We start from the raw sequence: 46,892 nt of genomic DNA, 5'->3' as shown, positions 1-46,892 counted from the left end.
TTCAGATCGGCCAGCCGTAGCATGGCCGTCTCGATCCAGCGCAGGTCGGCGTCGAGGTGCTGGAGCGCGTAGTCGGCGGCCAGCGCCTGGGCGGGGGAGCCCGCCGAGCGCTCCGCGGTGAGCTCGCGCATCCGCGCCAGGTGCGCGGCCCGCTGCCGCGACAGGTAGCCGTCGGCGGCGCCACCGGCCACGGATGCCACCACCACGCGCGACAGCAGCGCGCTGGACAGGTGCGGCGCGGGCGCCTCCACCCCGTCCAGCCACCGGGTGAGCTCGGCGAGCCCTTCGCCGGTGATGGCGTACACCGTGCGTTCCGGGCCGCCCTCCTGCATCGTCTCCGTGACCTCGGCGAACCCGTCACGCTGCAGGCGCTGCAGCGTCGCGTACACCTGGCCGTAGGCGAGCGGTTTGGCGCCGGGCAGGCGCCGGTCGTGCTCGCGTTTGTACTTCGCGAGAGATTTAACGCAATCGCCTGTGAGTTTTAACCTAAGTCTTGTTAAGAGCTTGGCTGCTTGCTAAAAAGTGAGGGCTTTCGACCCCCCAGCTCTTAGGAAGCCCATGCATCGTCCCTCACGCCGATCCTTCCTCGGGATCGGCGGCTCCGCCCTTGCCCTGGCCTTCACCACCAACCTCGCCGATCCCTGGACGGCCCAGGCCACCGCCAGGGCCGACTACCCCTTCCAGTTAGGTGTCGCCTCCGGGGATCCGCTGCCCGATCGGGTGATCCTCTGGACGCGCCTGGCCGTCAGTCCGTTGGAGCCGCTCGGCGGCATGCCGTACGGCAGGATCCAGGTCGACTGGGAGATCGCGGAGGACGAGGCTTTCACCCGCCGCGCCGGGCGCGGCTCGGCGTGGGCCACGCCCGAGTACGGTCACTCGGTCCACGTGGACGCCACCGGGCTGCGGCCCGGCCGCGAGTACTTCTACCGCTTCCGCACCGGCGGCCAGATCAGCCCGGTCGGCCGGACCAAGACCGCCCCGGCGGCCAGGAGCAGGCCCGACGCCCTGAAGCTGGCCTTCGCCTCGTGCGCCTCGTGGCAGGACGGCTACTACAGCGCCTACCGCCACCTCGCGGAGGAGGAGCCCGATGTGGTCTTCCACCTCGGCGACTACATCTACGAGTACGGCATCGTGCCCACCGGCGGCCTGCGCAACACCCCGGTGCCCGAGCAGTACCGGGTGCAGTGCGACACCCTCGACCGCTTCCGCATCCAGTACGGCCTCTACAAGAGCGACCCCGACCTGCAGGCCGCGCACCACCGCGCGCCGTGGATCGTCACCTGGGACGACCACGAGGTGCTGGACAACTGGGCGGGCAAGTACGGTCCCGGCGGCGAGGTGACCGAGCAGGACTACCTGGTGATCCGCGCCAACGCCTTCCGGGCCTACTGGGAGAACATGCCCATCAGGGTGCCCGCCGTGCAGGGCCCCGACGCCCGGATCTACCGCCGGTTCACCTTCGGCGACCTCGCCGAGTTCAACGTGCTGGACACCCGGCAGTACCGCGACGACCAGGCTTGCGGCGACGGCCAGCAGATCGACTGCGCCGACCGGCTCGACCCGGCCCGGCAGATGCTCGGCGCCGAGCAGGAGAAGTGGCTGCTCGACGGACTGGACAGGTCCCGCGCCAAGTGGAACGTACTGGCCCAGCAGATCGCCATGATCCAGCTCGACTACGACCCCGGCCCCGCCCAGAAGCTCAGCATGGACCTCTGGGACGGCTACAAGGCCGCCAAGGACCGCGTCATCAACGGCATGATCGACCGTGAGGTCAGCAACCCCGTGGTACTGACCGGCGACATCCACTACAACCTGGCCGGCGAGCTCAAGGCGAACTTCGACGACCCCGCCTCGCGCACGGTCGGCGTGGAGTTCGTCGGCACCTCGGTCACCAGCGGCGGCAACGGCAACGCCACCACCGGACTGCCGGCCGGGGGCAGCGACCCGACCAACCCGCACCTCAGGTTCTCCAGCTACCAGCGCGGTTACGTCTCCTGCGAGGTCACCCGGAGCCAGTGGCGGGCCGACTTCAAGGTCGTCCCGTACGTCGACAAGCCAGGCGCGCCCGTCTCCACCAGGGCCAGCCTCGTGACCCTCGACGGCACCCCCGGCCTCCAAGCCCTCTGACCCCGGAAAGGAATGATCATGCGACACCTCACCGCCGCGCTGGCCGTCGCCGCCGTCACGGTCCTGACCGGGCCGGGCGCGAACGCAGCCGCTCCGCAGCAGGACCCCTCACCCGCCGCCCAGCCGCCCGAACAGCAGCCCGCCTCCGTCACCTCGATCAACGTCAGACCGGGCAAGTCCAAGGGCACCGGCAAACTGACCCCCCTCGCGGGCGCCGACAAGCTCATCGCGCCACTCGGCGTGGACCCCGCCTGCCCGGCAAAGATCGAGATCGGGATGCGCAGCGACGCCAAAAAGGCCGCATACTCCGACATGCAAGTGGAGATCGACCAGCCGCTCAGCGCCTCCCGCTCGATCCTGTCCAGCTACCTGCCGCCCGGCTACGAACTCGGCGCGAAACTGCTGGTCGCCGTCCCGCCGACCACCCCAGAAGGCCAGTACGGCCTGCGCCTGCGCACCGGGGACCGCACACTGGCCGTACCCGTAGAGGTGGTGACCCCGGACAAACTCGACAACGGCGGCAACCTCGCGCTGAGGCGCCAGGTCACCGCCTCCTCCCAGCACGTCAACGCCAACTACCCGCCCTGCAGCATCGTCGACGGCGACAACGGCTCCAACGGCTGGGCCGGAGGCAACGGCTGGAACGACGCCACCGCCAGAGCCTGGCCGGACACCGTGGCCATCGCGCTGGGCGGCGCCAAGCAGGTCTCCCGCGTGGACCTGTACACGCTGAGCACCGAACGGTACCCGGCCTCGACCTTCGGGTTGCGCGACTGGGACGTCCAGGTCCAGGTGGGGGGCCAGTGGCAGACGGTCGCCCAGGTACGCGGCAACACCGCCGGCAACGCCCGCTCGGACTTCGCGCCGGTCACGGCGGACGCCGTCCGCATCGTCGCGCTGGCCTCGAACGGCGCCAACGACTACACCCGCATCGTCGAGGTCGAAGTGCGCTGACGCCCGGCGATCATCGTCTGGTCAGGACTTCCGACTCCCAAAGGTCGCGGTAGTAGCCCGGCTTGGTGACGAGATCGTCGTGGTGGCCGCGCTGAACCACGCGCCCGTCCTCCAGCACGACGATCTCGTCCACCTGCTCCAGGCCCCGGAGCCGGTGGGTGACCAGCAAGGTGGTGCGGTCGTGCGTCACGTCGAGCAGGTCGGCCATGAGCGCGTCGGCGGTCTCCTCGTCGAGCGCCTCGGCCGGCTCGTCGAGCAGCAGCACCGGCGGGTCGTACAGCAGCGCCCTGGCCAGGGCCAGCCGCTGCAACTGCCCGCCGGACACGGTCCGGCCGTCCTCTCCCAGCTCGGCCTCCCACCCGGCCCGCTCGACCCACTCCTCCAGACGAGCGTCTCGTACGGCCTGGCGCAGCTCCTCGTCACCGGCTTCGGGACCGGCGAGCCGCAAGTTGGCGCGCAGGGTGGTCTGGAAGATGTAGGGGTCCTGGGTGAGCCCCGTCATCATGGCCCGTACGTCATCCGAGGCCAGCCCCCGGATGTCCACGTCGTTGACCCGGATGGCGCCGGACTCGGGCTCGACCAGGCGCATCAGCGCGGCCAGCAGGGTGCTCTTCCCGGCCCCGCTCGGCCCCACCAGGGCCACCCGCTTGCCAGGGGTCAGGCTCAGCGACACCCCGTCGACGGCCGCCCGCTGCTCCGGCGCGTGCCGTACGACCAGGTCGTCGATCTCGACCGTCAGCGGCGACCGCGGGAGAGGGGATGGCGGTTGAGCGGACAGTGTGGGAGCCGACGGCGGTTGAGCGGATGGTGCCGCAGTCGACGGCGGGGGAGCGGCCATCGAGGGAGTGGACATCGAGGGAGTGGACATCGAGGGAGTGGACATCGGGGGAGTGGATGGTGCGGGAGTGGACGGCGGGGGAGTGGCCGCGGTGTCCGGCTCGGTGACGGCGGGCGGGGTGGCGCTCACCTCGCGCAGGCGTCTGAGCGCGGTCAGGATGCCCGCCAGGCGTTCGCCCGCCGCCGCCAGCGGGAGCACCGGCTCGAAGGAGACCAGCGCGGTCAGGGCGAGCACCGCCATGGCCACCCGGTCGGTCCCCGTGGCCTGGGCGAGCAGGACGATCGCGGCCACTGTCAGGCCCTGCACCAGCGTGCCGGCCCCCAGGGCGGTGGCGTGGACGCGGGCTTGGCGGCGCTCCAGCGCGGCCAGGGCCTCGTCGTCGGCGCGGGCCTGGGCGAGGGCGCGGTCGCCGGCGCCGTACGCGGCCAGGTCGGCGGAGCCGTGGACCAGGTCGGCCACCCGTTCGGCGAGGGCGGCTCTGGCGGGGGCGATCCTGGCCGACCAGCGGCGCGCGGCGGCGGCCGTGGCGGCGGGCAGCAGGACGCCCGCCACGACCAGCCCCGCCAGCAGGACCAGGGCCGCGACGGGGAGCAAGGTGAGGCCGATGACGACGGCGGCCAGGCCCGCGAGCGCGGCGGCCGTGGCGGGGAGCAGGCAGCGCACCAGGAGGTCCTGGACGGCCTCCGTGTCGTCCACCATCCGGCTGAGCAGGTCGGCGCCGCCGTGCCGGGGCCGCTGCGGGGGGATGAGGGCCTGGTAAAGGCGTTCGCGGGTGCCGGCCTGGGCGCGCAGGGCGACGTCGTGGCCGGTGAGCCGCTCGGCGTAGCGGAAGACGCCCTTGCTCGTGGCGAACGCCCTGGTGGCCACGATGGCGATGCTCAACGCGGCCAGCTCCGGCTGCTCGGCGGCCCGCGTGATCAGCCACGCCGCCGCCGCGATCAGGCCCAGCCCGGCCAGCTCGGCCGCCGCGCCGGCCAGCACCGCCCAGGTGAGCCGGAGGCCCATGCGCCGGTTCATCGGTCACCCCTCATGGCCGTGTTCGTATCGAGGTCGGAGCGGGTCGCGCTCGTACCGGGTCCGGAGTGGGCCGCGCCCGTACCGAGGTCCGAGCGAGCGCCGCCCGTACCGAGGCCGGCGCGGTCGGCGATCACCCGGCCCTCGTGGATGCGGACGACCCGGTCGGCGAGGTCGATCATGGCCGGCCGGTGCGCCACGATGATCGCCGTGCGGTCCCGGGCCAGGTCGCCGGTGGCTGTCACGACGGCCGCCTCGCTGCGGCCGTCGAGCCGGGCCGTGGGCTCGTCCAGCAGCAGGACCGAGGTGTCCGGGCGGCAGAAGGCGCGCGCCAGGGCCACGCGCTGCCGCTGGCCGGCGGACAGGTTCGCGCCCCGTTCGCCCACTGCCGTGTCGTAGCCGTCGGGGAGCGCCTGGATGAAGTCGTCGGCGTAGGCGGCCGCGGCGGCCTGCCGTACCTGCTCCAGGGAGGCGGACGGGGCGCCGAGACGGATGTTCCCGGCGACCGAGGTGGCGAACAGGTGCGGGCGCTGCGGGACGAAGGCCAGCCTGTCGCGCCAGGCGTCCAGGTCGAGCTCGCGCAGGTCGGTGCCGTCGACGAGGATCCTGCCTTCGGACGGCTGGACGAAGCCCAGGATGAGGTGCAGAAGGGTGCTCTTGCCGCCGCCGCTCGCGCCGACCAGGGCCACGCGTTCGCCGGGCTCGATGGTGAGCGAGACGTGCTCGAGCGCCGGGTCGTCGCGGCCGGGGTAGCGGACGGTGACGTCCTCCAGCCGGATCGACGGGGGCGCGGCACCCTGCGGCAGTCGCTTCCGAGACGCGGCCGCGGGTTCGGCGTCCGGCCCGGCCGCGGGCTTGCCATCGTGCCCGGCCGCGGGCTCGGCGTCCAGTACGGCGAAGGCCGCGTCCGCCGCCGCCACCCCTTCCATGGAGGCGTGGAAGCGGGTGCCCATGGCCCGCAGCGGCAGGTACGCCTCCGGTGCCAGCAGCAGCACCAGCAGCGCCGTCGTCAGGTCCAGCGACCCGCCCAGCAGTCGCAGCCCGATCGGCACCGCCACCAGGGCCAGCGACAGCGACGCGCACAGCTCCAGCACCAGCGACGACAGGAACGCCACCCGCAACGTACGCATGGTGGTGGCCCGATGCGCCTCGGCCACCTGCTGGATGACCGTCGCCTGGTAGCGGGCCCGGCCGAAGGCGCGCAGCGTGGGCAGGCCGCGTACGACGTCGAGGAAGTGCCCGCCGAGCCGCGACAGCGCGCGGAACTGCTGCTCCGTGACGGCCTTGGTCGTCATCCCCACGAGCGCCCCGAAGAGCGGGATCAGCGGCAGCGTGACCAGGACGATCACCGCGCTCGCCAGGTCGGCGGCGAACAGCCGGACGAGGACCGCCAGCGGCACCACCGCCGCGACGGCGATCGAGGGCAGATAGCCGGTCAGATAGGCGTCGAGCCGGTCGAGGCCGCGTCCCGTGAGCGTGACCAGCTCACCCGAGCGGTGACCGGCGAGCCTGGCCGGACCCAGCTCCTGCAGCCTGGCCAGCAGCCGGTGCCGGAGCGCGGACTTGACGCCCGTCGCCGTACGGCCGGCGAAGATGCCCTGCGTCCACCCCAGCAGCGCGCGGAGGCCCACCACGGCGGCCAGGCCCGCCAGCGCCACGGTCGTGAACCGGCCGGACAGGACCCCTGCCAGCAGCTCCGCCTGTACGAGCACGAGCAGCCCGGCCGCCATCGCCGCCGCGAAGGTGACGGCCAGGTGGCGCCGCACCGACTGCTCGGCCCGCATGAGCCGCAGGAGATCTTTGTGCACGAGCCCTCAAAAGAACGACGGGATCCGGACGGCGTCCTTGCCGGGACGGAAAGTGCGCCACACCCATCCTTGCGCGATGAGGACGATCGGCGCGAACGGCAGCGCCATGACACTCAGCACATTCAGCGTCTCGGCCGGCGCGGTGTGGTCCAGCAGGTACGGCATGCTGCCCAGGAGCACCCCGAGGGCGGGGATCGCGGCCACCGCCCCGGACACGGCCAGCGCGCGCCCCGAGCGGTTGACACCGGCCAGGCCGGGGGAGCGCCAGGCCAGGAACGTCCAGCCGTGGAAGGCCAGCAGCAGCGTCATCACCACGCCCAGCATCAACCCCACCGGGTTCAGCAGGGACGAGCCGAACCCGGTGGCGGCCGCGTACAGAGCCACCCCCCAGCCGAACGTGAGCCCCAGCGAGCCGAGCGCGATCATCAGGTCCCAGAAGCCCCGCCAGGCCGCGCCCCCGATCCGGCGACGGAACCACAGCCCGGCGTCCCGCAGGATCCAGGACAGCAGCATGGCCACCACCAGCGGATACAGCCCGAACAGCACCTCGCCCTCGAGCGCCGGATAGACGCCGAACAGTGTCCCGGCGACCGCCACCAGCCACACCTCGTTCGCCAGCACGAACGGGGCCATGGCCGCCACCATGCGATCCTTGCTGTCAGCCGACGTGCCGAGGATCGGCAGCAGGAGCCCGACCCCCAGGTCGAAGCCCTCCAGCGCGAAGTATCCGGCCAGCAGCAGCGTGAAGCAGGCGAACCAGATCAGTTCCATGTCACGACTCCTAGTAGGTCAGGGCGGGCTCGCGGACGGCGCCGAGGTCGAGCTCGCGCGGCCCGCGCCTGACCACCCTGGCGATGAGGACGTAGTCGACGATCGCCAGCAGCACCAGCACGCCCACGAAGGCGATCAGCGAGCCGGTGATCATCGGCGGGGTGAGGCCGGGCGTCATGGCGTCGGCGACGGTGAGCTTCTGCCAGATCATCCACGGCTGCCGCCCGACCTCCCTGGCCAGCCAGCCCATGATGGCCAGGACGAACGGCAGCGGCGTCATCAGCATGAGCAGTGGATGCGTCCACCGCCAGCGCGGCAGCACGCGGATCAGCGGCAGCATCGCGAACAGCACGACGAGCGCGAGCAACTGCCCGATCTCGATCATGATCCCGAGCGGCACCGCCCCCGTGTCGCCCGCGAACTTGCCCTCCTGGATGCCGGCGAACTGGGCGTAGCCGAAGCCGACGGTCAGGAAGATGCCGATCGCGGCCGTGGTCACGCCCGTGCGCAGCGACTTGGTGAAGAACGCCACCTCGGACGTACGGCGGCGCAGCTGGTAGGCGCTCGCCCCGACCAGCACCATCGCCCCGGTGAACAGCCCGGCCCCGATCACGTGCGGGAAGGAGAAGATCAGCGCCTTGTTGGTGAACATCGCGCCGATGTCGACCAGCTCCATCCGATTGCCCCTGACGACGGCTCCGGCGGGGTTCTGCAGGAAGGAGTTGGCCGCCATGATGAAGAAGGCGCTGCCGTACGCCGTGAGCGTCACGAGCCAGATGCAGGCCAGATGCGCCCATTTCGGCAGCCGTCCCCAGCCGAAGATCCACAGGCCGAGGAACGTCGACTCCAGGAAGAACGCGACCAGTGTCTCCATGGCCAGCGGAGCGCCGAAGACGTCGCCCGCGTAGTGCGTCAGCCCGCTCCACGAGAGCCCGAACTGGAACTCCATCACGAGCCCGGTGACGATGCCCAAGGCGTAGTTGATGACATAGATCTGGCCCCAGAACCTGGTCAGCCGCTCGTGCAGCGGCTTGCCGGCCAGTGCCCAGCGCGTGTGCATGATCGCCACCAGCGGCGCGAGCCCCAGCGTGAGCACGACGAACAGGAAGTGCAGGTTCCCTGTCATCGCGAACTGCAACCGGGCCAGTTCCAGCGCTTCCATGCGCCGGCCCCCTTTCGTTGTGCCTGCCTACCTATAGGCAGTCTACATATAGACGGCCTACATGTAGACTGGCTACTCAACGAAGGGTTATCTAGGATCGGAGTCATGAACCCCGACGCGCTGCGCGGCCACATGGACGCCCTGCTGCTCTCCGTGCTGGAGGGTGAGCCGCTGCACGGCTACGCCATCATCGAGGCCCTGCAGGCGCGCAGCGGGGGCGCGCTCAACGTGCCGACCGGGACCGTCTACCCGGCGCTGCGCAGGCTGGAGCGGATCGGCTACCTGGCCAGCGAGTGGGCCACGGTCGGCGGGCGCAAGCGGCGCACCTACCGCCTGACCGATTCCGGCAGGAAGCAGCTGGAAGGGGAGCGGTCGGCCTGGGCGGAGTTCGCCAGTGTGATCGGCGGAGTGCTACGGCCGGGGATCAGGCAGTCCGGGTGAGGCGCAGACGGCCCGGGTGAGGCGCAGGCAGCGCGTCGCGCCGTAGAGCTGCAGGCCCCAGCAGGCCGACGTCACGAGGTTGGCGAGCACGGTGGGCAGGAAGAAGTCGACGCCCTGCGGCAGATCGGCTCCATAGTTGAGCAGCAGGCTCAGCCCGCCGACCACCGGCAGCATCGCCCAGACGACGATCCCCAGCCCTTTGGTCACCAGATGCGGCCTGAGGCGCCACCGGCCGCCCCGGCTCAGCGCGAACAGCGATAGCCCGCCGAACACGCCCGTGCCCAACTGCAGGATGTCGAGCGCCCGCGAGACGGGCGAGAACCAGGCGGGCCTGTTGGTCCAGGCGGTGGGGTCCATGGGGTAGAAGCGCCAGAGCACCGACCACATCAGCGCGGTCATCGGCACGCTGATGAGCAGCAACGTGCCCAGCATCCGGCCAGCCGCGACGGTCAGCTCTCTCTGGTAACCGGAGACGATCTCGGGGATCGCGCCGAACTGCCGCACCGCCAGCCGCTCGGCCTCGGCTCGGGTCAGGCCCTCGGCCTCCAGCGCGTCGGCGGTGTCGGCCAGGCTGTCACGCGCCTCGACGACCAGGTCGCGCTTGGGCCCCGGCGGCCCGGCCAGAGACCTGCCCAGCTCGGCCACGTAGTCGTCGATCCGCATGCCCCCCATCCTACGAAGGCGGAACCCGGTACGTAATCAGGGATCTCCCCGATAACTTGATGCGTAGGGAAATTCCTACATATAGTGGCCCACATGCCAATCTCCAGCATCACGACTGTGACCGTGCCGGTAACGGACCAGGAGCGGGCGCTCGCCTTCTACGGTGGCGTCCTGGGCTTCGAGACCCGCACCGACAACCCGTTCCCGATGGGCCGCTGGCTCACGGTCGCCCCGAAGGGGGCCGAGACCACGCTGCTGCTCGCCTCCTGGTTCCCGGACATGGCCCCCATCGGCGGCCTGGTGGTCGCCGCCGACGACCTCGACGCGCTGGCCGGGCGCCTGCGCGAGCACGGTACGGCCTGCGAAGGCCCGACGGACGAACCGTGGGGCAGGCAGTTGCTGTTCCAGGACCCCGACGGCAACGGGTTCGTGGTCAGTCACGCATGACCGCCGACCACGTGTTCACCGCGCTGGCCAGCCCGGCCCGGCGGGAGTTGCTGCGGCTGCTGCTCGATGAGGGCACTCAACCGGCCGGGCGGTTGGCCGAACGCTTCGACATGAGCCGTCCCAGCGTCTCGGAGCATCTCAAGGTGCTCCGGGACGCCGGGCTGGTGGCCGAGACGCGCCGGGGGAGAGAACGGCTCTACCGGCTGGAGGCGGCGCCGCTCATGGAGATCCGTGAGTGGCTCACGCCGTACGAACGCTTCTGGAGAGAGAAGCTCTCCGGCCTGAGCGACCTGCTCGACGAGATGGAAGACGATGAAAGGGAAGACAGGGATGTCTGACGACCTGCGCTCGATCCGGCTGGACCAGTTCCTCGGGCACCCGCCCGCGAAGGTGTGGCGGGCGCTGACCGAGCCCGAACTGGTGGCCCGCTGGCTGATGCCCAACGACTTCAGCCCGGAGGTGGGGCACCGGTTCACCTTCACCACCACGCCGGTGAAGCAGACCGGCTTCGAGGGCATCGTCTACTGCGAGGTGCTGGAGTTGGAGCCGGAGAAGCTGCTGAAGATCAGCTGGAGCGATGGCAGGCTCGCCGACTGGACCGTCACCTGGCGGCTGGAGCCCGAGGGCACGGGCACCAGGCTCTTCCTCGACCACGAGGGCTTCGACCCCGACGACGCCATGCAGCAGATGGCCCGCAAGATCATGGGCGGCGGCTGGCGCTCCATGCACTTCACCGCCATCGGCAAGGTCCTCGACGAGCTGTGACGGACGGCTTGTGACGGACGGCGTCTATGGGCGGGCGGCGTCTGAGGCTGAACGGCCGCTATGGGTGGACGGCGGGTGCGGGTGGTTGTTCGGCGCCGCGTGCGGCGTGTGAGGTCGAGGTCCAGAACAAGGCGGCCACGGTGATCGCCATCAGCAGGGCGAGCCAGCCCGCGGCCCGGCCCATCCGCATGCCGTACCCCCATAGAAGCCACGAAAGGGACAGCCACCACCGGCGGCCCGCCTGGCGGCGCATCTCCATCGCCGCGAACGCGAAGTCGGCCGAGGTGCCCACGTCGTCGACCTGGGCGCGCAACCCGGAGTAGAGGGCGGCCAGCCGGTCGGGTCCGGCCGGCGGGTCCTGCGCCGCCGGAGCGCCGTACGCGGCCGGCGGGCGGACCGGGCTCTTGTCCGGAGCGGGGGCGGGGGGAGCCCAGCCGCGCATCGTGTGCTCGTCGGCCAGCGCGCTGCGCCGGGAGAACCAGCGCAGCATCGGCCAGTGCAGGCTCACCCGCACCCCCCGCGGGGTCAGCGCGAAGGTGCAGTTCTTGACCCGGACCGCGGCCGGGCGGGCCAGCCCGGCGAACCGGCAGCCCGACAGGTCGAGGCCGAACAGCGCCAGGTCGGCCGCGTCGACGTGCCGCAGCGAGGTCAGCGCGGACCCGCCGCGCCCGGTCACCATCGCGGGCCCGCGCAGCACCGACCCCTCCAGGTCGGCATCGGAGTCGGCGAGCCGGATCGTCGTCGCGCCGGTGACCTCCATCCGCCGCAGGTTCGCGCGGCCGGCGGCGACGGCCACGTCGAGCGTGCCGTCGGCCCGGGCCCGCGAGGCGGACAGCCGCCCGGTGACCGACAGGTAGGCGTCGGCCGCGAAGTGCGCGGTGTCGAACCAGGCGGGGCCGCTGACCTTGCGGAAGGACAGCGTACGGCCGAACCTGGCGCCGCGGAAGCTCGCGCCGTCGCCCAGCGCGGCCCCGTCGAAGGTGGCGTAGCCGTCGAACCTGGCCCGCTCGCACGACAGCCCGTGGCCGAACACGGCCTGGCTGAACAGCGCGTCACGCGACATCACCGCCCGGTCCAGCGACACGTGGCCGCGCACTCGGACGCCGTGGAAGGACAACTCGCGGGCGAACCCGGCCCCGGCCAGCGAGACGTTGCCCTCGAACCGGGCGCCGAAGAAGGAGGCCAGCCGCTCGAACCTGGCGCCGTCGAGCGACACGTCGCCGGCGAAGGTCACGCCGGACAGCCGTACGTCGCCGGTGAACGTGACCCGGTCCAGCCGGGCCCGCCCTGGTCGGCCGCCCGTCACCTCGATGATCCTGCTGAGCAGCGCGCCGTTGATCGGCGTGCCGCGCAGGTCGAGCAGGCGGCCGGGGGCCATCTCGTCGAGGATCTCGGCTACTTCGTCCGGTTGCAGATGTGCCAGGCAACGGTCGTACGGCTGGTGGGCGATTCCCGAGCAGGCTGCCGAATAGGCGCAGGTGACCCAGTCCATGCAGTGCTCATACCCGCAAGGGAGCAGTGTCAAGGTTCGATGATTTAATGTTCTAGCCACTTTTTGGTGGAAATCTGTGACCGCAATTCCCTCTAAAGTGCTGGTCATGCGTGTTTTATCCAGAACTTTTCTCGTCGCGTTCGTCGTAGCGGCCGCCCTCCCCGGCACCCCGGCGCTCGCCGCACCGGCCACCGCGTGCGACACGCCGCCGAGCCGGCGCATCTCGGAGGTGCAGGGGAGCGGTGACGCCAGCCCCCTGGCCGGGCAGACCGTCACCGTCGAAGGCATCGTCACCGGCGACTTCCAGCGCGGCGACCAGCTGAGCGGTTTCTTCCTGCAGGACCCGAAGCCGGACGCCGACCCGAAGACCTCCGAAGGGCTGTTCGCCTACGCCCGCGACACCTTCAAGGACGTCGCGGCGGGCGACCGGGTGCTCGTGACGGGCAAGGTGACGGAGTACAACGGCTGGACGGAGCTGTCACCGGTCACCACGGTGGACGTCTGCGGCACCGGCTCGGTGGCGGCTCAGCCGTACAAGCTGCCGGACGACGGGCGGGAGTCCGTCGAGAACATGCTGCTCACCTTCCCGCAGCCGCTGACCGTCAGCGAGCACTACAACCTGGGCCGTTACGGCGAGGTCACCGTTTCCTCCGGCGGCCGGCTGTTCCAGCCGACGGACCGGCCCGGCGTGGACGCGGCGCTGAACAAGCGGCGCTCGCTGCTCATCGACGACGGCTCCAGCAGGGAGAACCCGGCCACCCTGCCGCCCATCGTGCGTACCGGCGACCTGGCCGCGGGCATCACCGGCGTACTCGGCTACGGCTTCGGCACCTACCGCCTGCAACCCACCAAGCCGATCAACTACCACAACACCAACCCCCGGACGCCGCGGCCCTTCCCGGTCATCGGCAACGTCAAGGTGGCCTCGTTCAACACGCTGAACTGGTTCACCACCCTCGGCTCGCGCGGCGCCTCCAACGCCGTGGAGCAGCAGCGGCAGCTCGCCAAGCTGGTGGCGGCGCTGAAGGGGCTCAACGCCGACGCCGTGGGCCTCATGGAGGTCGAGAACAACGGTCAGACGGCGCTCCAGGCCCTCGTGGACGCCGTCAACGCCGAGGTCGGCGCGGGTACGTACGCGGCGCTCCAGCACCCGTACCCCGGCACGGACGCCATCCAGGTCGCGGTGATCTACAAGCCGGCCAAGCTCACGCCCGTCGGCGCTCCCCAGGCGTCGCAGGACGCGGTGTTCAGCCGGCCGCCGCTGATCCAGACGTTCCGCAGGACGGCGGGCGGCCAGCCGTTCACGATGGTCGTCAACCACCTCAAGTCCAAGGGCAGTTGCCCGGCCGACGGCCCCGACGCCGACCAGGGCGACGGGCAGAGCTGCTGGAACGCCACCCGCGTCAAGCAGGCGCAGGCGCTGCTCGGCCTGGTGAAGGACCTGCCGAACCCGGTGGTGCTCGGCGACCTCAACGCCTACGGCGAGGAGGACCCGATCCACACGCTGGAGGCGGGCGGGCTGACCAGCCTGACCAAGAGGTTCGTGCCGGCGCGGCAGCGCTACAGCTACCTGTTCGACGGCCTGGCCGGGGAGCTCGACCACGCGCTGGTCGGCCGGCAGCTGCTCAAGCGGGTCACCAGCGCGACGATCTGGCACATCAACTCGGACGAACCGCGCATTCTCGACTACAACACCGAGTACAACCCGGCGTCCCTGTACAAGCCGGACGCCTTCCGGTCCACCGACCACGACCCGCTCGTCATCGGCCTCACCCTGCCGGGCCACTGATCCTTTCGTCACGGGCGGCCTGTATTCCGTACGGGCCGCCCGCTTGCGTTGCGTATGGGCGGCCGGTGTTGCGTACGGGACGCCCGCCTGTGTTGCGTACGGCAGCCTGGGGGTTCCCTACGGACGCCCGCCTATGTTGTGTATGGGCGGCACGTGTTGCGTGCGGTCGCCCATGTTGCGTAGGGGACCCCTGTTCTGTATAGGGGCCTGTGTCCCTTACGGGCCGCCTGTGGCGTGGACATCGAGTGCTCACCTACCCGGGGCGACCACAGTTGATCATTGCGGGATAATCGAAATCATGGCGCTCATCCAGGTTGACGAGGAAGCCGTACGGAGCCAGGTCAGCGAGCCGGTGTTCGCCGAGGCTCTGGCGCTGGTCGCCGGCGGCATGGTCGCGGGGTTGACCGAGAAGGGTCCGTCGGTCGCCGCGCTGGTGAGCGGGCGTTCGGTGACGGTCACCTTCACCGCGCGCGGGATGCGCGCGGTCTGCGAGTGTCTGGATCCCGAGTTGTGCGCCCATGCGGCCGCCGCGGCGGTGACCTGGGTCCGGATGGGCGATGTGCGGCCCGCGCCCGATCTGTACGCGCTGCTGCGTACCCAGGACTCCGACTGGCTGGCCCGCCGCCTCGCCACTCTGGCCGCGACGGACCCCGCGCTCGCCGACCGGCTGCGGACCGAGCTCGCGGAGACCATCATCGGCGAGGAGTCGACCGACCTCCTCGCCGACCTGGAATCGATCATGGCGGACCTGCTGGCCGAGGCCGCGGACGTGTGCGACTCCTGGTACGAGGGTGAGTGGTATCCCGATCTCGAGGACCTGGAGGAGATCCTCGACGAGATCGACGACCTGATCGAGCCGTCACCCGACACCGCTCGCGAGCTGACCGTCCGCGCGATCGACCTCATCGAGGAGGTGCTGGACACCGGGGAGGTCTATGGCGGCCAGCTCGTCGACGATCTCGAACGCGTCCAGGGCATGCATCGGGACGCTTGCCTGGCCGGCTCGCCCGACCCGGTGCGGCTGGCGGAGTGGCTGATGGGCAAGGTGCGGACCAGCAACTGGTGCACCTTCGAGAGCTCGCTGCCCGGCTATGCTCCCGTGCTGGGCGACCAGGGCCTGCGCCACTGTCACGAGCTGCTGGACGGGACCCTCGCACGCGGGATCCGCGACTACAAGCTGAGCACGCTGCGCGAGTCGCTCGCCCGCGCCGAGGGCGGCACCGACGCCGTGATCGCCCTGCTCGCCCAGCGGGCCGCCGGCAGCGGTGACATCGAGAAGATCGCCCGTCTCCTGATCGGCGAGGAGCGCCACGACGAAGCCCTGGCCTGGATCGATCAGGGGATCGGCCGCTACGGCCGCGATCAGCACCTCCTCACCCTCGCCCTTGACTGCCATCAGCGCGCCGGACGGACCGAGCAGGCGCTCGAGACCCGCTGGCAGCTCTTCACCCTCTCACCGTCCACGCACACCTATCAGAGCCTGATCCGCCAGGCCGCCCCGGACACGGCCCCGTGGCAGGCCAAGGCCATCACACACCTCCGCTCATCGCCCGCCATGGCCCCCACACTGGCCGAGGTGCTGCTGATCAACGGGGACGTGGCGGGCGCCTGGGAGGTCCTCCAGACGTACGGACTGGACTCTGACCTGCGCATGCGCGTGGTCAACGCCCGCGCCCAGACCCATCCGCAGGACGCCATCCCGGTCTACCGGGAACTGGCCGAATCCTGCGTCAGCCGGGCGAGCAGACCCGGTTACCAGGAGGCGATCCAGTATCTCTTCACGCTACGGACCCTGTTCGAGCGCACCGGAGATCAGACCGAGTTCGCCTCCTACGTCGCCCGCCTCCGCGCCGCCCACCCAGGCAAGAAGGCTTTCCACACCCAACTGGACGGTGCGGGCCTCCTCTGACGCCATCACGCGCACGCCGACTCAGACGCCATCACGCCCCTCCCCCTTGTACGTGGGCTAGTCCGCGACGTGCGCGGGTTAGTCCGCGACGTGCGCGGGTTAGCCCCGACGTACGTGGATCAGTCCGCGACTGTCTTGACGTAGGCCCCCACGTGGTCGGCGAGCTGAGCCTCGGATAGGTCGAGATGCTCGAGGATGGTGTACCGGCCCGGACGGGTTCGCGGCGCGTACGCCACGGCCTTGGCGAAGTCGGCGTCTGACAAGCCGAGATCGCCGGGGGTGCGCGGGAGGCCGTGCCGTCCCAGGCATGCGGAGATCAGCTCGACCTTGGCTTCGTCCTGACGCAGGTAGCTGCAGAACAGCGCACCGACTCCGGCGAGTTCTCCGTGGCTGGCCGTGCCGGGGTAGAGCTGATTGATGGCATGCATGATCTCGTGGTCCCCGCCGCTGGCCGGTCGGCTCGATCCGGCGACCGCCATCGCCATCCCGGACAGGATCAGCGACTCGGCCAGTACGGTGAGGAACTCGTCGTCTCGAGCCAGACCTGGCTGGTGCAGGACCACCAGCGCCGCTGATCTGGCCATCGCCACCGCCAGCCCGTCGATGTGCTCGCCGGCCTCGGCAGCGGCCAGTTCCCAGTCAGCCACCGCGGACAGGTCGCTGATCGCATCGCCGATCCCGGCCGTGGAGAGTGCAGCCGGGGCCGACCGGACGCGGTCGAGATCCACCAGGACGGCCGCCGGCATCACGACGCCGTAGGAGCCCGTGCCCGACTCGTGTCGCAGCGTGCTGACCGGCGAGGCGATGCCGTCGTGGCCCAGGCTCGTGGTCACCGCCACCATCGGGATGCCCGCCATGTGCGCGGCGAACTTGGCCACGTCGATGGTCTTGCCGCCGCCGATGCCCGCGATCGCCTCGAACTGGCCGGCCCGCAGTTGCTGTCCGAGCTCAACAGCGGCGGCAAGGGTTCCGTTGGGAATACGGAGCACCTCGGCCCCATCGATCCGCAATTCCTCGCAGATGCCGTCACCCTGACTGGGACCGACGGCGACGGCCACCCTGCCCTGCCGGGCGATCTGCAGGTCGGTCAGCAGCGTGCCGAGGCTGGCGACCGCACCGGCCCGGACGTCGACGAACAGGGGCGCGGAGAGCATGCGAGCCAACAGCGGCATAGGTGTCCTTGTCCTCGGATGAATGTCGACGTCTGCGACCGGGCTGAGCTGATCGAATGCGTGAGATTAGCAGCATCTAGCGATCTTCGTGTCCGGGACGTCAACAGTCGTCATCCGCACTGCAGCGCGAGGTCGCCTTTATGGCTGATCGAGGCATTCGCCGTGTTCAGTCCGCTAGTGCGTGGTCCGGGCAGGTCGCTGTCCAGGAAATCCCCGCGCCCGTTATGTGAGGCCCGACGGCGTGGGCATGGAATGCTGGTGGCGGGTACGTGGTTGACAGCTTTGCACCCTGGGATGACATACAGACTTCACGCGACGATACGAGGAGCCACTTGTGGCGACTATCGAGGTAACCGAGACGAACTTCAACGACATCGCCGACAAGGGGATCGTCCTGCTCGACTTCTGGGCCGAGTGGTGTGGCCCGTGCAAGATGTTCGGGCCGATCTTCGAGAAGGCGTCCGACAAGCATGAGGACATCACCTTCGGCAAGATCGACACCGATGCGGAGCAGGCCCTCGCTCAGGGCTTCGACATCAGCTCGATCCCGACGCTCATGGCGATCCGCGACGGGATCGTGGTCTACGCGCAGCCCGGCGCGATCCCGGCGCCCGCGCTCGAAGACCTGATCAGCCAGGTGCGCGCGCTCGACATGGACGCGATCAGGACCGAGCTCAACGAGGAGATGAAGAACGCCGAGCAGAACTGACCGTCGCACCACGAAGCCCCGCCGTACCAGCGGGGCTTTTCTCGTTCTACGGGGCCGCCAAGGATCTACGGGGCCGCCAACGAGCTACGGTTTGCGGCCGACTCCCGCGTAGCCGACGTCGGTGACGGCCTTCGTGCCCAGCAGGGGTTCGCCGGGGTCGGGGCGCCAGTCCTGTGGGTAGACCAGGCCGGGCTCGGCCAGCTCGTACCCCTCGAAGAAGGCGGCGATCTCCTCGGCCGTCCGGAGGTTGAGCGCGGCCGTCGCCTGCTTGTAGATCTCCAGCGCCTGCGGGGTGGAGTCGGGCGAGGCGTCCACGGCGTGGCTGATGACCAGCCGGCTGCCCGCGGGACCCGCGTCGCGCAGCCTGCCGACGATGCCGTACGCGGCCTCGTCGGGCAGGAAGTGCAGCACGGCCAGCATCAGGAACGCCACCGGGCGGCCGAAGTCGATCGTCTCGGCCAGGGTCTCCAGCAACTGGTCGATGTCCCTGATGTCGGCCTCTACGAACTCCACGTTCGCGCCCCTGGACAGCAGGGCCCGCCCGTGCGCGCACACCACGGGGTCGTAGTCGACGTAGACGACGCGCGCCTCGGGCGCGATCTCGTGCGTGTTGCCCTGAGTGGGCAGTCCGGCGCCGAGGTCCACGATCTGGTCGACGCCGGAGTCGACCAGATGGCGTACGGCCCGGCGGAGGAAGTCGCGGTTGGCCCTCGCGGAGTCCCGCGTGCCGGGGAACAGCTTCAAGATCTGCTCGGCCGCTTCCCGGTCGGAGGCGAAGTTGTCCTTGCCGTCCAGGAAGTAGTCGTACATCCGGGCGATGTTGGGCACGCTCGGGTCCACGCCATCGGGGGCGCTGTCCACGATTTCTCCCAATAGTTGAGGAATTCTCACCTTTGTCAGGCCGATCATAGAAGATCGCGGACGGGCGTGACCGAAGAATCCTCTGGCAGCCCCGGCCCGACCCGGGGCTGCCGCCTACGTACTCAGCTGGAGCGGTAGAGCTCCGCCACCCGGAAGGCGAGGTCGAGCGACTGGCCGCGGTTGAGACGCGGGTCGCAGGCCGTCTCGTAGCGGCGCGAGAGGTCGTCCTCGACGATCTCGTGGCCGCCGCCCACGCACTCCGTCACGTCGTCGCCCGTGAACTCGATGTGGATGCCGCCGGGATGCGTGCCGAGCGAGCGGTGCACCTCGAAGAAGCCCGTCACCTCGTCGAGCACATCGTCGAGCCGGCGCGTCTTGTGGCCGCTCGGCGCCTCCCACGTGTTGCCGTGCATCGGGTCGCAGATCCACGCGACCTGCGCGCCCGCCGCGGTGACCTCCTTGACCAGCGCGGGCAGGTGCTCGCGGATCTTGGAGGCGCCCATCCGGGTGATGAACGTGAGCCGCCCCGGCTCGTTCTCGGGATTGAGCTTCTCGACCAGCGCCAGGGCCTCGGAGGGCGTGGTGGTCGGGCCGAGCTTGACGCCGATGGGGTTACGGATGCGGGAGAAGAAGTCGACGTGCGCGCCGTCGAGCTGGCGGGTGCGCTCGCCGATCCAGACCATGTGCGCCGACACGTCGTACGGGCGGCCGGTCCGCGAGTCGATGCGCGTGAGCGCCCGGTCGTAGTCGAGGATCAGCGCCTCGTGCGAGGAGTAGAACTCGACGGTGTGGAACTCCTCCGGGTCGGCCCCGCAGGCGCGCATGAACGCGAGCGCCTGGTCGATCTCCCTGGCCAGCTGCTCGTAGCGGCGACCGGCGGGGGACTCGCCCACGAAGTCCTGGTTCCAGGCGTGCACCTGGCGCAGGTCGGCGTAACCGCCCTTGGTGAAGGCGCGGGCCAGGTTGAGCGTCACGGCCGAGGAGTGGTAGGCCTTCAGCAGCCGCCACGGGTCCGGCGTGCGGGACTCAGGGGTGAAGGCGAAGCCGTTGACCATGTCGCCCCGGTAGGCGGGCAGCTCCAGGCCGTCACGCGTCTCGGTGCCCTTGGAACGCGGCTTGGCGAACTGCCCGGCCACGCGGCCGATCTTGACCACCGGCACCTTGGCGGCGTAGGTCAGCACGATGGCCATCTGCAGCAGCGTCTTGAGCTTGTTGCGCACGTTGTCGGCCGTCGCCCCGGCGAACGTCTCGGCGCAGTCGCCGCCTTGCAATACGAACGCCTCGCCTCGGGCGACGGCGGCCAGTTGCTCCTTGAGCTGGTCGCACTCGCCGGCGAAGACGAGTGGGGGCAGGCCGCCGAGCTCGGCGACGACCTTCTCGAGCTCGCTGCGGTCAGGCCAGTCAGGCTGCTGGGCCGCCGGCAGGGCTCGCCAGGAATCGAGTTCCTCGGGATTGCTCAGTGCGCTCACGACATACGAGGGTATGCTACCGGCTCGGCGTCACCGACCCCGATGTCCACGTTGTGAGAAAGCGGCCCCGCGGGACGGGTCAGAGTTCGGGTGTCCGTACGTGCTCAGGGCGCACCCCCAGCCCGAGGAAACGCCGAAACACCCCGCCGACCAGGGGATTCTGCGGCAGCTTCGCCGGAATGCGCGGCGGCCCCACCCGGCTGTCGATCGTCGGGCCGATCAGCCGGTCCTGACCCACGCGCTGCGCGGCCTGGGTGATCCTGGTGGGCAGCATGCGGCGGCGCTCCAGCTGCCGCAACATGGCCTCCGGGATGGGCCGGCCCGCCCGCAGCGGCTCGGCCAGCAGGTTGGCCGTGGCGACCGCGTCCTGCACCGCCAGGTTGATGCCGACGCCGAACATCGGCGACATCGCGTGCGCCGCGTCTCCGATGGCCAGAAATCCGGGCCGGTACCACCGGCGGAGCCGGTTGATCGCCACCGTGAGCATGTTGACGTCGTCGAAGCTCGCGATCTGCCCGACGCGCCCCTCCAGGTACGGCAGCAGCCGCGCCACCGTCTCACGGAACGCGTCGATGCCCCGGTCGGTCAGCTGGTCGTAGCCGCCCTTGGGGATGAGGTAGGCCAGCTGCCAGTACGTCTCCCTGTTGATGCCCACCATCGCGTTGCCGGTGGAGATCCGCAGGAACGTCTGCTCAGGGTCGCTGCCGAGGCGCGGCAGCCGGAACCACAGGACGTCCATCGGCGCGCCGAACTCCCGCGGCACCAGCCCGGCGGCCGCGCGCAGCGTTGAACCGCGGCCGTCCGCGGCCACGGTCAGCTCCGCCCTGATCTCGTGCTCGCCCGACTTGTCGCGGTAGCGCAGTCCGCGGGCCGCGCCGTCCTCGCGGATCAGGCCGTACGCCTCGGAGTTCATGAGCAGCCGGAACGTCGGGTACTTCTCGGCGGCCGACGTAACGAGCTTCAGGAAGTCCCATTGCGGGACGAACGCGATGTAGTTGTACTTCCCCGGCAGCCGACGAAGGTCGGCCATCTGGATCGGCCCGTCGTCGGTCAGCAGGGTGAACCCATACGTCTTGCGGTGGGGGATCTTCAGGAACTCCGCGGCCAGCCCGAGCTCGTCCAGCACCTGAAGCGTGGACGGGTGGATCGTGTCGCCGCGGAAGTCGCGGAGGAAATCGGCGTGCTTCTCCAGCAGGGTCACCTCGACACCCGCTCTGGCCAGCAGCAGGGCGAGCATCGCGCCCGCCGGGCCGCCGCCGGCTATCACACAGGAATTCATCACGTATTGAGTTTAACTCCGTCTATGGAGAAATGCACTTGCCCGGTGCCATCCGGCACGCCCGAAACGCCGAAGTACTACCGAAGTAATGACGTGACCCCGACCGACGTGGAGTGCGACATGAGCGATGAGCTCCACACCCTTTCCGGTGCCTACGCCGTGCACGCGTTGCCGGACAGCGACGGGGTGCTGTTCGAAACGCACATGGAGGAATGCCCGTCGTGCCGGACGGAGGTACGGCGGCTGCGCGAGACGGCCGTCCTGCTCTCCCTCGCGGTCGCCGAGCCACCCCCCGCCGCCCTGCGTACCCGCGTTCTCACGGCCGTCGCCCGCACGCCCCAGGCTCCCGCAGGCTCGCCCCGACAGACTCTCCGCGACGTGCGGCGTCCGGCGGGTGACGTGACCGTCTGGGCGGCGGGGCCGTCCTCGGGTGACGCGACGGTCTGGTTGCCGAAGCCGTCCTCAGCCGGTCAGGCGGTGACCGGGAGTGACGTCGTGCCCCTGCGGCGTCGGCGAGGGCGGGGGAGGGTGGTGGCCGGGTTGGCGGCCGTGTCCACGGCGGCGGCCGTCGCGCTCGGCGTCGTGGTGTTCGACGCCCGCCGCGACCTGGGCGACCTCCAGGCCAGGGACGGCGAGGTCGCGGCGGTCCTGGCCGCGCCCGACGTCCGGACCGTACGTCTGCCGGTCACCGCGGGTGGCAGCGGCACCGTCGTGGTGTCACGCGCGCGGGGCCGGATGGTGTTCACGTCGTCGGGCCTGCCCGAACTGCCCCGGTCGAGGGTGTACGAGCTGTGGCTGATGGGCCCGGACGGCATCCGCTCGGCGGGACTCCTGGACCGGCGCCCCGATGGCGTCACCACGCCCATGCTGACCGGGGCGGCCAAGGGGGACGAGCGCATCGGCCTCACGGTCGAACCGGCGGGCGGCTCCAAGCAGCCCACCACCCAGCCGGTCCTGTTGGCCGAACTCCCCACAGCCTGACCAGATTTATCGGCTTTGGGATGAGACGCCGGCACACAACGGGCCGATAATGCGGATCATGCGTAGATCCGCGGCCCTGGTCCTGGCCGCCGCCGTCTTATACATCCCCCCAGCCAACGCAGACGCAGCCGCCGCGCCCGGCGCTGCCACCGTCGCGCCGGTCCAGGTCACCGGTACGCCCGCCAAACGGTTCAACCTGGTCATCATGGGCGACGGCTACACCGAGTCCGAGCAGGCGAAGTTCCGGGCGGACGTCGACCGGCACCTCAACGTGATGTGGTCCATCGAGCCGTACAAGTCCTACCGCGCCTACATCAACGTCTACCGGGTGGACATCGTCTCCGGCGAGTCGGGTGTCAGCTGCGACCCCGCCTTGACCTCACCGAAGAAGACCACCCCGCTCAGCATGGGCTTCTGGGGCCAGTGCAACCCCAGCAGCGTCCAGCGGCTGATCACCATGGACAACACCGCCGCCACCCGCTACGCGAACCTGGTCACCGGCACGACCTCGGCCAACCGGCAGATCCTCGCGCTCGCCAACAGCGGGACGTACGGCGGCGCGGGCGGTTCCTACGCGACCGCCTCCGGCAGCAACTCCATGTCCGCCCTGATCAGCCCGCACGAGCTGGGCCACTCCCTGGGCGGCCTGCAGGACGAGTACGACTACTACCAGCGCGGCGTCCCCGGCGGCCCGTACACCGGGCCCGAGCCCGCCTCCGCCCACCACACACTGCTGACCGAACAGCAGATGCTCGACCAGAAGAAGAAGTGGTGGCGCTGGCTCGGCGAGCCCAGCGAGTCCGGCGGCCCGATCGGCCGCTACGAGGGCGGCATGTACGCCACCACGGGCGTCTGGCGGCCGAGCCGGCACTCGATGATGAAGACGCTCGGCTACTACTACGACCAGGTGAGCCGGGAGGTGATGGCGCAGCGGATCACCGGCAAGACGACGGTGATCCAGGACGCCACCCCCTCGGCCGCGCCCGTCGGCGCCGACCGGGTGCTCTGGGTGGAGCCGATGCGCCCGAACGGCCACGCGCTCACCGTCACCTGGAACGTCGACGGCACGGACCGGCCCGCCGGACAAGGCACGGCCCTGGACTTACGCGCGCTTGGCCTCACCCCTGGCACCCACACGGTCAAGGCGACGGTCAGCGACCCGACGAACTTCGTCAGGGACCCGGCCATCCGCGCCGCGATGTCCGCCTCCCGCACCTGGACCGTCGACACGTCACTGACCACCCCGCCCGACGGCGTCACCCCCGGCATCGTCTCCGCCACCTCGGTGGAGCGGCCGCTGGGCCGTACCGAGGTCGTGTACGTGGAGACCACGCACCCGGCGGCGAGCGTTCCCGCGGTCGCGTGGGCGCTCGACGGAAAGCGGGTCGGCGAGGGCGACAGCGACCTGGACCTCGGCGCGCTGAAGCCGGCCGACGGCACGCACACCCTCACCGCGACGGTCGGCGACCGGACGCTGACCTGGACGGTAGACGCCACCTCGCCGAAGACCGGCTACGAGCTGTCGCCGCCGCTCGTCAGGTCCGGCGACACCTATGTCTACAACGGGCCGTTCTCGATGAAGCTGACCGGCACTGACGATCAGGGCGGTTACGTGGTCTCGGAGTCGAGGGTCGACGGCGACGGCTGGTTCAACTACTTCGGCTGGCCGACCTCCTCCGACCTGCCGTGGACGTTCACCGAGGACGGCACGACCATCGACTCCCTCGTGTACGGCAAGCTCCCTAGGGGGCGGCACACGATCGAGTACCGCTCGATCGACGGCTCGGGCAACTACGGCAGGGCGGGCAGCTTCACGGTCACCACGATCGCCCCGCCGCCCGCCTGCACCAGGACCCTCACCGGCGCCCAGCGCGGCCCGCTGACCGTCGCCGACGGCGTCACCTGTCTGGACCACGCGCAGGTGAGCGGGCCGGTGACCGTGCGGGCGGGCGCATCGGTGGTCGTCACCGGCGGCCGGCTCTCCGGCGCGCTCATCGCCTCGCGGGCCGCCTCGGTGCAGGTCCTCGGCGCGCGGGTGGACGGCGCGCTGAACGTCGACCGCGCCGGCTCGCTGGCCGTCGTGGGCGCCGACATCCGCGGCGCCGCCCTGCTGACCGCGAACACGGCGCCGATCTTGTCGGGCACCACGGTCAAGGGCGCGCTCGCCTGTACGGGCAACACGCCCGCGCCCGTGGACCTGGACGTGCCCAACAAGGTCACCGGCGTGGGCGCGGGACAGTGCGGCAAGCTAGGCGCGGGAGCCGGGGGCACCTCCTACGAGGCGGTCCAGGACGTCCGTGAGTGAGGTGATGGACAGGTCGCGGGCCCGCGCGTACTCCGACTCGGGATACTGCCGCGGCCCGTTCTCCACCAGCAGGATCAGGTAGAGGTAGGCACGATAGAGGTCGAGCCGGGTCCGCGCGGCGGGGGTGAGCTCCAGCGGGGTCACCTCGCGGTACCCGGCCAGGAGCGGGTCGTCGTCGCGCAGCTCGCCGAAGATGGTCGGCGTGACGAACTCGGCCAGCGGGTCGCCCCAGAACGCCCGCTCGTGGTCGATGATCGCCTGGATCCTGGGCGTCCCGGACAGGTCCAGGAAGACGTTGCCCGCCCAGACGTCGAAGTGGACGAGGTGCGGCGTGGTCACCTCGTCCAGCACGGGCGCGGCGGCGGCGAGCAGCTCGCCGATCTCCGCGGCGGGCCGGGGGAGCGGCGTCGGGTAGCGCTCGGTGTCGGCCAGCAGCGCCCCCACCATGGCCAGGTACGCCTCGCGCCAGGTGCGGCCGGTGATGCCCGCGTGCGGGTAGCCGAACACCTCGCCCGTCACCGCGTTGAACCTGGCCAGGTGGCGGCCCAGCTCACGCCGGAGCGCCGCGTCGGCGCCGTCCGGTTTCACGTCGTTCCACGACACGCCGTCCAGCGTCCCGAACAGCAGGTAGTCGCCGCCGAGCACCGGATCGTCGAACCCGGCGGCCAGCAGCCTCGCCACCGGCACGCCCGCGGCGACGGCCAGCTCGCAGGCCGCCGCCTCCATCCGCAGCAGGTTGCGTTCGTAGCTGAGCTGGTCCAGCTCGGGGGAGGGAGCCAGCTTGAGTACCACGTCGCGGCCGTCGTCGAGGAGGAGCCGCCAGACCGCGTTGGCGTAGCCGTCGGTGAGTTCGGTGGATTGGGTAACACCCGCGCCGAGCGCGCGCCGGGCGAGATCGTCGAGCTCGGTGGGCGATAGACGCCGTTTCGTCCTGCTGTCCACGAGACCCGATTGTGGGGTCAGGCGACGCTGATCGTCCAGCTCGCCACGGGACCTGCTTGTGGGCGTCAGGCGGCGCTGATCGTCCAGCTGGCCACGTGCTCGCCGCCCGGTTCGAGAACCACCACGTCGGTGCCGGAGTTGAACGCGTCGGGCGGGCAGGTCATGGGCTCCACCGCCACGCCCTCGTAGCCGAGCTGCCCGCTGGTGCAGACCTGTACCCACGGCAGCACGGCCGGGTCCCACGTCATGCGTACGCCCCCGACCCGGGCCTCTCCGGCCGCCAGCCCGGTGAACGCGTGGTCGATCACGTCGCCGTCGAGCACCCTGGCCTTGCGGAAGTCGTACGGGGAGCCGGACACGTCGTCCAGGGACCGCGGCAGCAGCTGCTCGTCGGTGACCAGCACCTTGGCGGCGGGCAGCTCCAGGTCGTCGCCGAGCAGCCAGGGATGGGGGCCGCAGCCGTAGGGGGCGGCGTCGGCGCCGTCGTTGCGGGCGGTGACCGTGGTGGTCAGTCCGTGCTCGTCGAGGCGGTGAAGCACCCGCAGCGTCAGCGTGAACGGGTAACCGGCCGTGGGGGTGATCGTGTGCGCCAAGCGTACGAAGGCGTGGTGGTCCTCGGCGGCCAGCAGCTCCACGACCTGCCAGTCGACGCCGGACACCAGCCCGTGCAGGGCGTGGCCGCGCTCGGGCTCGCTCACCGCCAGCTCGTGCGTCCGCCCGCCGAACGGATAGCGGGCCCCGCCCACCCGGTTCGGCCAGGGGGCGAGGATCGTGCCCGCGAAATAGGGGACCGGGCCCTCGGCGGGCCAGCTCGTGATCAGGTCGCGCGCGCCGTGGCGGAGCGTCCTGAGCGCGGCGCCGCGCGGGCTGATCCGCGCGGTGTATCCGGCGGCGGCGAGCTGGGGCACGGAAGAATCCTCTCTCGGGGGGTTGAGCAAAGGGTATCCCGAGGTCAGGCCGACTCCCGGCGGACCAGGTGGGTGTCGAGGATGACCACGGGCTGGCGGAGCGCCTCGCCGTTGATCCGCGCCACCAGCAGCCGCGCCATCTGGCGGCCCATCTCCTCGGCCGGCTGGTGCACGGTGGTCAGCGGCGGGTCGGCGTGCAAGGCGACCTTGGAGTCGTCGAACCCCACCACCGCCACGTCACCCGGGATGGCCCGGCCCTCGAGCTTGAGCACCCGCATCGCCCCCACCGCCAGCGGGTCCGAGGCGGCGAACACGGCGTCGAGCTCCGGCTCGGCGGCCAGCAGCTCGCGCATCGCCGCCGCGCCGCTCTCCTCGGAGAAGTCGCTGCCATAGGCGACCAGCTCCCGAGCTCCCAAGGTGAGCAGCGCGTCGTGGTAGCCGGCCAGCCGGTCGACGCCCACGCCCATGTCCTGCGGCCCGGCGATCGTGGCGATGCGCTGCCTGCCGAGACCCAGCAGGTGCTTGACCGCCTGCCGGGCGCCGGCCCGGTTGTCCATGTCGACGTAGCTGTAGGGGGTGAGGCCGACCGGGCGGCCGCCCAGCACGGTCGGCACGCCCATCGCCTCCAACCGGCCGGGCAGCGGGTCGGCGCCGTGCAGCGACAGGAGCAGCACGCCGTCGACGTGCTGCCCCGTCAGGTAGTGCTCCAGGCGTTCGTGCTCCTCCTGCGACTGGGCCATGGCCAGGATCAGCTGGAGGCCCGTCTCGGCCAGCGCCGAGCCGATGCCCCTGATGGTCCCGGCGAAGTAGGGCTCGTCGAAGACGCGCAGCTCGGACTCCGACACCACCAGCGCCACCGTGTCGGTGCGCCGGGTGACCAGCGCCCGCGCCGCGCGGTTGGGGACGTAGCCCAGCTCCTGGATGGCCCGTTGCACGGCGTCGCGGGCCTTCTCGCTCACGTTGGGTGAGCCGTTGATGACTCTGGACACCGTGCCACGGCCTACTCCGGCCAGAGCGGCGACTGCCTCAAGAGTCGGTCGGTTCATGACGCCTATTCTGCCGGATGATCTCCGAGTACCAGATAGCGCTGTCCTTGAGCACGCGCCGCTGGCTCTCGAAGTCCACGTGCACGAGGCCGAAGCGCTTGCCGTAGCCCCATGCCCACTCGAAGTTATCCATAAGCGACCAGGCGAAATAGCCCTCCAGCGGCACCCCGGCGTCGATCGCGTCGCGGCAGGCGCGGAGGTGGTCCTCGAAGTAGGCCACCCGCTCGGAGTCGTGTACCCGGCCGTGCTCCAGGACGTCGTCGAAGGCCGCGCCGTTCTCGGAGACGACCATCGGGATCGCCGGGTAGTCCCGCGCCACCCTGGTCAGCACCTCCACCAGGCCGCCCCGGTCGATTTCCCAGCCCATCGCGGTGACCGGCCGGCCGCCGTCGACGAACGACACGTGCTCGCTGCCCACCCAGGGCGAGGCGGAATCCGTGGGCGCCGCCGCCGCCGAGGCCCTGCCGCCTGGTGCTCCCGAAACCGTGAAGCGGCTGTAGTAGTTGACGAGCAGCACGTCGATCGGCGCCTTGATGGTCGCCAGGTCACCGTCCCTGATGAAGTCCAGGTCCATTCCGAGGTCGTCGAGGACGTCCTGCGGGTAGCGGCCGGTCATCAGCGCGTCGAGGAAGAACCGGTTCTGCAGCCCGTCGATGCGCCGCGCCGCGTCCTGGTCCGCCTCGCTGTCGGTGGCCGGGGTGATCGCGTAGAGGTTCACGCAACCGCCGACCCGCCTCGCGCCCATCGCCTGTACGGAAAGGCCGTGCGCGAGGTTGAGATGGTGCGCGCCCCTGATCGCGTTCTCCGGCTCGCGACGGCCCGGGGCGTGCTCGCCCGAGGCGTAGCCGAGGAACGCGGTGCACCATGGCTCGTTGACGGTGCTGAAGGTATGTACGTGATCCTTCAGCGCTTCGTGCACGGTCGCCGCGTAGTCGGCGAAGCAGTAGGCCGTGTCGCGGTTGGGCCAGCCGCCCCTGTCCTCCAGCGCCTGGGGCAGGTCCCAGTGGTAGAGGGTCAGCCAGGGGTCGATGCCGTGCTGCCGCAGCTCGTCGGTGAGCCGCTTGTAGAAGTCGAGGCCCTTCTGGTTGATCTTGCCGGACCCGTCGGGCTGGATCCGGGGCCAGGATACGGAGAAGCGGTAGGCGGTCAGGCCCAGCTCCGCCATGATCTGGGCGTCTTCCCGGTATCGGTGGTAGTGGTCGATGGCCACGTCCGCGTGGTCCCCGTTGAGCACGCGGCCCGGGGTCTTGGTGAAGGTGTCCCAGATGGACATGCCGCGCCCGTCCTCGGCGACCGCGCCTTCGATCTGGTACGCCGAGGTGGCCGCGCCGAACGCGAATCCCGTGGGGAACTGCAGCCCGGCACGCGTCTGTTCCTCTTGTGTCGTCACGCCTTGACCGCACCTTCCATGAGTCCGCCGACGATTTGGCGGCCGAATGCGACGAATACCGCGATGAGCGGAATGATGGACAGCGCCGTTCCCGCGAAGATCAATGTGTAGTTGGTGGAGAACCTGGCGTTCAGCGAGGTGATCGCGATCTGCACCGTCGGATTGTCCGGAGTGAGGACGATCAGCGGCCACATGAAGTCATTCCACATCAGCATGAACGTATTGATCCCGAGCACCGCCATGCCCGGCCGTACGGCCGGCAGCACGACGTTCCACCAGATCCGCAGGGTGGCCGCGCCGTCGACCCTGGCCGCCTCGACCAGTTCCATCGGCACCGCCTGGCGGGTGTACTGGGTCATCAGGAACACGCCGAACCCGTTGAGCAGGTACGGCAGGATGACCGCCTTGAGGGTGCCCGTCCACTCCAGGCTGACCATCAGCCGGTAGAGCGGCACCACGCCCATCTGCTGCAGCGGCACCGCCATCGTCAGCAGTACGGCCAGGAGCAGCACGTTCCTGCCCTTGAACGACAGGTTGGCGAAGGAGAAGCCGGCCAGCGTCGAGATGATGACCACCGAGACGGTGACCACGCTCGCCACGATGAACGAGTTGGTCAGGCCGAGCAGGAAGTGGGCGTCCTCGTTGTTGAGCACGGCGAGGATGTTCTGGCCGAGGTTCCCGCCGGGCAGGAACGGCGGCGGCACCGCCACCGCGTCGGCGTTGGTCCGCGAGGCGATGACCAGCATCCAGTACAGCGGGAAGGCGGACAGCACGATGGCCAGCGCCAGCATGACCCGGGTGATGAGGGTCGGCGACCAGTTGGTCATTTGGTGCCCCCGATCCTGCGGACGAACAGGAAGTTGATCAGCGCCCCGATGAGGATGAGCAGGAACAGCAGCCAGGCCGCCGCGGCGGCGTAGCCGTAGTCGAACTCGCGGAAGCCCTGCTTGACGATGAACATCGCGACCGTCTGGAACTGGCCCTGCGACCCGCCGTCGACGTTGCCGTTGTAGAACGTCGTCGGCTCGGAGAACAGCGTGAGCCCGCCGATCGTGGAGTTGAGCACCACGAAGATCATGGTCGGGCGGAGCATCGGCAGGGTGATCTGCCAGAACTGCCGCCGCCGCGAGGCCCCGTCGATGGCCGCGGCCTCGTACAGGTCGCGCGGAATCGTCTGCATGCCGGCCAGGAAGATGATCGCGTTGTAGCCGGTCCAGCGCCAGTCGACCATGGTGGCGATGGCCAGCCACGACGGGACCCGCTCGGCCCGCCAGTTGATGGCGTCCACGCCGAACCAGCTGAGGATCCAGTTGACCAGCCCCCAGTCACGGGCGAAGAGCTGGGTGAACACGACCGCCACCGCGACCACCGAGGTCACCAGCGGCAGCAGCACGCTCATCCGGATCGCCAGGCGCAGCCGGAACCGCTTGTTCAGCGCGTTGGCCAGGAACAGCGCCAGCAGCAACTGCGGGATGGTGGCCAGCAGGAACATGCCGACCGTGTTGACCACGGCGTTCCAGAAGTCCTCGTCGGCCAGCAGCTTGGCGTAGTTGCCCAGCCCGGTCCACTTCGTGGTCCCGGCCAGGTCGTAGTCGTAGAGCGAGTAGTAGAGGGTGAACGCCAGCGGGAAGAGCCCGAAGGCGGCGAACAGGATGAAGTACGGGGACACCAGCGTGTACGGCATCACCTTGACGTCCAGTCTGGAACGCCAGAGACGGCCGGTCGGAAGGGTGTCGATACTCATAGGAGACCTTTCGGCGGCAGTAGCCCGGCCCGCTCATGGCGGGCCGGGCGGGGAAGATCAGCCCGCGGCCTTAACCGCGTCGTCGACCAACTGCTGCCAGGCCTTGCCGTAGGGCACCGAGCCGTCGTCCATGCCCTGGATCACCGACTCGATGGCGTTCTTGACCTGGGCGTGCTTCACGCCGAGGAAGACCGGCTGGAGGCTCGACGCCGACTTGGCGAAGATCTCGCCGATCGGGGCGTCGTTGAAGAACTCGTTCTTCGCGCTCTGCACGGCCGGGTCCTGCTGCGCCTTCGTGTTGCTCGGCATGTTGCCGAAGTCGGTGAAGATGCTCGCCTCGGTCTGCGCTTGGGTCAGGTAGTCCGCCACCGCCGCGGCTTCCTTCGGGTGCTTGCTCTGCTTCGGCACCGACAGCCAGGAGCCGCCCCAGTTGCCGCCGCCGCCGGGTACCGCGGCCACGTCCCACTTGCCCTTGCCGCCGTCGCCGGCGTTGCCGCTGACCACGCCGAGCATCCACGACGGGCAGCCGACCGTGGCGAACGCGCCCTTCTGGGTGCCCGCCGCCCACTCGTCGGTGAAGTTACGCAGCTTGGCGGTCAGGCCCTGCTGGCTCATCTTCGTGGCGAAGTCGAAGCCGGCCTTCACCGCCGGGTTCTTGTCGACGATGAGGTTGTTGTCCTTGTCGAAATAGGTGACGTTGCCGTTCTTGGCCGCCTCCTGGTAGAGGACCACCTGGTAGAGCGTGTTCGTGCCATCGGCGAACTTGGTGTCCTTCACCTTCGCCTGGAACTGCTGGCCGACCTTCATGAAGGCGTCCCAATCGGGCCACAGGGCGCTGACCTTGTCGCGCTCGGAGGGCAGTCCGGCCTTCTTGAACAGATCCGAGCGGTAGCAGATGCTCATACCGCCGATGTCGGTGCCCAGGCCGAACAGCTTGCCGTCGGCGGTGAGGCCGTTCTCCCACTTCCAGGCGGGGAAGTCCGCCTTGCGGGAGTCCAGGCCGAATTCCTTCAGGTCCGCCCACCACTCCGGGTGCGCCTTGGCCAGGCCCATGCCACCTTCGTCGATGCCGACCACGTCGCCCGCGCCGTTGCCCGCCTGCAGCCACTGGATCATCTGCGGCCAGTACTGCTGCTCGAACTGGTCGGTCAGGTGCTCTTCCTTGATCTGGATGTCCTTGTGCTCGGCGTTCCACTTCGTGATGGCGTTCTTGTAGCCGAAGTTCGAGCCGCCGCCGAAAGTCTGCACCCGGATCGTGACCGGTTCGGCGGCCGACGAGGACGCGGGTGCGTTGCTGGCCGCCGGAGTGCCGCCGGAGCCGCAGGATGCGACGGTCAGGGCCGCCGCCGCCAGGGCGGAAGCCGCGGCGAGACCGCCGCGACGCTTGCGGTTCAACATGGTGGACCCCTTCTCGGGTGAATGGGTGGGGAGGTGCACCGCGACACACGCTCCGGGCCGCGGTGGGAAATCCTTGGGAGCGCTCCCACAAAGGGTGCACTTATGGCCTGTGCCCGTCAATGCGCTGAAACGCAACCGTTACCAATGGTGCGATTTCTCATTCTGAAAGGGGATTTTTGGTGACTTACGACGCAAAGAGCCGTTTGGGAGCGCTCCCATCACAAGGGACTCGTTTGTGTTTGCTTTCTGGGCATGTCGCCCACACACTGCGGGCTTTTCTCGTGGTCACGCCCGTGGTCACGAGCGCAGTCGGGCTCGCGGTCGCGACTGCTGAGGCGTCCGTACGGCGCGTTGGCGGCGATCAGCAGGCGACAGGGATCAGCGGGCGACAGGGATCAGCAGGTGGCGGCGCGCTCTCGCAGCAGGGTGCGCTCGCGGGCGTTGCGGGTCATGGCCGCCGCCCGTTCGAACTCGGCGCGCGCCTCACCCTGTCGCCCCAGCTTGACCAGCAGATCCCCGCGTACGCTCGGCAGCAGGTGGTAGCCCTTCAGCGCCGGTTCGTCGACGAGCTGGTCCACCAGTTCGAGCCCGACCGCCGGACCGTACGCCATGGCGAGCGCGACCGCCCGGTTGAGCTCGACCACCGGGGAGCGCGACATCCGCGCCAGCGCCTCGTAGAGGGTGGCGATGGCCCGCCAGTCGGTCTCCTCGGGGGTGAGCGCCCTGGCGTGACAGGCGGCGATGGCGGCCTGCAGCACGTACGGGCCCAGGTCGCCGTCGAGATCCTCGGCCCGCTGGAGCGCGTCCAGGCCACGGCGGATCAGCAGGCGGTCCCAGCGGCCCCGGTTCTGCTCCAGCAGCAGGATCGGCTCGCCGGACGGTCCCACCCGGGCGGCCGCGCGCGACGCCTGGATCTCCATCAACGCGACCAGGCCGTGCACTTCGGGCTCCTTGGGCATCAGCTCGGCCAGCACCCGGCCGAGCCGCAGCGCGTCCTCGCAGAGACCGGGCCGCATCCAGTCGTCACCGGCCGTGGCCGAGTAGCCCTCGTTGAAGATCAAGTAGATGACCTCCAGGACCGACGACAGGCGTCCGGCCAGCTCCTCACCCTGCGGCACCTCGAACGGCACCTGCTTGTCGGCCAGCGTCCGCTTGGCCCGGACGATCCGCTGCGCCACCGTCGGCTCAGGGACCAGGAACGCCCTGGCGATCTCGTCGGTGCTCAGCCCGCCGAGCACCCGCAGCGTGAGCGCCACCCGGGCCTCCGTGGACAGCACCGGATGACACGCCGTGAACACCAGCCGCAGCAGGTCGTCCTCGATCTCATCGGTGCCGGGCAGCTCCTCGTCGGCACCCGGCTCCTCCGACAGCTCGCGGCCCATCTCGGTCAGCTTGCGCGCGTAGCGTTCCTGACGGCGCAGCAGGTCGATGGCGCGGCGTTTGGAGACGGTCATGAGCCAGGCGCCGGGATTGCCCGGCACCCCCGACTCCGGCCACTGCTCCAGCGCCGCGACCAGGGCGTCCTGGGCCAGCTCCTCGGCCAGGCCGAGGTCGTGCACCAGCCCGGTCAGGCCGGCGATGAGCCGCGCCGCCTCCATTCGCCAGACCGTCTCGATCGCCCGATGCGTATCGGAAGCCATCACCTGGCCATAAGACCAGCCCGCCCCAGCTCCCGCAAGCCGGGACCGGAGCCTGGTGGGCGATTCGGGCCCCCAACGGAGAGTTGGGCTCGCGGGCGGGAAGCGGCTTCTATTGTTCGGCGGAACCCGTCAGGCGCTCGCGCAATGCCGCCTCGCGTTCGGCCTCCTCGGGGGTCATCGACCCGTCCGGCAGGTCGGCGGCGTCGAACACCTGCCAGACATCCAGCCCGACCCCCTCATGCCCACCGGGAACCGGCACCCGCAGCGCCCATTCGATGGCCTCCTCCCGGGACTTGACCTGGATCAGCCAGAACCCGGCGATCAGCTCCTTGGCCTCGGCGAACGGCCCGTCGAGCACCGTCGCCTTGCCATCCTTGGTGTAGGCGATCCGCGCACCGTGGGAGCTGGGGTACAGCCCTTCGGCGGCCAGCAGCACCCCCGCCTTGGCCAGGCTCTCGTTGTAGGCGCCCATCGCGTCGACGAGTTCCTGGCTGGGCAGTTCGCCGGCCTCGGTCGCCTCGTTCGCCTTCCCTACGATCATGAACTTCACGATCCGCCTCCTTCACTCTCACGAACGCGTCGAACGGTCAAGGCCCCGAATCGACACGTGAGCAGAAATTCTTCACCAGGAGACGTCGCAGCGTCATCGGCACCGCGAACCAAGACCGGCGCCTTCAGCCCGCCAGCGGTAGGACCGGCGATCTTACGTTCCAGCGAGGACCCGGACATCCTCCTGGCCGTGATCCGGGCTTGGGATCCGCCGTAGTCCGCTTCTCGCCAGTTCTTGCGGTAGTACGGGAGCGTATAGATGGCCAGTGTCCTGCCCTGCCGCAGGACGGTGCCGTCATGGCGGAGGCGTCCGCCGCGCGGGCGGGCACGCCGGAGCCGATCAGGACCACGAAGGCGACCGCCGCCGCAGGCAGCAGGCGGAAGTCGGGTGACTTGCGGGCTGTTCGAGTCCTGACTCCAGGGGCTGCAGATAGTCGGCGGCGAACCTCGCGTGTCAATACACAGAGTAGCTATTACGGCGCATACCGTATCTGTTGGGCTTCTGCGCCGTTTCCGTCGTCACGATGTTCTGGGCTACGTCCTCGAACGGCACCCGAGACAACCATGGTCCGCAGAACCCGGCGGCTGCCACCAGGGCAGCCGCGCCGACCGTCAACGGTTAGGGAGCGCGATGAGCGACGACAAGGAACCAAAGCTGATCTACGGCCAGGGGGCCGATGCGTGTCCCGAGGGGCACTTCTGTCTCTATCGGGCCAATAACTTCAACGCGGGCCAGACCCCGGGGCGTGGCGACAAAATCCTGGCCATTCCGATGGGCGCGCATGCCAACGACTTCTCCGAGTACGGGTTCGACCACAGCGGTGATGGGGTGAGCGCCGTCGTCAACAACACCGTCGAGGACAACGCGCTCTTCTCGGCCGCCAACCAGCAGGGACACTCACTGCCGGTGGAGCGGGGAGCCTCGATCGCGAGGTTGTCGGACATCCCCATGGCCGAGAGCCCGAACGGCTCCTGGAACGACCAGGCCCAGTCCGCGCTGGCGGCCCGCTTCGTGGGGAACCTGCGCGTCGACCAGGAGTTGCGAGGCCACTGGGCGGAAGGCTCGGGCCACATCTACTCCTACCGGCTCACGATGCACGCCGAGGACACCCGCGTCATGAAATGGGCCGTGGGCTTCGGCGGCCTGCCGGAGGGAACCTTGCTGTCCAAGAGCTTCGTCGACACCTTCTGGGGCGAGATCTTCCGCGACGGCAGCGACGGCGCCGTCCTGCTCGGCTCCCCCGAAGGCGGCGGGCACAGCGTCGATCCTGGGACAGCCCTTCCCATCGACATCCAGGTCGTCTACCCAGGCGAAAGCCCCGCCTACGAACGCCTCACCGGCCTGAACGCCCAGCAACTGGGCTGACTCGCCGGATCGCCGAAAGCGTCGTCCAACGCCGATCTCCCCGCGAAGCCGTGGCGTCGCGGGGAGATCGGCCGGGGGTCCGGTCTTGCGTCAGATGTGCTCGGCGGGGTTCGCCGGGAGGTAGAAGTTCCAACTGCCGTGTCCCTCGTGGGCGCCGCCCGCGGGGCAGTGTCCGTTGTCGGGGCGGCCATTCCACCAAAGGGTGTAGCACTTGTTACAGAAGCGCCAGTTGTCCTGCTGCGTCGTCGGTGACATGTCCCCTCCTCCAGTATCGAGAACCGGCTCGCTGTCCGGCCACCGTCAGTGTCCGAGGTGACGGCAGGCCCGTGACATCCCCAAACTTGGGGGGTTGCGGTCGGATGGGCAGATAAGGCAGCCATGCGCTGTTCAGCCCAACGTGGTGGGCTTTTCGGCAGCCGGTACGTGAGAGTAAGACGCCGGTACGGGAGAGTAGGACGCCGACGAGCGCGCGTCCAGTAGGACGCGCGCTCGTCGGCAGGAGAGCCCTCGATCAGGAAGTCGTCAGGCCCCGTAGTTCGGGTAGCCGTAGCCGACCACCTGGGACGTCGGCCGGACGCGCTGCTGGACGCTGCCGTTGCCTGTGTTGCCCTCGATCGTGGAGATTGTGCCGTCGTGGTTGTCCTTGACGACGAAGCCGACGTGCTCGATGTCGTCCAGGCTCTTGCTGCCGCCCCACGAGAAGAACACCACGGCGCCCGGCTTCGGGGTCGTGCCCCAGTGGTTGTTGTTGGCGAACCACTTCGCGTGCTCGACCGTGTAGGCGTCCCAGCCGATCATGCTGCGCGCGCCGGACTGCTCGCCGACCCACGAGACGAACATCGAGCACCAGGCGGCGTTCAGGTAGTCCGCGCGGGTGCCGCCGTCGCGTCTGAGGGTCTCCAGGGCGCGCGGGGAGTTCATGTACCACTTCTGGAACTTGGTGCCGCCACCGTAGGCGTTCTCAGTGGTGCCGACCTGGGCCTTGGCTAGCGCCAGAACCCGCGAGACCGTGGCCTTGGCCTTGACCTCGCTCTCCGGGTGGCTCTTCGCGGCGGCGGCGTGTGCCGGGGCCGCGGCAGCGTGGGCGGTGGCGGTGTCCGCGTGGGCGGCGGACTGGCCGGCGAAGGCGGCGGCCGCGACGCTCACGCCGAGGACGACGTGAGCGAAGGTCGACTTGGTGGCGCGAAAAAGATGGGACTTGGCCATCGAGGGGGTAACTCCTTGCTTCCATGCCGCTTACCGGGTTAGCTGACGGGTTCGGACGTGGAAGCTGTCCTACGGCACGTGACGTGCCGATACACCCCAAAGGACGGTGGGTCCCCGGTTCCGCGCGAGGCGGATTCAGCGGTCACAGGACGGTCCTGTGATGCCTTTGTGCGATGGTCTGGCAACGAACGGACAAACCGGACGTATGCCTCATATGACCACAAAGGTAATGCAAGTGGCAAGGGTCTTACAAATGGATAAATCGCCAGCTAAGAGAGCTGCTCCCTCGCGTCGGCCAGAAGCCCCATCATGGCAAGGCTTTCGTCAAGTGGCATGATCGCGGATTCGGTCCTGCCTTCGGCCATGGCGTCCCGTACCTCGCGCACCTCGCCGGCGTATCCGTTGTCCGCCGGATCGAGCACGAACTCCTCCGTCTCCATCGACGGCCCGCTCAGCACGACCCGCTCCGGCGCCCAGAACGGCGCCTTGATGTGGGCGCGCATGTCGGTGCCCACCACGAGGGCGTCGTTCGCGTACGGGCCCAGCAGCGAGCACTCCACCAGGGCCCGCCTGCCGCCCGGATAGACCAGCACCCCGCCCGCCTCCGCGTCCACCCCCGAGGGCGCCAGCGAGCCCGTGACGTGCATCCGTGAGGGCATCCCGAGCAGCAGCTGCGCCAGCCCGAACGAGTAGACGCCCAGGTCGAGCAGCGCCCCGCCGCCCAGCTCCGGCGCCCACAGCCGGTGCGCGGGGTCGTAGGGAGCCTTGAAGCCGAACGACGCCTGGACCGAGCGGATCTCCCCGAACCGGGGATCGCCGGCCACCCGCTGAATGAGCGGATTGAACCGGGTCCACATGGCTTCCATCAGGAACACCCCGGCATCGCGGGCGAGCTGGACCATCCGCTCGGCGTCGGCGACGGACGCGGCGAGCGGCTTCTCGCACAGCACCGCCTTGCCCGCCGCGATCGCCGCCTCGGCGACCTCCAGGTGCTGGGCGTGCGGGGTCGCCACGTAGATCGCGTCGACGCCGGGGTCGGCGCACAGCTCCGCGTACGAGCCGTACGCCGACTCGGCGCCCAGTTCCGAGGCCAGCGCCCGCGCGCGGCCGAGGTCGCGCGAACCGACGGCGGCCACCCGCATTCCCGGCTCAGCGGCGATGACCGCCCCGACCCTTGCAGCGATGACACCCGTGGCCGCTATGCCCCATGCGAGATCCTTCATGGGGAAAGATCCTAGGGACTTACCCCATCCAGCTGAAAGTCTCCGGGTCGGGCCCGATCCGGCCGTCCTGCTTGGTCAGGGCGCCTATGGCCGCCATGTCCTCGGCGTCGAGGACGAAGTCGAACACCTCGAAGTTCTCCTTGATCCGCGCGGGCGTGACCGACTTGGGGATCGTCACATTGCCCAGCTGGATGTGCCAGCGCAGCACGATCTGGGCCGGCGTCTTGCCGTGCTTCTCCGCCAGCACGGCCAGCGCCGGGTCGCCGAGCAGGCCCTTGCCCTGCCCCAGCGGGCTCCACGCCTCCGTGAGGATGCCGTTGGCCTCGTGGAACTCCCGCAGCGCGCGCTGCTGGAAGTACGGGTGCAGCTCGATCTGGTTGATGGACGGAACGATGTCGGCCTCGTCGATGACCCGGGTGAGGGTCTCGATGGTGAAATTGGACACACCGATCGCCTTGGCCCGTCCCTGACGGTAGATCTTCTCCAGGCCGCGCCAGGCCTGCAGATACTTGTTCCGGGACGGCACCGGCCAGTGGATCAGGTACAGGTCCACGTAGTCGAGACCGAGCCGGGACAGGCTCTCGTCGAACGCCTCCTCCGCCCGCTCGTGGTCGTTGTTGAAGAGCTTGGTGGTGACGAACAGCTTCTCGCGCGGGATCCCCGAGGCGCGTACGGCCCGGCCGACGCCCTCCTCGTTCCCGTACGCGCTGGCGGTGTCGATGTGGCGGTAACCGGTCTCCAGAGCGGCCGTCACGACCTGTTCGGCCTCGTCGCTCGGCACCTGCCAGACGCCGAACCCGAGCTGCGGCACCTGCACGCCGTCGCTGTTGAGTAGTAGCGAGTTCATGGGTCCCATTGTTCATGTCCCGTTTCTGGCGGCTTAAGGCGGCCGGGCTAGCTTGAAGCGGTCGTGATCGGGCTATCACCCCGCGGGGGTAACAGAGTGGGCAAACAGGCGTCGGCCTGGGTGGAGTCCCCGCTTCAGATGCTGTGCGCCATAGAGGCGCACCGCGCTGGACTGCTCGGGCCTGCCACGGTCGTCGTGCCGCGTGCCGGGCTGCGAGCGCTCAAAGCCACTCGCCGGGAGCTGTCCGGTCTGGCTCTGCCCGAGGGGCTGGAGCTGGCCGAGCCGCGCGAGCGCATGCCGCGCTCCCCGCACGCCGTCGGCGACGCCTTCTCCGGCCGGGTTCAGCTGCGCTGGCTCGTCTCCCATCCGGGCCGCATCGTGATCGTCGATGACGGGCTGGCCACGCTCCGGTTGCTGTCTCTGCTAGCCGAAGGGCCGTACAAACCGCTGTTACGGGCGCGGGCCCACCCGGGAAAGCTGCGCGCGGCCCTGGGGCTGGCGGCGGCGATCAGGCTGCGCGCGAGCCGGGTGTCGGTCTTCACCGCGCTGCCGGTGACCGACGAGCTGGCGGCGGCCGTCCGCGCGGCGGGCGTCGACCTGGTCCGCCACGACTTCGGCTGGCTGCGCGAGCAGCCGCTGAGCGGGCCGGGACCGGCCGAGCGGACCGTCGTGCTCGGCACCTCCCTGGTCAGGAACGGACTGGTCCACCGGGACCGCTACCTGAGCTGGCTGATGGAGCGGGCCGCCGAGGAGCCGCTCGCCTACTTCCCGCACCGCCGCGAGGACCCCGCTGACGTGGCGGTCATCCGCGAGCGGCCCGAGATCACCGTGCACGACGCCGGCGTACCCGCTGAGCTGACGCTGCGCGGTCTCGATCCCGGCCAGCGGGTGCTCAGCCTGCCGTCCACCGCGATCACCTCGCTGCGCGTGCTGCTCGGCCCGCGCGGCGTCGCGGTCGAGGCGGTGGACGTGCCGGACGACTGGTGGACCAGCAGGGCGGCCCCCGACCTGCGCTCCCATCTGACCGGAGTGGCCGGATGATCGGCTTATCTCGCCGCTGATGGGAGTCGCCGGGTGACCGGCTCATCCCGCAGCTGACGGAGTCGCCGGGTGACCGGCTTGCTCCGTACGTGACTGGAACGGCCGGTCAAGACCGGCGTTCAACCCATACGACTGGGCGTCTGCCCGTATTTGACTGGAGTGACCACTTGAGAGTGCTGGCCGTGGCCGACTCCGACTCGTACCTGAAGTGGGCGTCCTGCCTGCTGGAAGACCTGCCGCCCGGCTGCGAGACGGACCTCGCGGTGGTGCGCACGCCGATCGCGCCCTCGCCCGAGCAGATCGCCGCCGCCGTGGGCGGGCGTCCCGCGCCGCCGCTGATGCCGGCGCGGGCGGTGCGGCGTCTGGCGGAGCGGACGCGGCCGGACGCGATCATCGTGGCCTGTACGGGGCCGGTCGTCGACGTACTGGTGGCCGAGGCGTTCGCCGGGCTGCGGCCGCGGCCGGTGTTCGTGACCGGGCTGCCGGGCATCTCGGTGCCCGCGACGGAGAAGGCGTGGCTGTTCCGCAGCGGGTGCGACCTGTTCGTGGTGCACAGCGAGCGGGAAGTGGCCGAGTTCGGCGGGATCGCCGCCCAGCTCGGCGGGGGAGGGGCGGTCGGGCTGGCCCGGCTGCCGTTCCTGCGCCCCCGGGCCGTGCGCGGCGGCGGGAACCGGGTGGTGTTCGCCACCCAGGCCAAGGTGCCGCGTGAGCGTGAGGATCGCGAACGCATCCTGCTGTCCCTGGCCGAGCTGGCCGCCCGCCGCCCGGACCTGGACGTGGTGGTGAAGCTGCGCGCGCTGGAGGACGAGCGGCAGACGCACAACGAGCGCTTCCACTACCAGCGGCTCTGGCGCGAGCTCGGCGAGCCGGGGCGGGTGGCGTTCGAGGTGGGTTCGATGCACGACCAGCTGGCTCAGGCGGCCGGGTTCGTGACCGTCAGCTCGACGGCGGCGCTGGAGGCCATCGCGCAGGACGTGCCGCTGCTGGTGCTGAGCGACTTCGGCGTGAGCGCGGAGATGATCAACCTGGTGTTCGAGGACAGCGGGCTGCTGGGCACGCTCGACGAGCTGGCCGGCGGCGGCTTCCGCGCCGCCGACGCCAGGTGGTGCGCGGCCAACTACTTCCACCCGGCGGAGCGCAACGACTGGGCCGCGCTGCTGGGCGGGCTGGTGGCCGGCGGCCCGCGGGTCCCGGCCAGGTCGCTGCTCGACGGGCCGGAGCACGCCGCCGCCCGCCGACGGGCCAGGATGCGCCTGGACGTGCCGCCCACCATGCTGCGCGTCGGCTACCGGGCCAAGCGGCGGATGCGCCGCTATCTGCGGGCGCTGTCCTGAAGTCGTTGCCCCCCGGAGAACGCTGTCCTCCGGGGGCGCCGCTCGTTCAGATCGCGGAGCGGATCTTGCGGCGCAGCCGCGTCAGCGCCGTGGGCTTGGCCGTCAGCCCGAGCGTCTCCAGACGCTTGCGCTTGAAGTAGCGCGGGTCGAAGTCGAAGTCCACCGGCCGCAGCTCCGGATAGGTCTCGGCCTGCATGCAGTAACCCACGGCCCGCACCAGCTCCCGCAGATAGCCGCGCGGCGCCGGCTCGATCGTGCCGTCCGCCGACATGCGGGGCAGCAGCGCGTCGACGATCGTGACGGGCACCCGGTTGCTGTTCTCGTACGGGGCCAGCCGCTCCAGCACCAGATCGGTCCCGTACGAGGCCACCGGCAGCCCGAAGTAGCGCCCGGCCGTGATCAGGCCGGTCGAGAAGCAGCCCACGACCAGCTCGGGCCGGAGCGCCGAGAAGCACACCTCGGCCGGGACGCTCTCCCCGGCGACCAGCAGCCGCACGTCCAGCGGCTCGGCGGCGGCCCTGAGCAGCTGCGCGTGCCGGCGCCCGGCCGCCGGGTGCGGCTTGAACACGACGGTCGAGTAGCCCCGGGCGACCAGGCCGCGCAGCATCGTCTCGTGCAGCGCCGCCTCCTCCTCCGGCGTGACGATCTCCAGCGCGGACAGGTACTGCCCGAGGATCATCGCCTGCCCGGCCAGCATGTCGGGCGCGGTCGTCGCCACCTGCCGGACCACCGCCAGGAACGCCTCGTCCGGCAGGATCTGGGCCGGCACGCCGTACTCGCTGAGCAGGAGCGGCTCCAGCCCCGGCACGAGGTCCAGATGCAGCAGGCGGGTGATGCGGCGGAAGATCTCGGCGGGCAGCGGGTCGCGGGTCGGGCCGTAGCTCATCAGGCCGTCGGAGTAGACGGTGATCGGGCAGTCGCGCACCAGCCCGGCGATCGTCCGGGCGGGCGGCACGGCGATCGACTCCAGCACCAGCTCGGCCGCGTCCTCGAGCCCCAACTGAGCGCGGATCAGCCGCTCCATCATCGGCACCTCGATGACGCGGGCCTTCCAGTCCGACGGGTGCAGCGGCGCGATCAGGTCGTTCCACGAGTGGATCTCGTCGAAGCGGGAGCGCAGCACCGCGAAGCCCGGCGTCCGGTCGAGCGGGACGGTCACCTCGGGGATCGCCGCGTTGTTGGACACGATGAGGACCCGGCGTCCCTCGGCGAAGCGGCCGTCGTCGATCCCGGCCGCCAGCGACATCGCCCCGAACAGCGTCGAGGCGTAGAAGACGGTCGTCATGAGTCCTCCCGTTCGCGGCGCGGCCGCACGTGGGGGTTCGGGGGGAGGTCGGGCAGCAGGGCCCGCAGGGTGGCCTCGCGTTCCACGGACATCCGCGACACCACGTCCGCCACCAGGCCGGTGGGCAGCGTGCGCACCATCTCCGCGCCGCGCTCCTCGAACCGGGCGCGCAGCTGCGGGGTGAAGCGGTCGGCGATCTCCAGGTGGTGGGCCAGCAGCGCGCAGAAGTTCCGTACGGCCTTGGGCAGGAACTCCTCCTCGAGGTCCTTGAACACCAGCTCGAAGGCGTCGAAGAAGTGCAGCTGCCGCTCGTCGCCCACCCGCGTGAGCGACCCCGACACCATCCGCCGGTAGAACACCCCGGCCAGGGAGACCACCGCGAACGAGGCCGCCTCCCTGTGCAGCCGCCAGATCCACGGCCGGTCCTCCGCGGTGTGCAGCGAGCCGGGGAAGTGCAGCAGATCGTGCAGCGAGCGCCGGTAGATCCCGGCCCAGGCGTAGGGATAGTCGACCATGGTCCGCACGTTCGCGGGCAGGATCGCGTCCCGAGGGTTGAGCACCACGCCCCGCCGCGCCAGCGGAGCGCGGTGCACGACCCGCTTACGTCCCTCGACCTGTACGTGGTCGGCGCGGACGAAGTCGCAGCCGAGGCCCTCGATGGCCTCGACGAGCCCGGCCAGGTAGCCGGGGGCGAGCCAGTCGTCGCCGTCCATGAACGTGACGTACCGGCCCGAGGCGGCCGACAGCCCGGTGTTGCGCGCGTCGGCGAGCCCGACCGGCGCCGGATTGCGCAGGACGGACAGGCCGGGCAGGTCGGCGCGGAAGTCATCGGCGATGGCGCCGGTGGCGTCCACCGAACCGTCGTCCACGACGATGAACTCGAAGTCGCGCCGGGCGTTGCGGCAGAGCGAGGAGAGCGCGTCGGCGATGAAACGCTCGCCGTCACGCACGGGCACGATGACGGACAGAGTGGTCAAGATCGCGCTCGTCAGACGGTGACGCGGCGCAGGCGGGCCTTGGGGGCCTCCTCACCGGGGAAGACGCGCTTGACGCCGTCGCCCATGGCCTGCTCGATGATCCGGATGTCGCGCACCAGGTGCTCCAGACCCGACGGCTCCAGCGACGCGGCGTGGTCGGAGCCCCACATGGTCCGGTCGAGCGTGATGTGCCGCTCCACGCAGACCGCGCCGAGCGTCACCGCGGCCAGCGAGATCTGCAGGCCGCGCTCGTGCCCGGAGTAGCCGACGGGCACGCCGTAGCGCTCCTTGAGGGTGGTGATCGTACGCAGGTTCGCCTCCTCCGGCGGGAGGGGGTAGGTGGAGGTGGCGTGCATCATGATCAGCTTGTCGGTGCCGAGGATCTCGACGGCCTGGTCGATCTCGGAGAGCGTGGACATGCCGGTCGACAGCATCAGCGGCTTGCCCGTCGCCGCGAGGGCGCGCAGCAGCTCATGGTCGGCGACGCTGGCCGAGGCGATCTTGTGCGCCACGACGTCCATCTCTTCGAGGAAGTCGATGGAGGGCACGTCCCACGGCGAGGCGAACCAGTGCAGGCCGCGCTCGTCGCAGTACTTGGCGATCTGGCGGTACTCGTCGTAACCGAACTCGGTCCGCTCCTTGTACTCCAGATAGGTCATCTCGCCCCAGGGCGTCTGCCTGATCTGCCCCTTCTGCGCCTCGGGCACGCAGATCGCCGGGGTGCGCTTCTGGAACTTCACCGCCTGGCAGCCCGCGTCGGCCGCCACGTCGATGAGCCGGCGGGCCAGGTCGAGGTCGCCGTTGTGGTTGATGCCGATCTCGCCGATGACGTAGACGGGCTCGCCGTCGCCGACCAGCACCTCGCCGACCGCCACCGGGCCGAACCTGGGCCGCTGCCTGGTCTCAGGCGCAGGCTCCGCGGGCCGGGCCGCCACGACCCGGTCGCACAGCTCGCGTACGGCGCCCTCGCCGCCCGCCTTGGACAGCACGACCCTGGCGGCCGCCCGGACCCGCGGGTGCGCGTCGGGCACCGCGATCGGCCAGCCCACCTCGGCCATCGGGCCCAGGTCGTTGACGTCGTTGCCCACGTAGGCGACACGGGCCGGGTCGAGGCCCTCGATCGTCAGCCAGTCGCGCAGCACGACCCGCTTCTCGGCGATGCCCTGCAGCACGGGCACGCCCAGCTTGCGGGCGCGGGCGGCCACGACCGGGTTGTGCTCGGTCGACATGACCAGCACCTTCACCCCGGAGCGGCGCAGCAGCGCGATGCCCATCCCGTCGGAGCGGCTGACCAGCACCATCTCGCGGCCGTCGGAGTCGACGTAGGCGCGGTCGTCGGTGTGCACGCCGTCGAAGTCGGTGATGACCGCGTCGACGTCGATCGGCTCGGGCAGGTCCACGAACGGGGCCAGCGCGCGGGCCAGCTCCAGGTCCTCGGGGTCGTCGATCTCGATCGCGTGCCGCACCGGCACCGGCTGCACGGCGATGGTGCCGAAGAAGCGGTGGCCGTGCTCGCGCAGCCCGGAGGTGCGCATGACGTAGAACGCGCCGTTCTCGCGGAACTGCGGCTCACGGTCCTGCCTGCGCGGCCTGAACGCGGGGTCGTGGTTGATCCCGGCGCCGGCCGGGGTCCAGAGGAACTCGTGCGTCGGCAGGCCCGACACGACCGCGTCGGCCTCGCCGTCGAGCACCTTGCGCACGGCCGCCGACAGGTCCTCGGAGTCGATGAACGCACTGGTGCACTGCACGAGCACGACCACTTCCGGGTCCTCACCGAGCGTGTCGAGCGCGTGCAGGACCGCCGACTCGCTGGAGGCGGTCGAGCCGCTCAGCTCCTCCGGACGGTCCACGACGTGCGCGCCCGCCTCCTTGGCGGCCTCGGCGATTCCCGCGTGGTCGGTGCTGACCACCACCCGGTCGATCAGCTCGCTGCGCAGCGCGGCGCGTACGGCTCGGGTGACCAGGGGGATACCACCGACCGGCGCGAGGTTCTTCAGGGGAACACCCGCAGAACCGCCGCGGGCGGGAACAACGGCCAGGACTCGCAACGTGACTCCTCAGTGCTTACGGATTGCATCCCGAAGCTAGAGGCACGGATTGAACGAGCAGCATCCCCTTTATTAACTTTCCGGGGGGATCCGGTAGAGCAACTCTGGACGGCCCACTCCGCCGTACTGTGGCATCCGCACCGCGATCCCCAGCTCCACCAGGTGTTCCAGGTATCTGCGTGCTGTCACCCGGGAGACCCCGGCCGCCGTCCCCACGGCTTGCGCCGACATCCCCGCGGGGCGCCCGCGCAGCTCGGCGACGACCACGTCGAGGGTGTCGCGGGCCATGCCTTTCGGCAGCTCGGAGCGGCCGCGCAGGGTGCCGAGCACCCGATCCACGTCACCCTGCCCGACGATCTCGCAGGCCTCCTCCTTGAACCGGGCATAGCGGGTCAGCTTCTCGTGAAGTGTCGAGAAGGTGAACGGCTTGAGGAGGTACTGGGAAATGCCCAGGGACACCGCCGAGCGCACCATGGCCAGATCGCGCGCGGAGGTGACCGCGATCACGTCGCACAGCAGCCCGCCCGCCCGTACGGCCCGGCAGACCTCAAGCCCCGGCATGTCGGGCAGGTACAGGTCGAGCAGGATGAGATCGACCGGCGTGCGCCGCAGGAACCGCAGCGCCTCCCCGCCCGAGCGCACCACGCCCGCCACCTCGAAGCCCGGCACCCGGGCCACGTAGATGCGGTTGGCCTCGGCGGTGATCTCCTCGTCCTCGACCACCAGCACCGAGATCATCGGACCGGCTCCGTCGCGGGCTCGGGAACGGGCAGTCGTACGGTGAACACCGAGCCGTCCACCTCGATCGACCCGCCCAGCCGCCGCACCGCCTGCCCCACCAGCGCGAGCCCCAGGCCGTGCCCGTCGCCCTTGGTGGTCCAGCCCTTCCGGAACGCGTCGGGCGCGATCAGACCGGGCCCGTCGTCGGCCACCCTGATGAGGAAGCCGTCCGGCCCGGCCCGCAGCAGCACCTCGACCCGCGTCGCCGCGTC

Annotated in this window: 43 protein-coding genes and 1 riboswitch (1 of these 44 cut by a window edge); of the genes, 14 read left to right on the top strand and 29 right to left on the bottom strand. The window is 70.2% G+C overall.

Annotation, left to right across the window (positions count from 1 at the left end):
• Positions 1-389 (bottom strand): PadR family transcriptional regulator (locus AB0B64_RS41155; RefSeq protein WP_358184837.1); only part of this gene is annotated, 389 nt, incomplete at its 3' end.
• A gap of 169 nt (positions 390-558) precedes the next feature.
• On the opposite strand from AB0B64_RS41155, the gene AB0B64_RS41150 reads away from it, so the two are divergent.
• Both AB0B64_RS41150 and AB0B64_RS41145 read left to right on the top strand, forming a co-directional pair.
• Positions 559-2,127 carry an alkaline phosphatase D family protein gene (locus AB0B64_RS41150; protein ID WP_357952538.1) on the top strand — a complete coding sequence of 523 codons (1,569 nt, stop codon included), beginning with the start codon at positions 559-561 and terminating at the stop codon, positions 2,125-2,127.
• 18 nt (positions 2,128-2,145) lie between these two features.
• Positions 2,146-3,081, top strand: coding sequence for a discoidin domain-containing protein (locus AB0B64_RS41145; RefSeq protein WP_358184834.1), 936 nt, complete (start codon positions 2,146-2,148; stop codon positions 3,079-3,081).
• 10 nt (positions 3,082-3,091) lie between these two features.
• Here AB0B64_RS41145 and AB0B64_RS41140 read toward each other — a convergent pair whose 3' ends face one another.
• Genes AB0B64_RS41140 through AB0B64_RS41125 form a run of 4 tightly spaced genes read right to left on the bottom strand, consistent with a single transcriptional unit; the run spans position 3,092 to position 8,674 of the window.
• Positions 3,092-4,936, bottom strand: a complete 1,845-nt coding sequence (locus AB0B64_RS41140; RefSeq protein ID WP_358184831.1) for an ATP-binding cassette domain-containing protein — start codon at positions 4,934-4,936, stop codon at positions 3,092-3,094.
• A complete protein-coding gene (gene cydD / locus AB0B64_RS41135; protein WP_358184828.1) occupies positions 4,933-6,741 on the bottom strand; it encodes a thiol reductant ABC exporter subunit CydD in 1,809 nt (602 codons plus the stop codon). The genes AB0B64_RS41140 and cydD overlap by 4 nt, the downstream gene beginning before the upstream one ends.
• A 6-nt stretch (positions 6,742-6,747) precedes the next feature.
• Positions 6,748-7,512 carry a cytochrome d ubiquinol oxidase subunit II gene (locus AB0B64_RS41130; RefSeq protein ID WP_358184825.1) on the bottom strand — a complete coding sequence of 255 codons (765 nt, stop codon included), beginning with the start codon at positions 7,510-7,512 and terminating at the stop codon, positions 6,748-6,750.
• A 10-nt stretch (positions 7,513-7,522) separates the two neighbouring features.
• Entirely contained in the window at positions 7,523-8,674 is a 1,152-nt protein-coding gene (locus tag AB0B64_RS41125; protein ID WP_358184822.1) for a cytochrome ubiquinol oxidase subunit I, read from the bottom strand.
• A 105-nt stretch (positions 8,675-8,779) separates the two neighbouring features.
• Here AB0B64_RS41125 and AB0B64_RS41120 point away from each other — a divergent pair, with 105 nt between their 5' ends.
• Positions 8,780-9,115, top strand: coding sequence for a helix-turn-helix transcriptional regulator (locus AB0B64_RS41120; protein WP_357646300.1), 336 nt, complete (start codon positions 8,780-8,782; stop codon positions 9,113-9,115).
• Here AB0B64_RS41120 and AB0B64_RS41115 read toward each other — a convergent pair.
• Positions 9,086-9,778, bottom strand: coding sequence for a permease prefix domain 1-containing protein (locus AB0B64_RS41115; protein ID WP_358184820.1), 693 nt, complete (start codon positions 9,776-9,778; stop codon positions 9,086-9,088). The genes AB0B64_RS41120 and AB0B64_RS41115 overlap by 30 nt on opposite strands.
• Before the next feature lie 93 nt (positions 9,779-9,871).
• Between AB0B64_RS41115 and AB0B64_RS41110 the strand changes: the two genes are divergently transcribed.
• Genes AB0B64_RS41110 through AB0B64_RS41100 form a run of 3 tightly spaced genes read left to right on the top strand, consistent with a single transcriptional unit; the run spans position 9,872 to position 10,990 of the window.
• Positions 9,872-10,225, top strand: coding sequence for a VOC family protein (locus tag AB0B64_RS41110; RefSeq protein ID WP_358184817.1), 354 nt, complete (start codon positions 9,872-9,874; stop codon positions 10,223-10,225).
• Positions 10,222-10,563 carry a metalloregulator ArsR/SmtB family transcription factor gene (locus tag AB0B64_RS41105; protein ID WP_358184814.1) on the top strand — a complete coding sequence of 114 codons (342 nt, stop codon included), beginning with the start codon at positions 10,222-10,224 and terminating at the stop codon, positions 10,561-10,563. The genes AB0B64_RS41110 and AB0B64_RS41105 overlap by 4 nt, the downstream gene beginning before the upstream one ends.
• Entirely contained in the window at positions 10,556-10,990 is a 435-nt protein-coding gene (locus tag AB0B64_RS41100; RefSeq protein ID WP_357952547.1) for an SRPBCC domain-containing protein, read from the top strand. The genes AB0B64_RS41105 and AB0B64_RS41100 overlap by 8 nt, the downstream gene beginning before the upstream one ends.
• Before the next feature lie 58 nt (positions 10,991-11,048).
• Here AB0B64_RS41100 and AB0B64_RS41095 read toward each other — a convergent pair whose 3' ends face one another.
• Positions 11,049-12,482 carry a pentapeptide repeat-containing protein gene (locus AB0B64_RS41095; RefSeq protein ID WP_357952548.1) on the bottom strand — a complete coding sequence of 478 codons (1,434 nt, stop codon included), beginning with the start codon at positions 12,480-12,482 and terminating at the stop codon, positions 11,049-11,051.
• 106 nt (positions 12,483-12,588) lie between these two features.
• On the opposite strand from AB0B64_RS41095, the gene AB0B64_RS41090 reads away from it, so the two are divergent.
• Together AB0B64_RS41090 and AB0B64_RS41085 are read left to right on the top strand one after the other, a co-directional pair.
• Positions 12,589-14,271, top strand: a complete 1,683-nt coding sequence (locus tag AB0B64_RS41090) for an ExeM/NucH family extracellular endonuclease (protein WP_357952549.1) — start codon at positions 12,589-12,591, stop codon at positions 14,269-14,271.
• Positions 14,272-14,569: 298 nt separating this feature from the next.
• Entirely contained in the window at positions 14,570-16,180 is a 1,611-nt protein-coding gene (locus tag AB0B64_RS41085) for a DUF6880 family protein (RefSeq protein WP_358184811.1), read from the top strand.
• Between the two features lie 119 nt (positions 16,181-16,299).
• Here AB0B64_RS41085 and AB0B64_RS41080 read toward each other — a convergent pair whose 3' ends face one another.
• Positions 16,300-17,334 carry an iron-containing alcohol dehydrogenase family protein gene (locus tag AB0B64_RS41080; protein ID WP_357952863.1) on the bottom strand — a complete coding sequence of 345 codons (1,035 nt, stop codon included), beginning with the start codon at positions 17,332-17,334 and terminating at the stop codon, positions 16,300-16,302.
• 352 nt (positions 17,335-17,686) lie between these two features.
• Between AB0B64_RS41080 and trxA the strand changes: the two genes are divergently transcribed.
• Positions 17,687-18,061 (top strand): thioredoxin, encoded by a 375-nt coding sequence (gene trxA, locus AB0B64_RS41075; protein WP_357952551.1) that lies wholly within the window; start codon positions 17,687-17,689, stop codon positions 18,059-18,061.
• 84 nt (positions 18,062-18,145) lie between these two features.
• Here trxA and AB0B64_RS41070 read toward each other — a convergent pair whose 3' ends face one another.
• The 3 genes from AB0B64_RS41070 to AB0B64_RS41060 form a co-directional block, all read right to left on the bottom strand.
• Positions 18,146-18,922, bottom strand: coding sequence for an SAM-dependent methyltransferase (locus AB0B64_RS41070; RefSeq protein ID WP_358184808.1), 777 nt, complete (start codon positions 18,920-18,922; stop codon positions 18,146-18,148).
• 122 nt (positions 18,923-19,044) lie between these two features.
• Positions 19,045-20,391, bottom strand: coding sequence for a class II 3-deoxy-7-phosphoheptulonate synthase (locus AB0B64_RS41065; RefSeq protein WP_357952553.1), 1,347 nt, complete (start codon positions 20,389-20,391; stop codon positions 19,045-19,047).
• Between the two features lie 79 nt (positions 20,392-20,470).
• Entirely contained in the window at positions 20,471-21,670 is a 1,200-nt protein-coding gene (locus AB0B64_RS41060) for an FAD-dependent oxidoreductase (RefSeq protein ID WP_357952864.1), read from the bottom strand.
• Positions 21,671-21,790: 120 nt separating this feature from the next.
• Between AB0B64_RS41060 and AB0B64_RS41055 the strand changes: the two genes are divergently transcribed.
• Entirely contained in the window at positions 21,791-22,651 is an 861-nt protein-coding gene (locus AB0B64_RS41055) for an anti-sigma factor (protein WP_357952554.1), read from the top strand.
• A 58-nt stretch (positions 22,652-22,709) separates the two neighbouring features.
• Entirely contained in the window at positions 22,710-24,956 is a 2,247-nt protein-coding gene (locus AB0B64_RS41050) for a M64 family metallopeptidase (RefSeq protein WP_358184805.1), read from the top strand.
• Here AB0B64_RS41050 and AB0B64_RS41045 read toward each other — a convergent pair.
• The 9 genes from AB0B64_RS41045 to AB0B64_RS41005 form a co-directional block, all read right to left on the bottom strand.
• Complete coding sequence (locus tag AB0B64_RS41045) at positions 24,900-25,898, bottom strand: aminoglycoside phosphotransferase family protein (RefSeq protein WP_357952556.1); 999 nt, start codon at positions 25,896-25,898, stop codon at positions 24,900-24,902. The two genes, AB0B64_RS41050 and AB0B64_RS41045, sit on opposite strands and share 57 nt — an antisense overlap.
• A gap of 65 nt (positions 25,899-25,963) precedes the next feature.
• Complete coding sequence (locus tag AB0B64_RS41040; protein ID WP_357952557.1) at positions 25,964-26,806, bottom strand: aldose 1-epimerase family protein; 843 nt, start codon at positions 26,804-26,806, stop codon at positions 25,964-25,966.
• Positions 26,807-26,850: 44 nt separating this feature from the next.
• Positions 26,851-27,852 carry a LacI family DNA-binding transcriptional regulator gene (locus tag AB0B64_RS41035; RefSeq protein WP_357952558.1) on the bottom strand — a complete coding sequence of 334 codons (1,002 nt, stop codon included), beginning with the start codon at positions 27,850-27,852 and terminating at the stop codon, positions 26,851-26,853.
• On the bottom strand, positions 27,833-29,242 hold the full coding sequence (locus AB0B64_RS41030; protein WP_357952559.1) for a GH1 family beta-glucosidase: 1,410 nt from the start codon (positions 29,240-29,242) through the stop codon (positions 27,833-27,835). The genes AB0B64_RS41035 and AB0B64_RS41030 overlap by 20 nt, the downstream gene beginning before the upstream one ends.
• Entirely contained in the window at positions 29,239-30,069 is an 831-nt protein-coding gene (locus tag AB0B64_RS41025; protein WP_357952560.1) for a carbohydrate ABC transporter permease, read from the bottom strand. Before AB0B64_RS41025 ends, AB0B64_RS41030 begins: the two co-directional genes overlap by 4 nt.
• On the bottom strand, positions 30,066-30,986 hold the full coding sequence (locus AB0B64_RS41020; protein WP_357952561.1) for a sugar ABC transporter permease: 921 nt from the start codon (positions 30,984-30,986) through the stop codon (positions 30,066-30,068). The genes AB0B64_RS41025 and AB0B64_RS41020 overlap by 4 nt, the downstream gene beginning before the upstream one ends.
• A gap of 57 nt (positions 30,987-31,043) precedes the next feature.
• On the bottom strand, positions 31,044-32,384 hold the full coding sequence (locus AB0B64_RS41015; protein WP_357952562.1) for an extracellular solute-binding protein: 1,341 nt from the start codon (positions 32,382-32,384) through the stop codon (positions 31,044-31,046).
• A gap of 395 nt (positions 32,385-32,779) precedes the next feature.
• The gene (locus AB0B64_RS41010) at positions 32,780-34,024 is read right to left on the bottom strand and encodes an RNA polymerase sigma factor (RefSeq protein ID WP_357952563.1); all 1,245 of its coding nucleotides are present in this window, start codon (positions 34,022-34,024) and stop codon (positions 32,780-32,782) included.
• A 109-nt stretch (positions 34,025-34,133) separates the two neighbouring features.
• On the bottom strand, positions 34,134-34,565 hold the full coding sequence (locus tag AB0B64_RS41005) for a YciI family protein (protein WP_357952865.1): 432 nt from the start codon (positions 34,563-34,565) through the stop codon (positions 34,134-34,136).
• 639 nt (positions 34,566-35,204) lie between these two features.
• On the opposite strand from AB0B64_RS41005, the gene AB0B64_RS41000 reads away from it, so the two are divergent.
• The gene (locus AB0B64_RS41000) at positions 35,205-35,939 is read left to right on the top strand and encodes a hypothetical protein (RefSeq protein WP_357952564.1); all 735 of its coding nucleotides are present in this window, start codon (positions 35,205-35,207) and stop codon (positions 35,937-35,939) included.
• A 90-nt stretch (positions 35,940-36,029) separates the two neighbouring features.
• On the opposite strand, the gene AB0B64_RS40995 is transcribed toward AB0B64_RS41000, so the two are convergent.
• From AB0B64_RS40995 to AB0B64_RS40980, 4 genes are all read right to left on the bottom strand, one after another.
• Positions 36,030-36,194 (bottom strand): hypothetical protein, encoded by a 165-nt coding sequence (locus AB0B64_RS40995; protein WP_214641500.1) that lies wholly within the window; start codon positions 36,192-36,194, stop codon positions 36,030-36,032.
• Between the two features lie 267 nt (positions 36,195-36,461).
• Positions 36,462-37,145 (bottom strand): CHAP domain-containing protein, encoded by a 684-nt coding sequence (locus AB0B64_RS40990; protein ID WP_357952565.1) that lies wholly within the window; start codon positions 37,143-37,145, stop codon positions 36,462-36,464.
• A gap of 12 nt (positions 37,146-37,157) precedes the next feature.
• Positions 37,158-37,296: riboswitch (cyclic di-AMP (ydaO/yuaA leader) on the bottom strand.
• Between the two features lie 118 nt (positions 37,297-37,414).
• A complete protein-coding gene (locus tag AB0B64_RS40985) occupies positions 37,415-38,368 on the bottom strand; it encodes a Gfo/Idh/MocA family oxidoreductase (protein ID WP_357952566.1) in 954 nt (317 codons plus the stop codon).
• Between the two features lie 19 nt (positions 38,369-38,387).
• Positions 38,388-39,215: an aldo/keto reductase gene (locus tag AB0B64_RS40980; protein ID WP_358184801.1), complete on the bottom strand. Its 828-nt coding sequence runs from the start codon at positions 39,213-39,215 to the stop codon at positions 38,388-38,390.
• Positions 39,216-39,311: 96 nt separating this feature from the next.
• Between AB0B64_RS40980 and AB0B64_RS40975 the strand changes: the two genes are divergently transcribed.
• Both AB0B64_RS40975 and AB0B64_RS40970 read left to right on the top strand, forming a co-directional pair.
• On the top strand, positions 39,312-40,256 hold the full coding sequence (locus tag AB0B64_RS40975; RefSeq protein ID WP_357952568.1) for a hypothetical protein: 945 nt from the start codon (positions 39,312-39,314) through the stop codon (positions 40,254-40,256).
• Between the two features lie 173 nt (positions 40,257-40,429).
• A complete protein-coding gene (locus AB0B64_RS40970) occupies positions 40,430-41,590 on the top strand; it encodes a DUF6716 putative glycosyltransferase (RefSeq protein WP_357952866.1) in 1,161 nt (386 codons plus the stop codon).
• Positions 41,591-41,636: 46 nt separating this feature from the next.
• On the opposite strand, the gene AB0B64_RS40965 is transcribed toward AB0B64_RS40970, so the two are convergent.
• The 5 genes from AB0B64_RS40965 to AB0B64_RS40945 all read right to left on the bottom strand — a co-directional run.
• Positions 41,637-42,875, bottom strand: a complete 1,239-nt coding sequence (locus AB0B64_RS40965) for a polysialyltransferase family glycosyltransferase (protein WP_358184798.1) — start codon at positions 42,873-42,875, stop codon at positions 41,637-41,639.
• Complete coding sequence (locus tag AB0B64_RS40960) at positions 42,872-43,852, bottom strand: glycosyltransferase family 2 protein (RefSeq protein WP_358184795.1); 981 nt, start codon at positions 43,850-43,852, stop codon at positions 42,872-42,874. Before AB0B64_RS40960 ends, AB0B64_RS40965 begins: the two co-directional genes overlap by 4 nt.
• A gap of 11 nt (positions 43,853-43,863) precedes the next feature.
• A complete protein-coding gene (locus AB0B64_RS40955) occupies positions 43,864-45,900 on the bottom strand; it encodes an N-acetylneuraminate synthase family protein (RefSeq protein ID WP_357952571.1) in 2,037 nt (678 codons plus the stop codon).
• 72 nt (positions 45,901-45,972) lie between these two features.
• Positions 45,973-46,638, bottom strand: a complete 666-nt coding sequence (locus AB0B64_RS40950; RefSeq protein WP_357952572.1) for a response regulator — start codon at positions 46,636-46,638, stop codon at positions 45,973-45,975.
• Positions 46,635-46,892, bottom strand: the 3' end of a protein-coding gene (locus AB0B64_RS40945) for a sensor histidine kinase (RefSeq protein WP_358184792.1). Its footprint extends 1,260 nt past the window's final position; only the last 258 of its 1,518 coding nucleotides appear in the window; the start codon falls outside the window, past its right edge — the gene reads right to left on this strand; the stop codon is at positions 46,635-46,637. The genes AB0B64_RS40950 and AB0B64_RS40945 overlap by 4 nt, the downstream gene beginning before the upstream one ends.

Origin of the sequence: Nonomuraea sp. NPDC049129 (assembly GCF_040648495.1) — a bacterium.
Classification (GTDB): Bacteria; Actinomycetota; Actinomycetes; order Streptosporangiales; family Streptosporangiaceae; genus Nonomuraea.
This window is presented reverse-complemented; position numbering and strand designations above follow the sequence as displayed.

Bases quoted from the DNA above. Each gene is read 5' to 3' on its own strand.
- AB0B64_RS41150 (WP_357952538.1), top strand. From the start codon at position 559: ATGCATCGTCCCTCACGCCGATCCTTCCTCGGGATCGGCGGCTCCGCC.
- AB0B64_RS41145 (WP_358184834.1), top strand. From the start codon at position 2,146: ATGCGACACCTCACCGCCGCGCTGGCCGTCGCCGCCGTCACGGTCCTG.
- AB0B64_RS41140 (WP_358184831.1), bottom strand. From the start codon at position 4,936: ATGAACCGGCGCATGGGCCTCCGGCTCACCTGGGCGGTGCTGGCCGGC.
- AB0B64_RS41130 (WP_358184825.1), bottom strand. From the start codon at position 7,512: ATGGAACTGATCTGGTTCGCCTGCTTCACGCTGCTGCTGGCCGGATAC.
- AB0B64_RS41125 (WP_358184822.1), bottom strand. From the start codon at position 8,674: ATGGAAGCGCTGGAACTGGCCCGGTTGCAGTTCGCGATGACAGGGAAC.
- AB0B64_RS41120 (WP_357646300.1), top strand. From the start codon at position 8,780: ATGAACCCCGACGCGCTGCGCGGCCACATGGACGCCCTGCTGCTCTCC.
- AB0B64_RS41115 (WP_358184820.1), bottom strand. From the start codon at position 9,778: ATGCGGATCGACGACTACGTGGCCGAGCTGGGCAGGTCTCTGGCCGGG.
- AB0B64_RS41110 (WP_358184817.1), top strand. From the start codon at position 9,872: ATGCCAATCTCCAGCATCACGACTGTGACCGTGCCGGTAACGGACCAG.
- AB0B64_RS41105 (WP_358184814.1), top strand. From the start codon at position 10,222: ATGACCGCCGACCACGTGTTCACCGCGCTGGCCAGCCCGGCCCGGCGG.
- AB0B64_RS41100 (WP_357952547.1), top strand. From the start codon at position 10,556: ATGTCTGACGACCTGCGCTCGATCCGGCTGGACCAGTTCCTCGGGCAC.
- AB0B64_RS41095 (WP_357952548.1), bottom strand. From the start codon at position 12,482: ATGGACTGGGTCACCTGCGCCTATTCGGCAGCCTGCTCGGGAATCGCC.
- AB0B64_RS41090 (WP_357952549.1), top strand. From the start codon at position 12,589: ATGCGTGTTTTATCCAGAACTTTTCTCGTCGCGTTCGTCGTAGCGGCC.
- AB0B64_RS41085 (WP_358184811.1), top strand. From the start codon at position 14,570: ATGGCGCTCATCCAGGTTGACGAGGAAGCCGTACGGAGCCAGGTCAGC.
- AB0B64_RS41080 (WP_357952863.1), bottom strand. From the start codon at position 17,334: ATGCTCTCCGCGCCCCTGTTCGTCGACGTCCGGGCCGGTGCGGTCGCC.
- AB0B64_RS41060 (WP_357952864.1), bottom strand. From the start codon at position 21,670: ATGAATTCCTGTGTGATAGCCGGCGGCGGCCCGGCGGGCGCGATGCTC.
- AB0B64_RS41055 (WP_357952554.1), top strand. From the start codon at position 21,791: ATGAGCGATGAGCTCCACACCCTTTCCGGTGCCTACGCCGTGCACGCG.
- AB0B64_RS41050 (WP_358184805.1), top strand. From the start codon at position 22,710: ATGCGTAGATCCGCGGCCCTGGTCCTGGCCGCCGCCGTCTTATACATC.
- AB0B64_RS41035 (WP_357952558.1), bottom strand. From the start codon at position 27,852: ATGAACCGACCGACTCTTGAGGCAGTCGCCGCTCTGGCCGGAGTAGGC.
- AB0B64_RS41025 (WP_357952560.1), bottom strand. From the start codon at position 30,069: ATGACCAACTGGTCGCCGACCCTCATCACCCGGGTCATGCTGGCGCTG.
- AB0B64_RS41020 (WP_357952561.1), bottom strand. From the start codon at position 30,986: ATGAGTATCGACACCCTTCCGACCGGCCGTCTCTGGCGTTCCAGACTG.
- AB0B64_RS41015 (WP_357952562.1), bottom strand. From the start codon at position 32,384: ATGTTGAACCGCAAGCGTCGCGGCGGTCTCGCCGCGGCTTCCGCCCTG.
- AB0B64_RS41010 (WP_357952563.1), bottom strand. From the start codon at position 34,024: ATGGCTTCCGATACGCATCGGGCGATCGAGACGGTCTGGCGAATGGAG.
- AB0B64_RS41005 (WP_357952865.1), bottom strand. From the start codon at position 34,565: ATGATCGTAGGGAAGGCGAACGAGGCGACCGAGGCCGGCGAACTGCCC.
- AB0B64_RS41000 (WP_357952564.1), top strand. From the start codon at position 35,205: ATGAGCGACGACAAGGAACCAAAGCTGATCTACGGCCAGGGGGCCGAT.
- AB0B64_RS40995 (WP_214641500.1), bottom strand. From the start codon at position 36,194: ATGTCACCGACGACGCAGCAGGACAACTGGCGCTTCTGTAACAAGTGC.
- AB0B64_RS40990 (WP_357952565.1), bottom strand. From the start codon at position 37,145: ATGGCCAAGTCCCATCTTTTTCGCGCCACCAAGTCGACCTTCGCTCAC.
- AB0B64_RS40985 (WP_357952566.1), bottom strand. From the start codon at position 38,368: ATGAAGGATCTCGCATGGGGCATAGCGGCCACGGGTGTCATCGCTGCA.
- AB0B64_RS40980 (WP_358184801.1), bottom strand. From the start codon at position 39,215: ATGAACTCGCTACTACTCAACAGCGACGGCGTGCAGGTGCCGCAGCTC.
- AB0B64_RS40965 (WP_358184798.1), bottom strand. From the start codon at position 42,875: ATGACGACCGTCTTCTACGCCTCGACGCTGTTCGGGGCGATGTCGCTG.
- AB0B64_RS40950 (WP_357952572.1), bottom strand. From the start codon at position 46,638: ATGATCTCGGTGCTGGTGGTCGAGGACGAGGAGATCACCGCCGAGGCC.